This is a genomic window from Sessilibacter sp. MAH1 (assembly GCF_054658315.1).
This window is the reverse complement of record NZ_BAAGIC010000013.1, coordinates 57,672-115,342: the sequence shown is the minus strand read 5'-3', so window position 1 is coordinate 115,342 and position 57,671 is coordinate 57,672. Positions and strand designations below refer to the sequence as shown.

The 57,671-nt window shown below is 41.9% G+C and carries 42 protein-coding genes and 1 pseudogene (1 of these 43 only partly in view); 20 read left to right on the top strand and 23 right to left on the bottom strand.

Translation table 11 applies throughout. The annotated features are described in order from the left end of the window. Positions 1-195: 195 nt before the first annotated feature. The 6 genes from ACYQ28_RS13635 to ACYQ28_RS13610 form a co-directional block, all read right to left on the bottom strand. Positions 196-894: a haloacid dehalogenase type II gene (locus tag ACYQ28_RS13635; RefSeq protein WP_460050819.1), complete on the bottom strand. Its 699-nt coding sequence runs from the start codon at positions 892-894 to the stop codon at positions 196-198. 393 nt (positions 895-1,287) lie between these two features. Next, complete coding sequence (locus ACYQ28_RS13630) at positions 1,288-1,803, bottom strand: hypothetical protein (RefSeq protein WP_460050821.1); 516 nt, start codon at positions 1,801-1,803, stop codon at positions 1,288-1,290. Positions 1,804-1,976: 173 nt separating this feature from the next. Next, positions 1,977-3,260, bottom strand: a complete 1,284-nt coding sequence (locus ACYQ28_RS13625) for a valine--pyruvate transaminase (RefSeq protein ID WP_460050823.1) — start codon at positions 3,258-3,260, stop codon at positions 1,977-1,979. A 370-nt stretch (positions 3,261-3,630) separates the two neighbouring features. Further along, entirely contained in the window at positions 3,631-4,218 is a 588-nt protein-coding gene (locus ACYQ28_RS13620) for a hypothetical protein (RefSeq protein WP_460050825.1), read from the bottom strand. Positions 4,219-4,230: 12 nt separating this feature from the next. Beyond that, positions 4,231-4,596, bottom strand: coding sequence for a response regulator (locus ACYQ28_RS13615; protein ID WP_460050827.1), 366 nt, complete (start codon positions 4,594-4,596; stop codon positions 4,231-4,233). 364 nt (positions 4,597-4,960) lie between these two features. Beyond that, positions 4,961-6,304, bottom strand: coding sequence for a YihY family inner membrane protein (locus ACYQ28_RS13610; protein WP_460050829.1), 1,344 nt, complete (start codon positions 6,302-6,304; stop codon positions 4,961-4,963). Positions 6,305-7,012: 708 nt separating this feature from the next. Here ACYQ28_RS13610 and arsC point away from each other — a divergent pair. From arsC to sppA, 4 genes are all read left to right on the top strand, one after another. Continuing rightward, a complete protein-coding gene (gene arsC, locus ACYQ28_RS13605; RefSeq protein ID WP_460050831.1) occupies positions 7,013-7,354 on the top strand; it encodes an arsenate reductase (glutaredoxin) in 342 nt (113 codons plus the stop codon). A 61-nt stretch (positions 7,355-7,415) separates the two neighbouring features. Next, positions 7,416-8,009, top strand: a complete 594-nt coding sequence (wrbA, locus tag ACYQ28_RS13600; RefSeq protein ID WP_460050833.1) for an NAD(P)H:quinone oxidoreductase — start codon at positions 7,416-7,418, stop codon at positions 8,007-8,009. Between the two features lie 32 nt (positions 8,010-8,041). Next, on the top strand, positions 8,042-8,470 hold the full coding sequence (locus ACYQ28_RS13595; RefSeq protein WP_460050835.1) for a DUF2069 domain-containing protein: 429 nt from the start codon (positions 8,042-8,044) through the stop codon (positions 8,468-8,470). Between the two features lie 226 nt (positions 8,471-8,696). Next, positions 8,697-10,568 carry a signal peptide peptidase SppA gene (gene sppA / locus ACYQ28_RS13590; protein WP_460050837.1) on the top strand — a complete coding sequence of 624 codons (1,872 nt, stop codon included), beginning with the start codon at positions 8,697-8,699 and terminating at the stop codon, positions 10,566-10,568. A 37-nt stretch (positions 10,569-10,605) separates the two neighbouring features. Here sppA and hda read toward each other — a convergent pair whose 3' ends face one another. Both hda and ACYQ28_RS13580 read right to left on the bottom strand, forming a co-directional pair. Then, positions 10,606-11,337 (bottom strand): DnaA regulatory inactivator Hda, encoded by a 732-nt coding sequence (gene hda, locus ACYQ28_RS13585; protein ID WP_460050839.1) that lies wholly within the window; start codon positions 11,335-11,337, stop codon positions 10,606-10,608. Positions 11,338-11,467: 130 nt separating this feature from the next. Next, positions 11,468-12,568, bottom strand: a complete 1,101-nt coding sequence (locus tag ACYQ28_RS13580; protein ID WP_460050841.1) for a DUF2066 domain-containing protein — start codon at positions 12,566-12,568, stop codon at positions 11,468-11,470. A 342-nt stretch (positions 12,569-12,910) separates the two neighbouring features. Between ACYQ28_RS13580 and purM the strand changes: the two genes are divergently transcribed. Together purM and purN are read left to right on the top strand one after the other, a co-directional pair. Then, on the top strand, positions 12,911-13,954 hold the full coding sequence (purM, locus tag ACYQ28_RS13575; protein WP_460050843.1) for a phosphoribosylformylglycinamidine cyclo-ligase: 1,044 nt from the start codon (positions 12,911-12,913) through the stop codon (positions 13,952-13,954). A gap of 33 nt (positions 13,955-13,987) precedes the next feature. Next, positions 13,988-14,695, top strand: coding sequence for a phosphoribosylglycinamide formyltransferase (purN, locus tag ACYQ28_RS13570; protein ID WP_460050845.1), 708 nt, complete (start codon positions 13,988-13,990; stop codon positions 14,693-14,695). A gap of 139 nt (positions 14,696-14,834) precedes the next feature. On the opposite strand, the gene ACYQ28_RS13565 is transcribed toward purN, so the two are convergent. Then, complete coding sequence (locus ACYQ28_RS13565) at positions 14,835-15,020, bottom strand: hypothetical protein (protein WP_460050847.1); 186 nt, start codon at positions 15,018-15,020, stop codon at positions 14,835-14,837. A gap of 237 nt (positions 15,021-15,257) precedes the next feature. Here ACYQ28_RS13565 and ACYQ28_RS13560 point away from each other — a divergent pair, with 237 nt between their 5' ends. Next, the gene (locus ACYQ28_RS13560; RefSeq protein WP_460050849.1) at positions 15,258-16,958 is read left to right on the top strand and encodes an ExeA family protein; all 1,701 of its coding nucleotides are present in this window, start codon (positions 15,258-15,260) and stop codon (positions 16,956-16,958) included. A 1-nt stretch (position 16,959) separates the two neighbouring features. Continuing rightward, positions 16,960-17,841 (top strand): general secretion pathway protein GspB, encoded by an 882-nt coding sequence (locus ACYQ28_RS13555; protein WP_460050851.1) that lies wholly within the window; start codon positions 16,960-16,962, stop codon positions 17,839-17,841. A gap of 32 nt (positions 17,842-17,873) precedes the next feature. Here ACYQ28_RS13555 and ACYQ28_RS13550 read toward each other — a convergent pair whose 3' ends face one another. Beyond that, the gene (locus tag ACYQ28_RS13550) at positions 17,874-18,485 is read right to left on the bottom strand and encodes a YigZ family protein (RefSeq protein ID WP_460050853.1); all 612 of its coding nucleotides are present in this window, start codon (positions 18,483-18,485) and stop codon (positions 17,874-17,876) included. Positions 18,486-18,543: 58 nt separating this feature from the next. On the opposite strand from ACYQ28_RS13550, the gene dusA reads away from it, so the two are divergent. From dusA to ACYQ28_RS13535, 3 genes are all read left to right on the top strand, one after another. After that, positions 18,544-19,569: a tRNA dihydrouridine(20/20a) synthase DusA gene (gene dusA, locus ACYQ28_RS13545; protein WP_460050855.1), complete on the top strand. Its 1,026-nt coding sequence runs from the start codon at positions 18,544-18,546 to the stop codon at positions 19,567-19,569. A gap of 107 nt (positions 19,570-19,676) precedes the next feature. Further along, positions 19,677-20,648: a transaldolase gene (gene tal, locus ACYQ28_RS13540; RefSeq protein ID WP_460050985.1), complete on the top strand. Its 972-nt coding sequence runs from the start codon at positions 19,677-19,679 to the stop codon at positions 20,646-20,648. Between the two features lie 98 nt (positions 20,649-20,746). After that, positions 20,747-21,202, top strand: coding sequence for a tellurite resistance TerB family protein (locus tag ACYQ28_RS13535; protein WP_460050857.1), 456 nt, complete (start codon positions 20,747-20,749; stop codon positions 21,200-21,202). 82 nt (positions 21,203-21,284) lie between these two features. Here the strand turns inward: ACYQ28_RS13535 and ACYQ28_RS13530 are convergent, their stop codons facing one another. Beyond that, on the bottom strand, positions 21,285-21,767 hold the full coding sequence (locus tag ACYQ28_RS13530; protein ID WP_460050859.1) for an STAS domain-containing protein: 483 nt from the start codon (positions 21,765-21,767) through the stop codon (positions 21,285-21,287). 2 nt (positions 21,768-21,769) lie between these two features. Further along, positions 21,770-22,960: a PP2C family protein-serine/threonine phosphatase gene (locus tag ACYQ28_RS13525; protein ID WP_460050861.1), complete on the bottom strand. Its 1,191-nt coding sequence runs from the start codon at positions 22,958-22,960 to the stop codon at positions 21,770-21,772. Between the two features lie 293 nt (positions 22,961-23,253). Here ACYQ28_RS13525 and ACYQ28_RS13520 point away from each other — a divergent pair, with 293 nt between their 5' ends. Next, a complete protein-coding gene (locus ACYQ28_RS13520; protein ID WP_460050863.1) occupies positions 23,254-23,562 on the top strand; it encodes a PilZ domain-containing protein in 309 nt (102 codons plus the stop codon). A gap of 268 nt (positions 23,563-23,830) precedes the next feature. On the opposite strand, the gene ACYQ28_RS13515 is transcribed toward ACYQ28_RS13520, so the two are convergent. The 6 genes from ACYQ28_RS13515 to ACYQ28_RS13490 form a co-directional block, all read right to left on the bottom strand. Further along, entirely contained in the window at positions 23,831-24,619 is a 789-nt protein-coding gene (locus tag ACYQ28_RS13515; RefSeq protein WP_460050865.1) for an MlaA family lipoprotein, read from the bottom strand. A gap of 562 nt (positions 24,620-25,181) precedes the next feature. Then, entirely contained in the window at positions 25,182-25,940 is a 759-nt protein-coding gene (locus tag ACYQ28_RS13510) for an HvfC family RiPP maturation protein (protein ID WP_460050867.1), read from the bottom strand. 51 nt (positions 25,941-25,991) lie between these two features. Continuing rightward, positions 25,992-26,849 (bottom strand): HvfB family MNIO-type RiPP peptide maturase, encoded by an 858-nt coding sequence (locus ACYQ28_RS13505; RefSeq protein WP_460050869.1) that lies wholly within the window; start codon positions 26,847-26,849, stop codon positions 25,992-25,994. Positions 26,850-26,919: 70 nt separating this feature from the next. Beyond that, positions 26,920-27,228 carry an HvfA family oxazolone/thioamide-modified RiPP metallophore gene (locus tag ACYQ28_RS13500; protein WP_460050871.1) on the bottom strand — a complete coding sequence of 103 codons (309 nt, stop codon included), beginning with the start codon at positions 27,226-27,228 and terminating at the stop codon, positions 26,920-26,922. 454 nt (positions 27,229-27,682) lie between these two features. Beyond that, positions 27,683-31,618, bottom strand: a complete 3,936-nt coding sequence (hrpA, locus tag ACYQ28_RS13495) for an ATP-dependent RNA helicase HrpA (RefSeq protein ID WP_460050987.1) — start codon at positions 31,616-31,618, stop codon at positions 27,683-27,685. A 522-nt stretch (positions 31,619-32,140) separates the two neighbouring features. Beyond that, a complete protein-coding gene (locus tag ACYQ28_RS13490; RefSeq protein ID WP_460050873.1) occupies positions 32,141-34,327 on the bottom strand; it encodes a VWA domain-containing protein in 2,187 nt (728 codons plus the stop codon). A gap of 291 nt (positions 34,328-34,618) precedes the next feature. Here ACYQ28_RS13490 and ansA point away from each other — a divergent pair, with 291 nt between their 5' ends. Beyond that, the gene (gene ansA, locus ACYQ28_RS13485) at positions 34,619-35,623 is read left to right on the top strand and encodes an asparaginase (RefSeq protein ID WP_460050875.1); all 1,005 of its coding nucleotides are present in this window, start codon (positions 34,619-34,621) and stop codon (positions 35,621-35,623) included. A 175-nt stretch (positions 35,624-35,798) separates the two neighbouring features. Here ansA and ACYQ28_RS13480 read toward each other — a convergent pair whose 3' ends face one another. After that, positions 35,799-36,296 (bottom strand): hypothetical protein, encoded by a 498-nt coding sequence (locus tag ACYQ28_RS13480; protein WP_460050877.1) that lies wholly within the window; start codon positions 36,294-36,296, stop codon positions 35,799-35,801. Positions 36,297-36,466: 170 nt separating this feature from the next. On the opposite strand from ACYQ28_RS13480, the gene ACYQ28_RS13475 reads away from it, so the two are divergent. The 6 genes and pseudogenes from ACYQ28_RS13475 (at position 36,467) to ACYQ28_RS13450 (ending at position 45,336) form a co-directional block, all read left to right on the top strand. Further along, on the top strand, positions 36,467-36,862 hold the full coding sequence (locus ACYQ28_RS13475) for an acyltransferase family protein (protein WP_460050879.1): 396 nt from the start codon (positions 36,467-36,469) through the stop codon (positions 36,860-36,862). Between the two features lie 32 nt (positions 36,863-36,894). Then, positions 36,895-37,494 (top strand): annotated as a pseudogene (locus ACYQ28_RS13470) (acyltransferase family protein); the annotation flags it as partial. An 87-nt stretch (positions 37,495-37,581) separates the two neighbouring features. Beyond that, positions 37,582-38,448: an SGNH hydrolase domain-containing protein gene (locus ACYQ28_RS13465; RefSeq protein WP_460164719.1), complete on the top strand. Its 867-nt coding sequence runs from the start codon at positions 37,582-37,584 to the stop codon at positions 38,446-38,448. A gap of 1,517 nt (positions 38,449-39,965) precedes the next feature. Further along, positions 39,966-41,618 (top strand): vanadium-dependent haloperoxidase, encoded by a 1,653-nt coding sequence (locus ACYQ28_RS13460; protein ID WP_460050881.1) that lies wholly within the window; start codon positions 39,966-39,968, stop codon positions 41,616-41,618. Positions 41,619-41,914: 296 nt separating this feature from the next. Then, a complete protein-coding gene (locus ACYQ28_RS13455; RefSeq protein ID WP_460050883.1) occupies positions 41,915-42,415 on the top strand; it encodes a hypothetical protein in 501 nt (166 codons plus the stop codon). Between the two features lie 1,652 nt (positions 42,416-44,067). Next, positions 44,068-45,336 carry a retropepsin-like aspartic protease gene (locus tag ACYQ28_RS13450; RefSeq protein ID WP_460050885.1) on the top strand — a complete coding sequence of 423 codons (1,269 nt, stop codon included), beginning with the start codon at positions 44,068-44,070 and terminating at the stop codon, positions 45,334-45,336. A 327-nt stretch (positions 45,337-45,663) separates the two neighbouring features. Here ACYQ28_RS13450 and ACYQ28_RS13445 read toward each other — a convergent pair whose 3' ends face one another. Continuing rightward, positions 45,664-46,167 carry a DUF4124 domain-containing protein gene (locus tag ACYQ28_RS13445; protein ID WP_460050887.1) on the bottom strand — a complete coding sequence of 168 codons (504 nt, stop codon included), beginning with the start codon at positions 46,165-46,167 and terminating at the stop codon, positions 45,664-45,666. A gap of 532 nt (positions 46,168-46,699) precedes the next feature. Between ACYQ28_RS13445 and ACYQ28_RS13440 the strand changes: the two genes are divergently transcribed. Next, positions 46,700-48,013, top strand: coding sequence for a DUF2254 domain-containing protein (locus tag ACYQ28_RS13440; protein ID WP_460050889.1), 1,314 nt, complete (start codon positions 46,700-46,702; stop codon positions 48,011-48,013). Positions 48,014-48,032: 19 nt separating this feature from the next. Here ACYQ28_RS13440 and ACYQ28_RS13435 read toward each other — a convergent pair whose 3' ends face one another. The 3 genes from ACYQ28_RS13435 to ACYQ28_RS13425 all read right to left on the bottom strand — a co-directional run. After that, a complete protein-coding gene (locus tag ACYQ28_RS13435) occupies positions 48,033-49,067 on the bottom strand; it encodes a transposase (RefSeq protein ID WP_460050989.1) in 1,035 nt (344 codons plus the stop codon). Positions 49,068-49,249: 182 nt separating this feature from the next. Beyond that, positions 49,250-49,774 (bottom strand): hypothetical protein, encoded by a 525-nt coding sequence (locus tag ACYQ28_RS13430; protein WP_460050891.1) that lies wholly within the window; start codon positions 49,772-49,774, stop codon positions 49,250-49,252. Between the two features lies 1 nt (position 49,775). Continuing rightward, positions 49,776-57,671, bottom strand: the 3' portion of a protein-coding gene (locus tag ACYQ28_RS13425; RefSeq protein ID WP_460050893.1) for a SpvB/TcaC N-terminal domain-containing protein. It continues 996 nt past the right edge of the window; the window shows 7,896 of its 8,892 coding nt (coding positions 997-8,892); the start codon falls outside the window, past its right edge — the gene reads right to left on this strand; the stop codon is at positions 49,776-49,778.

The window sequence follows — 57,671 nt, the reverse complement described above, 5'->3', positions numbered from 1 at the left end:
TCGTCAGTTTCTGTTCTCTGATTAAATACCAGATACGTAAATCAGAAATTCCTACAAGCATCTAGCTTTCGAACCAGTTTTTAAATTCGATCTCGTTTTTTAACGTCAAAGTAGTTTTTGAAGTTAAAGTAATTTTTGAATTTAAAGTAGTTTTTAAACTCAGCAACAACGAGTTTATACATTCACAACCAACCACTAACTTTGCTCTGTATATTGAATAATATTGCTGCCAAGATCGGTTAAATCATCAAGAGTTAACGTTGGCGATTTCGACCAAAAATCAAATACTTGTTGCGCAGAGCGTTTAACCCAAACCGAATTCAGGCCGTAATTAAGCGCACCTAAAACATCAAAATTATTACTGGATATCAACCATGTTTGTTTTGCTTGAGAATTTGATTGATCTAAAAAATACTGGTAAACCTTTGGGTTGGGTTTAAAGGTTTTTAAAGGATCAACGCTTACAACACCATCAAAATGCTGACTGATTTTAGCTTGTTCCAATAATTGATTTACAGAATCGTATAAACCGTTTGAAAACGCATAAAGGTTAAAACGCTCTTTGTCGATATTGTCTAAGCCCGCAATAACGTCGTCAAAAGCCGGTAATATTTTGTACTGATTTAACAAGGTTTGTTTTTGTGAGGCACTTAAATTCGTTTGCAAAAATGCATCGGCATAGTCTAATGCCTGTGCTGTACATAAGCCAAAATGTTCGTAAGCATCCATTAAACCTTTACGAAAGCTGTATTCCAACTGCTTTTCACGCCACAAGTTGGAGAACACATTTGCCTTCTCGCCAATCATAGATTCTAACAACACCAAAACACCGTGTGTATTAATCAAGGTTCCGTAAACATCAAACGCTAAGGTGATTTTTTCAGTCTTCTTCACACGCACTCCCATTATTGTATTTTTATATCAATAAAAGCTCACTGAAAACGTTAAGAGCCTCTGATTAACTCGCCATGTTTTAATCAGAGGGCAGAAATCAACGATGCGATATCCAATTTATTAAAATTTTCAATCACTTACCGCTCTTGGAATTGACGACACATTCTTGTACCACTGGAAACTCTGGGTTAATCAGAGCTTGTCTTATACGTTTAATTAAAATCTCGAAACGATGCTTTTATTGGTGTTTTAAAGTCTTTCAAAATTTGACAGTGAGTTGAAATTAAAAAAATTAAACACTTGGAGTTAGTTTCTTGTTATCTGTCAAACACATTAACCAAATGCTTCTAGAATGCACTGATTAAATCATGAGAGGGTGGATTACATACCCTCTTAGGTATTTAAACACTGATAAATGTTTTGTGCACGCGCTGGCCCCGGTAAATGCCCCATCATGCTGCCGGGTAAGCCACTTAAATATTCGAACATCCACTGAACTTGTTGAGCATTATTAACCAAGCCAATGTTTCTTAAATTTCGAACCGCAAAACAATCGGCGTTAATTTCGCTATTTAGGTGTGGCGGCAACGCATGATGCGCACACTCATGAGCAAACCAAAACTGCACAATTAAGTCTGGCAATGGATCGGTCACGTTAGGATTAATGTAAATATAAGGTTGGCCGTTGTAGGTTCTTGCGGCCATACCCGGGTTACCAATACCCGGCGTGGCGTAATTAGCAACAAAAGGCACCAACTCGCCGGCAAAAGACGTACACGGCATAGACGCACCGCGCACACTTGGGTTTGTGGTGGTAAAACCGTGCGGAGGACCGGCGTAGTTTGGCTGACTGACTAAAAAAAGAAACAGAAAAACAAACAAGAGTTGCAGCTTTTTTATGAGTAACATCGCTTAGAACCTCTATTGAATTTTTACAACAGTGTCAAAAAGCAACTACCATACTTTGGTAAATTTAAAGCAATCGGTAAATTTAAAACAGTCGGTACACTTAAAACAGTCGATAAATTTAAAAGCTATCGAAACCTCGGATTAACTTATCCATAAATTAATCCGAGTTTCCTTTAATTTCCTTCGTAAGCTTTCTTAAGCTCTTGACGAATAATTTCACAGGCCTGTTCAATAACCGCCGCTGGCTGACAGTAGCTGAGTCGAATACATTGATGCTTGTGCGGCCAATCTTCTTCAACGCCTAAGAAAAAGTGATGGCCCGACAGGACCAAGACACCGCGATCTTTTAGCCGTTGATACAATTCTTGGCTAGAAATGGGTAAATCTTGGCACCACAACCAAAGGAAAAACGCTCCCTCTGGAATATGTATGTGCACCGGGAAATCTGCGCAGGCACTTTTTACTAGACCTAAAGCTGAGTCACAGGCAGAACGATAAAACGGCTGAATAATGTGATGGCAAAGATGATGAATTTTATCGGTTTCAAACCAAGTTTGAGCAAGTGCAGGCCCCAAGCTTGAAGGCGCTAAATTAATAGACGTATTGGCAATGGCAAACGCCTGAATCACTTCGGGGTTAGCAATAACGATTCCGGTTCGCGCACCGGGTAATCCTAATTTTGACAGGCTCAACACTAGTATTGTGTTGTCGGTAAAACTGATTTTCGCGTCGTTAAATAAAATTCCCGGAAAAGGCAATCCGTAAGCACCATCAATAATTAATGGCACGTCATACTGTTTTGCCAATTTCGTAAGAAATTCAATTTGTTCATCAGCAATAACATTGCTGCTTGGATTATTGGGACGAGAAACACACAGAGCGCCCACCGTATTGGTGCTGTCTTCAAGACAGCTCGTAATATGCTGCTCGATGACGGGTTCATCTAACTGATATTTAAATAAATTTCCGGGTAGATGTTCGATCACCGGCTTACAGGAGCGGAAAAAATCTTCGCTAAGTCCGGCACCACTGTAACCAATGTATTCTGGTGTAAGTGGTAACAAAATATGCTTTTTTTGCTGGTTAGCAAATTCACCCGCAAACATATTAAACAATACGAAAAACGCTGCCTGACTACCATTGGTAATGGCAATGTTTTTTTCAGAAATCGATAGATCGCAATGTTTATTAAGATATGCCGCTAAGGCTTTTAAAAAGCTGGGATCACCTTGCGGCGATTGATAGTTGGAACACAAACGCCCGACACCGCCGGTTTTTTTTACCAAGGTTTCAAGAGCTTGTTGGATTTCTTGTTCAATTTCTGGAATCTGTGCGGGATTACCGCCACCAAGAAATAACATTTCTGGATTTGTGGTTAGGGCCTTGCCTAAGTCATCCATCAGATTATAGGTGCCGGATTCGGCACAAAAACGTTCGCCAAATTGAGATAATTTCATGGTCGTAAAAATTAATTAACTGTCTTATAGAAGCTTTTAGACAGGCTTTACGCGCTGCCTTAGATTATTTGAGGGCATCAAAACACACTCTGACCTTAAAGACAAAGTTTAGTAGAAATGGTTTGAAGAATAGGAAACTCCGAAATACCTAGACTTTCTAGCGACACAAGGATGCATCGCCAATTTCAAGAGCGGTAAGTGATTGAAATTTTGGAGAAATTGGAAATCGCCTTGCCAGTTTCTATCTTTGATTAAATCTTGGACGCGTTAATCAAAGGTTCTTATAAATATTCCATTAATTAAAATAATCCGTTCATCAGAAACATCTAAAGTGAGCACTAACGAGCAAACAAAGTCGCTAATTATTAATCTACTGGGCCAATAACCGCTCTAGGCTATCGATAAGTGGCTCGTAAAATTCACTCGGAAAAAGTAATACCAAATCACAATTGAATCGATGGTTTTCAAGATGATAATTAATTTCGACCGAAATAATTTCAGACCAATTGTGAATTTCATTAAACGCAAAGGTTTTGATATATGTGTTTCTTTCAACCACATAAACCGACGACGTGCTCAGCCCGAGTTTTACAAGATCGGCAAAGCGCTCCAAACACACATCCGTAATAGCATGACCAAAGCGGACTAATTCTTCATCGGTATTATCGGCACCTTCAGCAACCACATCTTCAACGCTTTGCTCGGTAACTGCGACTAGCGCATAGCATTCGGTATCATCAAGATAAAACGATTGCGCGAGCACCGTCATAGTTTCGGCATCGTTTAATTCCGATAATGAACGTGTTAGCTGAGTGCTGTCGATGACACGAATTTTAGGGATGGATAATTCAACAAAAGTATCGGTAAAAGCGGCGAGTGTTTCCCCGGCCGCCCCCATGGAAATATTACTGATTTCCTGAAGTGCATCGCGCAAATCTTCTTGCAGTTGAATATTCATTAATCAAGCACCTTAGAGTAAACCGTAGCGATGAAGTACTTCTTCTAGGATTTCTTTGTTGATGGGTTTTTTAATGAACTCCAACGCACCAAGCATTAGTACGCGCTCGCGAGCATCGGGCTGAATATCGCCCGATATAACAATCACTACACATTTAAGGTCTTCTTGCTTAATTAACTCTAATACTTCGTAGCCGTCCATTTCAGGCATGGTTAGATCAAGAAAGACCATTTCACCGTGGCCATCACGGATTGCAGCAATGCCCTCTACACCGTTGGTCGCGTAGGTAATGGTTACATCCCAAGAGTCTGGCAATGAGCGCGTAACTTGCTTTCGAGCCATACTGGAGTCATCACAGATTAATAGCGGTATCGTCATAGGTAATTCGAACGTTAGTTTCTCACCGAGCCCAATTAATGCCTTCCAGTACCCAGTATAGACACACAATTCCAAGATGCTCGAATCTTAGGGAAACATCTCCGCAAAAAACCTTTACCTATGAACGTGAAGACTCAATTTTGCAAGGATTTGGCACAGCCCTTAAACACTAAAAGGCCTAGAAATTATAAAGAAAACCCAGATTGACGGAGTTTTTTTACAGCCTAAAGATGTATCGCCAATTTTAAGAACGATAAGTGCTTGAAATTATGACGAAATTGGAAGAGCTATTTTCGCTTTTTGACGTCAACCGCTAAGTTTCATAAACAACTGGGCTTTATAAACAACTGGATCTCATCAACAATTAGGCCTCATCTTTTTGAGGAACAAACTGGTGTTGATCAGCTGGTGTATGAGTCGAATCTAAACTCTCATCAACTTCTATGCCGTCTGGTTGACCACGGAACAATTCCGCCAAAGACACCTTTAACAAGGATTCTACGTATTGGTCACCCTGTCTAAGCCTTTCAAAGTAAGACTTAGCCCAAGGCCAATTGCGCACACCCGACGATAGACCAGCTGGTGCGAGATGGTAATCACCCACAACGTTGTATAAAGATTCCAAAGAGTAGTGTTCTAGGTTTCGTGACACAATGTAGCCGTCACCTTGGGTCTCGGCGATGACTCGCGCCGACAGTAAAGACCGACGGATTCGATACCACTGCTCGGGAAAGATACCCAATCGCACGATGTGCTTCTCTTTAATGGACATGCCATGATCTTGAGCTTTGTGCAGCTTGTGCAAGATGAAAACCGCTGCCACAAAATCCGAATAACCGCGGCTGTTAATGTCGGCGCGCACGTGGCTCAAACTTCGAACTAAGACCGCGCCCGAAAGTACAATCACCCACAGCACATACACCCACAATAAAAACAGCGGCACAATGGCAAAGGCGCCGTAAATTAATTGGTAACTGGTTTTCGCCACTAAAGCACCAAAAACATCTTTAGCAATTTCAAAGCAGAACGCCGTAGTAACACCACCAATAATCGCGTCCCGCGCGGTAACTCGGCAATTGGGCACCGCGGCATAAAACAGCGTGAACACGCCCGTGCTTAATAACCATGGCAAATATTGCAAAATAATGGGTAAAACACCGATGGGATCATACTCGTCGACCAACAATTTTTTCGAGATTAAATATGTGCTCATCGCCAAACCAGCACCCATTAATAACGGCCCTAAACTCAACACGGCCCAATACAAGAGAAAACTCGCAACACCCGAGCGGCTGCGCGTAACGCCCCATATATTGTTAAAAGTACGCTCAATGTTTTTAAGCATTAGATAGGCGGTAACAATCAAGATAGTGACGCCGGGCAAGGTTAGGCCACGCGCTTTTTCGGTAAAGTCATTGAGATATTCTTGCAGTGCCAAGCCAGACGACGGCACTAAATTTTGAAAAATAAACGCTTGAATTTGATCTTCCATACCCTGTAGCGATGGAATAATCGACAACATCGCATACACCACGGTGAGCATCGGCACCAAAGAAAAGAGCGATACATAGGTCAGTGCCGCGGCACTTCGCTGGCAATTTTTAGAGATAAATTGAGAATAAACCTCTAAAGCCAGCAAATACAGATAGCGACCATTTCTCTTAAACCAATTTACACATTTTTCTCGGCTGAACGACGGCGTTTTCACAACAACAAGCTCTCTAGCGGTGAATCTCAATCAACAGTGTTTTATGAGAGGAGATGGTAATTATTCACGAATTTCTATAGGAAACTCTGATTAACCTAGAGTTTCTCGCGACACAAGGATGTGTCGCCAATTTCAAGAACTGTAAGTGATTGAAATTGTTAAGAAATTGGAAATCACATTTTCAATTTCTGCCCTCTGATTAAATCAAGGATGACTTAATCAGAGGTTCCTATAATAAGAACAAGAAAGGTAAATTTCGATAATATTAAGGAGGCCCTAAAATTCAGAATTCCCAGTTACACAAGAAGATATCCCTAATCTCATTAACGATAGTTCATTGGAATAGTGTAAAAATTACAACCCTACTTTAAATTCCTATCCTCGGATTAAATCACGGATGAGTTAATCAGGCGTCCCTTACATTAATCTTTTACACATAAAGTTACCCAGCAGAATATAAGCCAATCCAATATTCGAACGCTGCGAAGCAAATAACTGCGTTTCTTGTAAGACCAATCTAAAATAGTTTTCCACAAAATAAGCTCAATTAATAAACAAATAATACGTCGCTAAAGGAGTGTTTAGTTGGTTAAAGGCCAAGTTTGACAGAAACACCTAAGACATTTATTGAGAACGAGGTAAACTTCAGCACTCATTTTAGATACAAATAATTAATTGCAATAACTTATTAAGCATTTAAAACTTGTTATGAAAATTTATCACAATCCTCGCTGTTCAAAGTCTCGTAATACCTTACAAATCATCGAAGAAGCCGGAATTGAACCGGAAGTGATTTTGTACCTGCAAACTCCGCCCTCCGCCGAAGACATCAAAGACCTACTGACTAAGCTCGGCATGAGCGCTCGGGATTTACTGCGCAAAGGCGAAGACGACTACAAAGCAAACAATTTAAGCGATGAAAGTCTCTCTGAAGACCAACTTATCCAATTTATGGTGCAATATCCCAAGCTGATTGAACGCCCGATTGTTGTTAAAGGTAACAAAGCTGTTTTAGGTCGCCCGCCAGAAAATGTACAAGCTCTGCTGTGATTACAACCGATCATAAATACAGTCATAAATAAAAGCCCAAAGCGAGCATTCAGAATCAGTCATGAAACCCTACGTATTAATTTTGTACTACAGTCGCAATGGTGCGACTGCCGACATGGCGATGGAAATAGCTCAGGGTGTCGATCAGATTCCTGGGATTGAATCCAAAATTCGCACGGTTCCCGAAGTTTCCACCAAAACAGAAGCCTCGGAGCCGTCCATTCCTCGCGCTGGAGCCCGTTATTGTACCCGTGAAGAACTTGCCAACTGTGCCGGATTAGCGCTGGGCAGCCCAACTCGCTACGGCAATATGGCCGCAGCCATGAAGTATTTTTTAGACGGCACCAGTGACCTGTGGATTAATGGCAGCATGATCGATAAACCTGCCAGCGTATTTACTTCTACCGGCAGCATGCATGGTGGCCAAGAATCAACACTCTTGACCATGATGATTCCATTGCTACACCACGGTATGGTCATCGCGGGAATTCCCTACAGCGAACAAGCCTTAACCCACACCGTATCGGGCGGAACTCCCTACGGCGCATCGCACCTCTCTAGTAACGATCAACTCAGTGAAGACGAGATTGCGCTGTGCAGAGCGCAAGGCAAGCGTTTGGCAGAGCTGGCTCTGAAACTCGCCCGTCAACATTAGTTTTAAATCATTTGTCACTGAGGAAGCCATTCATGTCCGAGAAATCCGCTCAATTAGAAAAGCAGTCCAATATTTGGTACCGCTTAACCGTTGTTTTTTTTATCGGCATGTTTGTGCTTTTTGCAGTCGCCCAGCTTGTTTATGGATTTGCATCGATCATCATCATACAAACCCTTCCACTGATCATTTTTATTCCCGGACTCATTCATAAAAAGCACTATAAAACCTACAGCTGGCTGTGTTTTGTGGTGCTTTTGTATTTTACCGCGTATGTAACTGAAGTTGGTTCGCCTTTGATGCGCTGGACCGATATCACCGGATTACTACTGACTATTGGTTTATTTATCAGTGCAATGATGACAAGCCGATACGTTCAAAGATGGCAATACGAACTTGCCTTAGAAGATTATTATGCCCAACAGGGCTCCAAAAATGTCTCTCAGGACACAAACGAGGTTTAATCAAACGGCCTTTGGTATCAAGTTCTTATTTTCAGCAACACGAGGTGCATACACTCATGCGAACCTCAATTTTGGGCCACTCAAGGACGGTTTTTGAATTGTTTTTATCCTTTGCAACGGTATCTGATGTAAACGTGTCAAAACCAGCACCTATTATTTGAATTACAGTACTAAATTTGCGACTCTTAGTAAGTTCGCATATTTCAGCACACAGGAATAAGATTGCATGGCAACGCAAAAAGCGCCTTTTATATTTCGTCTATTTTCCGGACTTTGGAAAACAATTACCTGGTTTAGAGTTGCATTACTCAACGTTATTTTCTTGGCCATTATCGTTGCAATTATCGCCTCTATTACTCAACGAGAGACGTTAAAGATCAACGATAAAACCTTGTTGAGTGTCGCACCAACGGGTGTTTTGGTGGATGAATACACCTACATAGCACCAATAGAACGGCTTACCAGCTCAGACAATTCCCCACCCGAAACTCTGGTTCGTGATCTTGTATCTGCTATTGATATGGCCGCAGACGACTCTCGTATTGACGCCATGGCACTGGAGTTGGATAAGCTCGCCGCGGGTGGAATCAGTAAGCTTGAAGAAATTGGTGCGGCGCTGACCCGATTTAGAGCCACGGGCAAAAAGATTTACGCCTACGGCAGTAACATGAGCCAACACCAATATTATTTGGCGAGCTTCGCCGATGAAATCAGTCTTGATCCGTTTGGCTCTGTGGTACTGACAGGGTTTGCCAGCTATCGCAATTATTTTAAAGACGCTCTCGACAAGCTCAAAGTCTCAATGCACATCTTCCGTGCGGGTCAATATAAAGACGCCATGGAACCGTTTTTAAGAAACGACATGTCAGACGCCTCTCGTGAACACAACCAACAATGGTTAGAGAGCCTTTGGGGCGCTTACACCTCGGAAGTGGAAGCCCTGCGAGAATTGCCCGAAGGCACCATCAACGATTACATCAATAACATGTCGGTCAAGCTTCAGTCTGTCTCTGGAGATTCTGCCCAGCTTGCACTAGATACCGGTCTGGTCGATCAACTAAATCCGCTACACACCTGGCAAAAGACTCTGTCAGAGCAATACGGCGCGCGCAGCGACGGTAGTGTTAAATCATTAGGATTTCGTGAGTACCTTGCCGCAAACCAAAAACTTCTCTTACCGACAGATCCGAAAGTTGCGCTCATTGTTGCGCGCGGAACCATTAAAGACGGTTATCAGAATCCCGGTGAAATCGGCGATAAGAGCTTTCAAGAGTTGATCGATCAAGTGAAAGACGATTCATCCATTAAAGCCCTAGTGCTGCGAATTGACAGCGGCGGTGGCGGCGTTTTTGCCTCTGAGAAGATCCGTCAAAGCCTGTTGCAGGTTCGCGAAAAAGGTTTACCGATTGTCGTTTCAATGGGTAGTGTGGCAGCGTCGGGTGGCTATTGGATTGCGACTCCAGCCGATGAAATTTGGGCAACGCCCACCACCATTACCGGATCAATTGGTGTTTTTGGTGCGTTCTTAACTCTCGAACAGTCCCTTGCTCACCTTGGCATTAATACCGACGGTTTAGGCACTACAGAACTTGCCGGCGCAATTCGCATGGATCGTGAGTTATCACCTGCGGCTGAGTCATTGATCCAGCAAGGCATCAACAATATGTACCAACGCTTTATCACCTTGGTTGCTGAAGCTCGAAATTCAACACCGCAAGCCATTGATGAGATTGCCCAAGGGCGCGTTTGGAGTGGTGACAAAGCGTTAGAATTGGGTTTGGTGGATCAGCTGGGTAACCTTGAAGACGTCATTGCTCGCGCGGCAAAACTAGCAGAGCTCGACAACTATGAAGTTGTAACAATCAAACAACCTACCGATCCCGTTGACCAGTTTGTCGAGAGCCTGACCAGTGCTAAGGTTGTGCAATCGGCGTCACAGCAATTCAAAAGTTATATGATGAGCGACGTCGAAACCACTATCAATCCCGTGCTTTTAGCTCACTTTAACGCGTTGCTTGAGCCATTCAACTTGACCCAAAGTCTTACTGACCCACGTGGAATGTATGTTTTGTGTATGGAGTGCCGTTCTCCACAGTGATAGGAATGAAAGTACCGCCTGATTATTCGGGCGGTACCTAAAACTCCATGACCTGCTTAACGAAAGGAATAGTGATCTTACGCTTTTCTGCCAACGACGCCCGATCCAGCTTATTTAAAATCTCAAACAACTCGGACAATCCCCGACTCGCGCGATGCACAATAAACCACGCCGTTTCTTCGTTTAACGATAAACCAAGTTCGTTAGCATGCAACTGCAGAGCGTGCACTTTTTCGTCGTCGGATAACGGTTTTATTTGGTAGGTAACGCCGTAGCTTAAACGGCTTTTCAAATCGGGTAAGGATACCTTCATGGATTGCAGCGGTTCGTGAGCGGCAATCAATATTCTGTGGCCGGCATCGCGCATGCGATTGTACAAATGAAATACCGCCCTCTCCCATTCGGCGTTTCCAGCAATAACGTCAAAATCATCCAAGCATAAAAACTCGCACTTTTCTGAAATCGCCAGTAAAGACTCGGGAGTATGTTTTTTGTGATCGTGCAATGAGATATATACTGCGCGATTGCCCAACGCTTCGGCTAAATGCTGGCTAGCCTGTAATAGATGAGTCAGACCCACACTTTCGTATCCCCAAAGGAACACAAAATTCTCGATACCGCGACCTTGGACGAACTCAACTAACTGAATAACCGCCTGCTTATTCTCTGAAGATTCGCCCAGATAATAATTCGCAAAGGTCGGCTCGTCATCGAGATTAACCTCAAGCGGAAGCTGCGGGCTGAAGACTGAATCGTGTTGTTTCGACATAGGTATGCAAACGGTCAAAAAACGGTATCAAACTGCACAAAACTCTGACGAGTGCAGAGTATTCACAACAAAGCAAGGTGTTACTAAAAATCCATTAACGTCTATTAACATGGCCAGAATACCTATGAGTTTAGCCGCCATTCCAACGTAACAGCAGTGGCGCAGAAATAGTTGAACTGCCAACGTCGGTATCCAGAGACAAGACTTTTTCTAATTTACGATCGAGTCGCAAGGCGTCTTCGAATACGGACAATTCACCATTAAGGGCCAATACTAAGTCAATATTAAAACCGTCTACCTTCGCCACCTGCACAGATTCCACTACAGCCAAGCCACGCAAGTATTCGAAGGCATGAGCATAATCCGAAAAATCTTTAATACCCGATAAACGCACCGTTAAGCCAACTTCGCTGGACGAGGGTGTTACCGAGTAAATAGACGCGAGGTATCGACCCGTTAAGGCGAGTCCCGCGTCAAGCGCATCGGTTAATTCGTTTGATTGCGAGTCGTAAACATCAAATTGTTGATTGTGTTGAAACCACCAACCGATTAACCAGTTGCCCGAAGACGTTTTGTTGACCCGACCAACAAGCACCGCATCGGGATTGTAGCGATTTACAATACCAACAATAGCTGCCGATTGATCACGCCACAGAGTTTGTGCATCCAGTATTAATTGATCTTCTATATCAAGCAGTGGAGCAACTGCCGCCAAACCACGATTACGAGCAATTTCTGCTACTGCATTGTAAGCATTAACGGTAGGGCTAACATTTTCTTGTCCATCGTTTTGCTCAGCGCTGTTGGGTAGAACCAACCGTATACCAGAAATATCACGCTCCACCAATAACACTAAAATTTGTGGGCGATTACTGGGCCACACAGAAATGGCCGCTGCAGAAAAGACGCGCTCAAGCGCTACTTTCGAAAATCGAACCGACAGTAGCGTTTGGTTATCTGCGCCAGATTGATAGCTGTATTCTTGCAGATAGGTACTGCTGTTAGATAACGCTCTTTCTATGGCCGGGTGAGCGAGAATATCTTCTCGGCCGGTCACCTTTACAATGACCTTGGCGAGTGCGTTACGCGTTGCCTCTACACGTGTTTGGTCTGCACGATTTTCAACCGCGACTTCACTCACGTATAAATCATTTACCACAATTGCCGTTGCCGAATGACTGATACCAAGAAGCATCGACAGCAATATAAACCAGCGTTTTAAGTCTTTCATACAAATCAAGTCATCAAATATGTTTTCGACGGTCACGCATATGAGTAAAACTTCACCTTGAACACGCAATTTGAAGGCTGAAAGACTCGAAATGGCGTTAATCTCTTATTAGGCTTTGAAATAGCCGCGCAACCCTACACTAACAAAGTCTTAAAATGAAGAACCAAAGTCCTTTATGGCACCATAGAGTCTTTGCGTAAGTCTAAAATTCAATAACAATTCGGTTTATCGTCAATAATTTGAGAATTCTCTCGGTTTTTTTCTGCAAACTGGTAGAATGCGCGCCCTGAAATTTTGACCAGGCCCGACTACACACCAGACGCCATCATAAAGGAGTCACCCATGACCGACACCGCAAAACCTTCTCTTAGCTATAAAGACGCCGGAGTAGATATTAATGCCGGCAACGACCTGGTTGAGCGAATTAAGTCCGTTGCCAAAAGTACTCACAGGCCTGAAGTGATGGGCGGTCTCGGTGGTTTTGGCGCTCTGTGTGAAATTCCCGAAGGCTATCGCCAACCGGTTTTGGTTTCTGGCACCGATGGTGTTGGTACCAAATTAAGACTGGCAATGGATTTGGGCATTCATAACACCATTGGTAAAGACCTAGTCGCCATGTGTGTAAACGATTTGATCGTAACCGGCGCAGAACCTTTGTTCTTCTTAGATTATTACGCTACCGGCAAACTGAGTGTTGATATCGCCGCCGAGGTGGTAACCGGAATTGGCGCTGGCTGCTTAGACGCTGGTTGTGCTCTGGTTGGTGGTGAAACCGCTGAAATGCCGGGAATGTACGAAGGCGAAGATTATGACCTTGCCGGATTTTGTGTAGGTGTTGTTGAAAAGTCTGAAATTATCGACGGCAGCAAAGTTGCTCCGGGTGACACATTAATCGCGCTTGCGTCCAGCGGTCCACACTCCAACGGTTATTCTTTGGTTCGTAAGATTATCGAAGTTAGCAAAGCCGATTTGAATCAAGAAATTGCCGGTACCACCCTAGCTAAGGCTCTGATTGAACCAACCCGAATTTACGTAAAACCACTGCTTAAGCTAATCGCAGAAACCCAGGTTAATGCTCTTGCACACATTACCGGTGGCGGTTTATTAGAGAACATTCCTCGTGTATTGCCAGAAAACTGTAAAGCGGTTATCGACGCGGCATCATGGACGCTTCCTGAAGTATTCCAGTGGCTTCAACAAGCGGGCAATGTTGAGCAAACCGAAATGTACCGCACCTTTAACTGCGGCATAGGCATGGTAATCGCGGTACCGTCAGAGACGGCACAAGCGGCCTTAGAGAATTTGACGGCTAGTGGCGAAAACGCATTTGTTATCGGCGCAATTGCCGAGCGAAATGAAGGCGAAGCTGCGGTCGAAATTGCCTAAATCACCATTTTTTCCATTCAAGTTAATTCGCCCATGACTGATACACAGACCATTTCACCGCTTCGTGTCGTTGTTTTAATCTCTGGCAGTGGCAGCAATCTACAAGCATTAATTGATGGCCAAAAAAATGGTTCTCTGCCCATCGAAATCATGGCTGTTATCAGTAATAAAGCGGGTGTAAAAGGCCTTGAAAGAGCCGAGCAGGTATCCATCGCTACGCGGGTGATTAGCCACAAAGACTTTGATTCACGAGAAGCGTTTGATCAAAAACTGTTAACAGAAATTGAAAGCTTCTCGCCGGGTCTCGTGGTGCTCGCAGGCTTTATGAGAATTTTAACCGAAGGTTTTACGCAGCACTTTGTCGGCAGAATGATCAACATTCATCCATCTTTATTGCCTAAATATCAAGGTTTGCACACTCATCAGCGAGCTATTGATGCTAACGATAGCCACGGCGGCGCCAGCGTTCATTTCGTTACCGCTGAACTCGACGGCGGCCCGATTATTATTCAGGCCAAAGTTGCCATCGATGACAATGAAACCAGCGATTCGCTGGCCGCTAAGGTACTAACCGTAGAGCACAAAATTTTGCCACTTACGGTGAAATGGTTTGCGCTGAATAAACTCACAATGGCAGCCAACAACGCAGTACTTTGTGGAGAGTCTTTGCCACCGCAAGGATTCCAATGGCAAGACAATGAAGAAACGAATCGCTTGATTGATGTGCTGGTCAAGGCTTAACCCTGTTTAGACAAACGCAGGGTTACCTAGGAGGTGTTTTTCAAAGCGATAGGAATACCGCTCACCTCAAATCAGGCAAATGCCAAATTTGTTGAGCTTACATCCACACGCCTTATCAACCCTCCTAAAGGCAATGCACTTACAAGCGTTCGACCTTTTCTGCACCACAACGCTCGCAACGCGACACCGTCACCAACCGCCCTTGCTTAACATCAAATTTTTTCTCGGTGACTATTTTCCAACGATGAAAACCGCTGCGACAGAGGGTTTTACCCTTGTGCTTTTCAGACGCTTTGGGTCGTTTAAACGGAAGAACCTCGCCCACAAATGTGCTCCTAAGGCTTGGGTAATATCTCAATCATTTAATTTTAAGAAAGCTGCGCTACGAATACCAAAGGTAATTGCAAAAACGTTAACTCGGTAGACTTGAACTTGTGATGAAATCACAGCTCACACAGCCACGGCTTTCAGCAGACCTGCGCCCGAAGATACATATCGTATTTGCGACGCTTGGTTTATCATTGCCGCCTTATGAACAAACCGGTACGCACAACACTAACCTATGTATCATCAGCACTTTGGCTTAAAAGAAGCGCCTTTTTCGATTGCGCCTAACCCACGCTATCTCTTTATGAGCCGACGCCATAAAGAAGCGCTGGCGCATCTTATCTACGGCGTAAGCCATGGTGGCGGGTTTGTGCTGCTTACGGGAGAAGTTGGCACCGGTAAGACCACCATCAGCCGTTGTCTTTTGCGTCAATTACCGAAGAATACTGACGTTGCTTATATTCTCAATCCTTATCTCAACTCTACTGAGCTTTTAGCCAGTATCTGCGACGAACTCAAAGTCGATGGCGTTAAAGATACCAGCAGTTTGAAAGACCTCTCAGACCAGCTGCACGCGTTTTTACTGAAAAACCACAGCCAAGGCCGAAATACCGTTTTGATCATCGATGAAGCTCAGCACCTTGGTTATCAAGTTATGGAGCAGATTCGATTACTGACCAACCTCGAAACCGACGAAAAAAAGCTCTTGCAGATTATTTTTATCGGCCAGCCAGAACTGAACGAGATTCTCGCCAAGCCTGAATTAAGGCAACTTGCCCAAAGAATTACGGCTCGCTTTCACATAGATCCACTAACCTTGGCAGAAACCAAAGCTTATATTCGCCACCGCATGATGATTGCCGGACTACCAGCAAACCGATCCATTTTTACACCAACCGCGGTGAAGATAATCTTCCAAGCCTGCCAAGGTATTCCACGGTTAATTAACGTAACCTGTGACCGGGCGCTTTTAGGTACTTACACCCACGGGCTTAATCAGGTTGATAAAGAGATTGCGCAGTCGGCAGTAGAAGAAGCGACCGGTAAGAAAAGTGGCTCGGCCCTGAATAACTCACGTTTGGCCATTGCCACAGCCTCTGTTCTTTCGCTTACGGTATTGGTGTTAACTTTTTGGCTGGGGTATCAATATCTGCACTTAGAGCCCAACCCATTGACCGAAGATACCAACACCGGCGAAATTCAGCGAACGCCCGCAATCAATGCTGAAGCCAGTGCAATTCCAACAAGTACATCCCAGCAGGATACTCAAACTGCGTCTACGTCTGCTGAGCCGGATAACCGCCCTGCGCCGCCAGCTCAAATACTCCCAGATATCAAAACGCTCGGTTATCTCAATAAGGCTCAAGCATTGAATGAGCTGCAAAGAAATCTCAATGTATTTGCCGGTGATCTTAATCCCGTCTGTGACCGACTTGGGAACTACGGCGTGCAATGTCGCGATGAAAATGCGACCAGTTGGTTGGAGTTTAAAAGTTACAATCGGCCTTCGGTATTGGAGCTGTTAATTGAACATACGTCATACTATCTAGCAGTCGCCGAATTTAGTGACAACCAACTCATCGTAGTCAGCAATGCTCAACGTTATCCTTTGAGCCCTTTTGAACTTGGTCAGTATTGGACCGGAAAATTTACGCTCCTGTGGCAACCACCTCAAGGTTTTGAAGCACTGGCTAAACTTGGCGACAAATCGAATTACGTTAATTGGATTGCCCAGAGCTTTGCGGTAATTGATCAACGAGCCGAAGCGCTTACTGACTATACTTTCACCAAACCTTTAGAAACCCGCGTGGCGGTGTTCCAAGGCGATAACAACTTAGAGCCCGACGGTATTGTGGGGCTAAGAACCGTACTTAAGATGAATGACTACCTCAATAACGACTTCTCTCTAGACTCGAATTTACAAGGGCGTAATTGATATGTCGTATATTTTGGAAGCTTTGCAAAAATCAGAACAAGAACGCCAACAACAAGCAACGCCGACTATCTCCGCCGTGCATGACGGCGACTTTATAATTCGTCGAAAAAAAATTCACATCGCTTGGTGGTTTGTGATGGTACTAACGATTCTGTTAGTCGTATTACTGGGAATCATTATATTTCGAAAACCCGCTCCTCTAGTGGCTCCTGCATCGCCAACAAACACGACAAACCTTGCATCTTCGGCTCCGACCAATACCTCGGTCACACCAACAAGCAACCAAAATCCGCCACCTAGGGTGGCTGAAAGCAAAGTTCAGGAAGCTCCAAACCAAACTGCTACGCAGAACACGCAAGATAACACCGCTCAACAAACAACCGTTTTAAAAACCGAACCCAGCCGCTCGCAGTCGGCCATTGACCGTCTCTACCAAGCGAGCGCAGACCAACAATCAAACGCAAATCAACAATCCATAGCAATTACTGAGTCACCCCAAAGCAGTTTTCAAGAACTGACTCGACCGAAGGTAACCTCCGTTGATTTGACAAAGCCTCAATCACAAACCAATAAACAAACCGCACCAGCAAAAGCAGCAGTTGCAGCTATAGAAGAAGCGCCCAAAGAGCTTATCCCACTGATCTACGATCTACCCGATGCTGTGCAAAGCGAGATTCCACCCATCAATTACATTGCCCATGTGTATTCAAGTGATGCATCGAAAGGGTTTGTAATTATCAACAACGTTAAGCTGGTACCGGGCAGACAACTGCAAGGTGAGCTGTATCTCGAAAAGGTGTCGCAGGATTTTATTATCATGAATCAGAACGGATACCTGTTTAAGCTACCCGCAATGACCAACTGGAATGGTTTTGGCCGCTGAGCAGTATTCAGAAGACACCAGCACTGATTCACTTAATCTTCGAAGGATTCGACACTAACTTGCCCACCAGAAAGACTTATCAGCTGAGCTTCAAACTCATTGCGCTGGCGAGTGTTTACAAGGCAATCAATTTGAACTCGATTTGTGTAAGAAACCTCTTGAATAACGGCAGCAAACTGGTCAGAAACTCTGCGTACCAGAGCTTCTTCCGAAAAGTTACACAGCAGCTTTAATCGATCTTGCGGCTCTACTTGTTTGGTGGGTAAATCCGAAAGTCCTGCTGCTACCGAATCGCTGTAGGCTCTTTGCAGACCACCGGTACCCAATTTAATACCGCCAAAATAACGAACAACGGCAACGACAACCTCGCCCAAACCACTGTGCTCTAACATCGCCAACATTGGCCGTCCTGCGGTTCCGCTGGGCTCGCCATCGTCACTCATAGAACGAATCGTGGTGTTGGGCGCTCCTGCAACGTACGCCCAACACACATGCCGCGCCTGAGGATGCTGCTCACGAACCGCTTTTATGAAGCTCTCCGCAGAGATTCGATCTTCTGCTCGGCCAACATAGGCAATAAATCGGCTGCGCTTTATCTCAATCTCAGCCGAATGCTCGGTAGATGGTATACAATAGGACGTCATGAACTTTCGATGCTAAAAATCGAGAGGTTAATCCATTTTCAATATAGATTCAGCATTAGTGACCAAAAACGTAACGCCCCTAAAAACACTACCCGAGCGAAAATTCTGCTTAGCGCCCATGATGGAGTATTCGGATCGACATTGCCGATACCTGTGGCGTCTCATCAGCAAGAATGCTTGGGTCTACACTGAAATGGTGGTTAGCGGTGCCATTTTGCATGGCAATCGTCCACGCTTTTTAGATTTTCATCGAAAAGAGCATCCTATTGCTCTACAGATCGGCGGCAGTAATCCGCAAGAACTCGCCGAATGCGCTAAAATCGCCGAACAATGGGGTTACGATGAAGTAAACCTTAATTGCGGCTGCCCCAGCGATCGAGTACAAAACAATCAAATTGGCGCCATATTAATGCGCGATTCGGCACTGGTTGCCGAATGTGTCGCTGCCATGAAAGCAGCCTGCGATATTCCGGTGACGGTAAAACATCGCATTGGTGTTGATGAACTCGACCAGTTTGAACATATGGCTAAGTTTGTCGAGACTGTCGCCGATAGTGGCTGTGAAACCTTCATCGTGCACGCTCGCAAAGCTTGGTTACAAGGCCTTAGCCCTAAAGAGAATCGCGAAGTTCCGCCGCTAAATTACCCAGCCGTTTACGAGCTAAAGCAGTTATTTCCGCAGCTTGAAATCATTCTTAACGGTGGTTTGTGCTCTCTTGAAGACTGCCAAGAATCACTCAAGCACGTTGACGGCGTAATGGTTGGACGAGAAGCCTATTCAAATCCCTTCTTGTTGCGCGAAGTCGACGAAAAACTCTATCAATCGCCAAAACGGCATTTAACCCGCGAAGAAGTATTCGCCTGTTACTTAGATTATTGCCGCGAGGAAGTTGAACAAGGCACAAAAATACACCATCTTAGCAAGCACGTTTTAGGACTCTTTAACGGTTTGCCCGGAGCACGCCAATTCAGACGTTATATCAGCGAAAACGTCCATAAACCTGGCGCCAGTGTAGAAACGCTATGGCAAGCTTTTGGTCTACTAGGCCAGCACGAGCAACAACAAGCTCGCAGCGCAAAGTAAACTCTTATTTAACAATTTATTAGTCAAAACCGCTGTATTTGCGCAAACAGATGCCACAACAGCGGTAACCAATAAGGAACTTACCCAAAGCGATTGGGAACGAAGAGATTATGAATAAACTAGACACTTTAAAATCAGTTACAGATGTAGTCGCTGATACGGGTGATATTGAAGCCATTGCAAAATACAAACCCTTAGACGCAACGACCAATCCATCGTTGTTACTCAAAGCCGCACAATTGCCGCAATACCAATCACTACTCGAAGAGTCAATTCAGTGGGCAAATGAGCAGAGCGAATACGCCGAAGAAACCGCGAATCTGGCCGCTACTAAGCTTGGCGTTGCCATTGGTTGCGAAATTTTAAAGATTATTCCGGGTCGAATCTCCACAGAAGTGGACGCGCGCCTGTCTTTTGATACCAGCAAAACCCTTGCCAAAGCCCGCCAAATTATTGCCCTTTACGAGGAAGCAGGAATCGATAAGAGCCGAGTGCTTATTAAGATTGCCGCCACTTGGGAAGGCATTCGCGCCGCAGAAATTCTCGAAAAAGAGAACATCAACTGTAACCTAACCTTATTGTTCAGCTTCTCACAGGCAGTAGCCTGCGCCGAAGCCGGTGTATTTTTAATCTCGCCATTTGTGGGCCGAATTTTAGATTGGCACAAAGCCAAACAACCCAATCAAGATTTCTCAGGTGCAAATGATCCCGGTGTTCAATCGGTTAGCAAAATCTACGACTACTACAAAACTCATGGCTACAAGACTGTAGTAATGGGTGCAAGCTTCAGAAATATCAGTGAAATCGAAGAGCTGGCAGGTTGTGATCGATTAACTATTAGCCCGCAATTGCTTGCAGAGCTTGAAGCTGATACTGGCGCGCTTGTTACGAAATTGAGTGCATCTTCGGCTAAGAGTAACCTCAAGAAAATGAGTCTCTCAGAAGCAGAATTCCGTTTGCAATTAAACGACGACGCCATGGCCACCGAGAAACTGGCCGAAGGAATTCGTAATTTCATTGCCGACCAAGAAAAACTTGAAACTCTACTGACAGAAAAAGCGTCTAAGCCCGGCATGTAATTTTTAGGAACCTCTGATTAGCTCATTCATGATTTAATCAGAGGGCAAAAATTGAAAATGTGATCAACCACTGATTGGTCGCGCACTAACGGTTACTTATGTTTGATTTACTAAAGAATATTTTTGCGTTCGAACCAGAAACCAACTCGGAATCTACTCGTGAGCATCAATCGCGCTTAGCTGCAGCAGCACTATTAGTTGAAGTTGCCAATATTGATAGCAACTTCAGTGACGTAGAACATCAAACCATGATGAACATTCTTGAAACGCAATTTGACCTGTCATCTACCGAAGTTGAAGAGTTACAGCAACTTGCTCGACAAGAACAAGCGAGTGCGTCTTCGTTATATGAATTCACTTCTCTCGTTAACGAAAACTTTTCCAATGATCAAAAATTCGAGTTGATTATTAATATGTGGGAGGTAGCGTTTGCCGATGGCGAGATTGATAAGTACGAAGAATATATTATTCGCAGGGTTGCTGAACTCATTTATTTGGCTCATAACGATTTTATTCGAGCAAAACAAATTGCGAGAGAAAAGAGATTCAACTGAAGCGTGTGTTTACAACTATTAATTACTTACAACTATTAATTACTTACAACTATTAATTACTTACAAAAAGCGCGGTTAAAAACTACTTCTGCTCTAACGATTTCACCAAGTCGTTAAATTCTTGCCGGTTAACCTCGTTTAAACCCATCAAAATTTTGTGTGCTTCAATTACTTTTTGCTTAGCCACGGCTTCGTTTTTACAGTCTTCTCGCAACTGAACTTGAGATCCAACAGGCAAGTCTATGTTCGAAATTATCTCAAAAATATCTTCAAAACCCATACTTTCGAGCAAACGGTTGATACCAGAATTAGGGGAGATTACCAGCGGCAGTTGGTGAAAGCGCTCTTGAAATAAAATCGAGATTTTTGCCATTAAACCAAGCGTAGTGCTATCAATGGCTTCGGTTTCTCGCAAATCAAAAATAACGGAATGAAAGTTAGTCTTTGCATACATTTGATCAATAAACTGATCAAATGAAATACACAAAGTTAAACGAACATCACCAACCATTTTTATGACATTAGCGCCATCAACATCGGCGACAAATATCTTTCCGGATTGCATGGTTAATGCACACCTCTAGAAATGGTTAAGATTGAAATGTCATCAGGCACATAATCACCTTTATTAAGCCTCAATGCGCTAACAACAGAATCGATATTACCACGGCTACCAGATACCAAAGATAGTAATTTTTGCTCTTTTTCGATCAACGAATCACCCTGAATCGTCTCTAAAATACCATCGGTAAGCATCACTAAGCTGGAATGGTCAGGAAACTCTGCTGAATAGACCTCCCAGTTGGGATTGGTAAAAATACCCAGAGGCTTTCCTTTACCCTCTAAATACCGGGCACCTTTGCGAGTTACAATCATTGGTAGAGGCAAATGACCACCAATTGAGTAACGGAGTTGATTTTCATAAGTATCAATAACACCGATGAAACACGTTAAATGACTTTCGAACCTACCATGTTTGAGACTAGCATTGATTTCTTTCAATAACCAATTACAGCCTTCTTCAAAAGACTCTGGACTGGTGAAAAAACTATTCTCACGCACAGAACGCATAACCTGATACTTCAACCAAATTGTCACGAATGCAGACGATGCACCGTGCCCTGCCACGTCGGTTAAATAAAATGCTAAATACCGATCACCAAAATAGGCATAATCTAAAAAGTCGCCGCTCAGATAAAGCGAAGGAAAAACTTTGTAGTTGGCAACATAACCATTACGAATGAAAGGTCTTACCGGCAGCAATCGCTGCTGAACAATACGACCGGCACGTTGGTCTTTTTCAAGTGTTCGCAGGTTGTTTTCGAGTTCTTGATTGGCCTGCTCTAAACGTTTGCGATAGCGGCGGTTTTCAATCAATAGATCTTGGCGTTCCAATATTTTATCAATGGAGTGCACCAAAACTTCCATATCTGCGATTGGCTTAGTTAAAAAATCGCTAGCGCCTGCTCGCAACGCCTCAACCGCATCGATGAGAATTCCCGAACCTGAAATAATAATAACGCCCATTTCAGGATCAATTTCACGGACGCGCTCTAAGATATTAAAATCTTCAGCGCCACTAAGACGAATATCGGACAACACAAGGTCAGGTTGATGATCTTGCAAATTCTCCAACGCCGCCTTGCCATCATCGTATTCGATGACTTCAAAGCCACTATCTTCCAGATAAGCGCTCATGCTCTGTCGCACAAGCCGGTCATCATCGATTAGCAACAACTTTCGTTTGCCAATGACCATATTGCACCAACCCAGTGGCTCCAAGTTATAAACATTGAGGCCTCTATTTTAAACAATTATTAGAAGTGGAAAACAGGGTTCATTAACGTCATTTTTCAAACAATTCTAAATATGAAACCAGAAATCACTTACTTATTAAATTTAGACACAATTCAAAAATATCAATTCACTGGATTGACTAATTATTGCTGAAACGTCTGAAAACTAAAGTGTCGCAACATAAACAATATCAGCAAACTCAAGTACATAGACTAAACTGGCTGTATAAAACTAAAAACAAGCCAGGAGACATAATGAACTCTTCTATCGCGGCACATCGTGAGAAACGAAACTTCATAAGAATGGAGGTAAACACACCAGCCAGAATTTCCGTTACCAAAGATGATCACCATGAAACGGGGATTTGCAAAAATCTGAGCGGTAACGGCATGCTGCTTGAGTTATCCACCCAATACGACATAGGAGATCAGTTTGTTGTGAAGGTATCTTCCGCTCAAGAAAATGGCCCAAGTTTGGATGCACTGTGTACAGTAGCACGTCTTGAAAACGATGAGGAATCGGAAACGTTTCTCACTGGCGTGGTGATAGACAAGATTTTATAGGAAACCCGAATAAACTCGGGCTCCAGCGCAACAAGGATGTGTCGCCAACATTAAGCGCTGTAGGCGATTGAAATTGTCAAGAAACTAGAAATTGCATTGTCAATTTCGGTCCTCTGATTAAATCAGAGATGCGTTAATCAGAGGTTCCTATTGCGATCAAACAGAACCAAGCAGCCAGTATTGACTGCTTGTAATCAACCGACAAAACACTGCGTTCTTTCGAGGTTTTAACGTAAAAAACTCTTAGACATTGAGTATGGGCAGTGAACTACTCGTCTTGGAATTCAAAATCTTCCAAATCTTCAGCCTCAGATCCAAACTCGTCCTCAACTTTGCCGTCGTTAATTAAATATTCTCGACGTTGTAAATAAGCGTTTCTGAAGAACGCATAGCGGTCACCAGAAACTAGCTCTTCGGCAGATAAAAGCTGCGCGCGCGTGTTTACTGTGCGCAAGATTCCTGCCGCGAGTGCGGCATCATCGTCGTCAATATAAACAACAGGATCAACGTAAAAATCTGCAATCGTACCGACAGAATCACGAACGGTCGACGGCCCCAAAAGTGGTAACACCAAGTAAGGACCTTGACCCACGCCCCAAGCGGCCATGGTTTGACCAAAATCCTCACCTTCTAATTTAGGCAAGCCGATGTTTTTAGCCACGTCGAAAATACCAACAATGCCTACGGTGGAATTAACTAAAAATCGACCGGTGCTGTTACCGGCTTTTTTCCATTTCCACTGAAAGATATTGTTAACGAGATTACGAACTTCAGTCAAATTACTGAACACGTTCGTCACACCATTTTCGACGCGATTAGGTGTTACCGCTCGATAGCCTTTGGCAACGGGCTTCAAGATAAATCGGTCTAAATGATGGTTAAATCCAAACATTACCCTGTTGAAACCTTCGAATGGATCGTAGGGTTCATCAACGGCGAAGGAAGCATTAAAAGTAGTATCTGTCGATTCCTGTTCGGAATTTAAACTGACCTGTGCAGAAGCGAGAGTTGAGGTTAGGCCCAAAAAAATACCAAACACTAAAGGTTTCACATTCATAAAACGTCCAAAAATAATTATTTTTGAGAATTTGCCACGTAAGTTATTCCATAGTCTAACAGCGAAATAAACGTTACAACACTATAGGGGCCTCTGATTAACGCACCCATAATTTAATCGGAAGACAGAAATTGACAATGCGATTTCTAATTTCTTCACAATTTCAATCACTTAGCGCTCTTGCGATTAGCGACACAACCTTGCGTCACAGGAAGCTGTGGGTTAATTGCAGCTTCCCATAACCATACGCAAAATCAGAGAAATGCGACGAACAACCAACACTCACATCTATAAGTCTTATTATTAATAAAACACTTTCTGCGAATTGAAAAATAGAATTGTAAGACCAAGAGGAAGAATTAATTTGACGATTAATCCACAGAATCGGTGGCTTCTTTCAAAAACTCAATTTTGGAACAATGCGTAACAATCGAAGGGATAAGAAATTTAAGTGAACTTAGAGTGAGGCTATGGCGCGGGAAGATCTAATCTCTGATTAGATCTTCGAGGAATTCTTTAGAGATATTTTTTAACCCAAAAAAGCAATCAGAAATACAATCATTTAATTCGCTAATGATTTAGCGCCACAAATGACACCTGCTTGGTGCAACTGATGCAATAACGGCGTACCCATGTTGATAATTGCTTCAACATCGGGAGCTTGAAGTTCTTGAGCAATGGCTTCTAGAACGGCTCTTCCAGTCAACATTTCCTCACTTTGCAGAAGCTGAACCAATCGATTGGTCACCGCATTGGACTCCATGAACTTTACTCGGTCATCACGATTGCGATACACCAATAAGAACGTTGGTTGTTCAGGAGTTTCTGTCGGTTGAAAGTGTTCCCCAATACGATGCACCGGATATTGGTATGACAAGCACCAAACTAAGGGGCTAACAACGAGCTTATCGTTTAATAAATCACCGCTTAATTGCTCGGTTGGAAATTCTTCCGTCGAAATATCCAACGCCAATTCCACCCATTCGTAATGAGCTAATTCCAACATAAACGGAGGATCGTTTTCTTGAAAAACACGATCTTCCTGAAGATATTTTAAGAATTCTTGGCTGATTTCCAAAAAATACGGCGTATGACTTTGGTGGGTCTGAATAAAATCCCGAACCATTGCATGCCAAGCTTCATCGTCAAAAATGGATCGTAAAATTGGAAATCCACCACTGATAAAGCCTTCAATATTTTTGTAGATAAGGTCTCGATAAACCTGCAAGCGGCGGTCATCTACTCCTTGAGGAGGAGCGACATGGTCAGGATCACGAAGATGACTGGCTAATTGGTATTGTGTTTCCTGAAATGAATACATCGCTGGCTGCTCAAAGAATCTAACTTATAAGTGATCAGATAAATACGGTTATTAAACGTGCACTTGTGCGGAGGTTGTTCTCTTTGTGCGAGCGTTTGCTTGAAGTTTTTTAATGATTTCAAGCTCGACTAACAGCTCAGCCGCCGGAGGAATATTGAAGTCACGCTCTAACAGCGTTGGTTTAACACCAAAGATTTCATAAGCCTTGGCCAGCAAATCCCAAACAGGATCAATAACCTGTGCGCCGTGGGTATCCACTTTTAAGTCTTCGGCTTCGTTATAGTGACCGGCAACATGGATGTATAAGGTTCTGTCACCGGGCATAGCGCGCAAGAACTCTTCGGCATCATAACCGTGGTTAATGCTGTTCACGTAAATGTTGTTTACGTCTAACAAAAGATCACAGTCCGCTTCTTCAATGACTGCGTTGATAAAATCGATTTCGCGCATTTCTTGTTGCGGCGCGCAATAATAAGAGACATTCTCCATCGCGATTTTACGACCAAGAAAGTCTTGTACATGGCGAATTCTTTGCGCTGTGTACTTAACGGCTTCTTCGGTAAATGGAATGGGTACTAGATCGTAAAGATGGGAATCGTCACTGCAAAAACTGAGGTGCTCGGTATAGGTCTCGATATTATGTTTTTGCATAAACTTTTTAATATCGGACAACAAGCCTAAATCCAGCGGAGCTGGTGAACCTATCGATAACGATAAGCCATGACACACGAACGGGAACCGTTCGGTGTAAGATCTGAAACGTTTCTCGAAACGTCCTCCCAAACCGATCCAGTTTTCGGGAGCAACTTCCATAAATTGAATATCGGAAGTTGTGGTATCTGCGAGAGAGTCTAGAAGACTCCGTCGCAGACCAAGACCGGCGCCGTTTAGAGGTGAATTGTTGTTCATACTTTTCTCCTTTAATACGGCCCCAGCCGCTAACAAATGCTATTAGATAATGTACGGATACCTTTCGGTATTAGCCGCCACACTTACCTTCTCCACATTTGCCTTCGCCTTTCTCAGCTTTGTCGCCGCCGCATTTGCCTTCACCGCATTTGCCTTCGCCGTCAGCTTTTTCTTCGCCTTTCTCGCCGCCGCATTTGCCTTCACCGCATTTGCCTTCGCCGCACTTACCTTCCATTTCGCCAGCTAGGTTATAGCCTTGAGAAAGTTCGGTAACGGTGAATGGGTTCTCGGCAGCATTTGCCAACGGAGCCAAAGATGCAGTTGCAAGAAAAGCTGCGCCAACTGCTGCCGCCAATGGTAGAGACTTAGACTTCGCCATAGTGTTTCTCCTAGATTATAAAAACTACACTTGTTATTGTTTAAAAAACTTGTCGCCCGGTAGACTCGGCTCAAATTCAGAAGTTTCTGAGCATGAGTGTTAAAAACGATGTTGTTATGATTTAGCAATACTTTTGTTAAATAGTAACTGGAATGGGCCTAAATAAACACTTGATCGGTCATTAAAAAATAGTCATCCAGTCAATTTGAAATCGCATTTAAAATATCTTTGTCGATTTGTTGTGTTTGATAGCCCGCCACAAACAAAAGTTCGTACAAAAAATATCACAATTTCAAAACATGATTGAGTGTTTTTTGATCTAACCACTTAAATTTGAAGCCGTATCATATTGGCTTACCAAACGGTAGGCTGTGATCAAAATCAACCTGTTCAAAATTAACGACTAACATCACAAAATATACGACTAAGCCGTCAAAGAAACATGTCTCTGTTATCACAAATTGGTCACGATTTCCTGCCACAGCTTATCGAGTCGCTTTGAAGAAATAGGCTGTGGCGTTTTTAGAGTTTGCGCAAATAACGAAACTCTTAGCTCTTCAATTTGCCAACGGTAGCTTTCTACCCTCTCGTTACCCTTACACCAGATCGAGCCTTTTTTTGCTAAGAGATCTTTATAACGCTGCCAGTGCTCGTCGATTTCGGCAATAAAACTTTTATCCTTCTGAACGTTTAACACCACCTTCTCAATACGAACCTCAATTGCTTTTAGATAACGCGGAAATTGCTGGAATTGTTCGAATTTGGTTTCGTATAAAAATTGTGGATAAATAAGAGCATCCAATTGATTTTTAATATCATTAGCCGCCCAAGTTAACGCTAAAGCGTTTTTGTTCGATTTTAACGCGTTTTTAATACTGACCATTTGTCCAAGCAAATCAAAAAATATTTTTTCGATTTCAATAGCGCGAGGAATAATGCCATGGCGATGCTGTTCGATACTTTCTTCAAACGCTTCTTGGGAGCGAAGTACGCCATCAGGAAAAATAATCTCACGGATGGCCGCAGCAATTATATCGTCGGTTACGGCTTCTCTGCTTTTTAGCGAAGTAACCACAATACCAATATCTCTGCCCTTCAATAATTCTTTCTTTAAATATTTAACCATTTGATGCTCTTTGAGCATCACCAAGCGAACACTACCGCGCAAACTTAATAAATCGGCTTCGACGGGATTATCGTGCATCTTCAGTGACACAGAATCACCGTCATCGACCAACGCTGGGAATGCAGAAATATTTACACCCGAACGTTTTAATTTTTTAGTTTGCGGTAAATCACCAAACGTCCATTGCGTTAAACCCGTTTGCTCAACCGACTGACCGGCAGTTTGCAGAGTTTTTTGGACGTTTTCACGATACTTTTCTTTTAAATGCTCAAGATCACGGCTTTGCTCAATTAACTTACCACGATCATCTACCACTTTAAAATTCATCTGGTAGTAGTGATCTAGCTGGATAGACTCCCATGCGTCTTTTGGCACGCGAACCTGCGTTAATCGAAATAATTGCTCACTTAAAGCATCAGTGAGTGGCGTATTTCCGGGAATTAAATTTAAAGCAGCTCGATCGGCAAATGACGGTACGGGCACAAAGTTTTTTCGCCACTGTTTTGGTAAGCCTTTAATTAAAGCTGTGCATTTTTCTTTAAGAATTCCGGGCACAAGCCATTGGCAAGAGAATTCTGGAATTTGATGCAACAGGGCCACGGGAATATGTACGCTGACGCCATCATCGACACTGGTAGGATCAAAATGATAGCTGACTTTATACTCGACGCCATTCCACGTCACAGAGCTTGGAAATTGCACTTCGGTAATATCATCTGCCGCGTGCAGCATGAGCTGCTCACGACTTAAATACAATATTTTTGGATTTTCGAGTTCGGCTTTTTTTCGCCAATGCTCAAAAGCTGCTAGATTAACCGCCTCATCGCCTATTCGCTGATCGTAAAAATCAAAAATAACTTGGTCGTCCACCAAGATATCTTTTCGACGAGATTTTGCTTCTAAATCGATAACGTCTTTAATTAACGCGGTATTGTAGCGATAAAACTCACCTGGCCCGGAGCTGGTATTTTTTTTATTTCGCGACGTTTTCGCTTCTAAATAACGACCTTCCACAAGTGCCGAGCGAATAAATACTTCACGAGCTTCTTTTGCGTTAATGCTCGAATAATTAATGCGCTGCTTTTCGATCAGCGTTAAACCCATCAAGGTAACGCGTTCATACGCCATTACTTGCCCGCGACTGGGATTATAATGCGGCTCGAAATAATTGCGTTTTACTAAATGCTCACCGGCTTTGTAAATCCACAGCGGATCAACCTTAGCAACATTATGCGCATAGAGCTTTGCGGTTTCTAACAATTCGCCCGCACACAGCCACTGTGGACGTTTTTTAAATTGCGAAGAACCGGGAAAAATAGAAAACTTGCGATTACGCGTTCCAAGATAATCGTTATTTTCGGTTTTTTGTCCGACATAATCCAACAAACCCACCAATAATGACTGATGAATAACGTCGTAACCAGCTTCTGCGGCATTTTCTGTGAGCTTTAACGGTTTACAAGCCACTCGCAATTGATGATGGATGTCCCGCCACTCACGCATTCGTAAATAAGAAATAAATTCTTTTTTCAGCAGCTTACGCAGTTGATTTTGCGACAGCTCTTGGCGTTGCTGCTCTACGTAATCCCACAGTGAAAGATAGGCCAAAAAGTCGGATTCTTCGTGCCAAAAGCGGCGATGCTTTTCATCAGAGGCTTGTTGTTTATCGGCGGGCCGCTCACGAGGATCTTGCACGGCAAGCGCACTAACAATCACCAAAACTTCTTTTAACGCTTGGTGTTTATCTGCCTCTAAAACCACCGCCCCCAGTCGTGGATCAATAGGTAATGAAGCAATTTTGCGACCTAATTCGGTTACTCGATTTTTATCATCAACGGCTTTTAATTCTCTCAGTAAGTTATATCCGTCGTTAATTAAGCGCCTATCGGGAGAGTCAATAAACGGAAAATGACGAATATCACCCAGTCGCAGCTGCAACATTTGCAAAATGACCGACGCCAAGTTAGTTCTTAAAATCTCTGGATCGGTAAACTCTTGGCGAGCGAGAAAGTCGGATTCTTCGTAAAGACGAACGCAAATACCCGCGCTGATACGACCACAGCGGCCCTTGCGTTGGTTGGCACTGGCTTGAGAAATTGCCTCAATCGGCAAACGTTGAATTTTGGTTCGATAGCTGTAGCGGCTGATACGAGCGTAACCCGGATCAATCACGTAACGAATCCCTGGCACGGTAACCGAGGTTTCTGCAACGTTGGTGGCCAAGACAATGCGTCGGCCACGATGATTACTGAACACACGAGTTTGTTCGGCCAAACTGAGTCGCGCATACAAGGGTAAAACTTCAAGATGGGGAATATCGGCTTTACGCAGGGCCAAAGCAGCTTCGCGAATTTCTCGTTCACCGCTTAAAAACACTAAAAAGTCACCGCCTCGACTGCTGGAACCTTGACTTTTTTCTTCGTGTAATAATTCTTCAACGGCACTGACTATCGCTTGATACTGATCGTCTTCATCGTCGATCATGGGTCGATAACGAACATCGACCGGATAGGTTCTGCCGGACACTTCAATAATGGGCGCGTCGTTAAAGTGCTTTGAAAAGCGCTCCAAATCAATGGTCGCCGACGTGATAATGACTTTTAAATCCGGGCGTTTTGGCAAAATCGATTTTATGTAACCCAACAAGAAATCGATATTTAAACTGCGTTCATGAGCTTCATCGATAATTAACGTATCGTAACGATTTAGGTAACGATCATTTTGAATTTCAGCAAGTAAAATACCGTCGGTCATTAATTTAATGTAGGTTTGATCGGTACTGTTGTCGTTAAATCGAACCTGATAACCCACACCTTGGCCAAGTTCAACATTAAGTTCTTCGGCAATGCGATTGGCCACGGTACTTGCCGCCAAGCGTCTCGGTTGTGTATGACCAATCACACCGTTGATGCCTCGACCTAAGGACAAACATATTTTCGGCAATTGAGTGGTTTTACCCGAACCGGTTTCACCGGCCAAAATAACCACTTGGTGCTTACTGATGGCCTCGGCGATTTCTTCCCGTCGCTCCGAAATCGGTAATTGCTCGGGAAACTCAATATTCGGCAACAGTTGTTTCTTAAGCGCAACCGCAGTACTAGATACTTCATACCCAGATTTCAATTTATCGAACAAACGGTCGACCGGTTTTTGCTCGGCTGAACGAGTTTGAACCTCGTGCCAGAGCTTTTGTAATCCATATTTATCTTTGTTCAATACGCGTTCAAAGTCAGGCGTAAATTCTTGTATTTCGTGTTCAGACATCGATGATTTGTCTACCAATATTGGGTTTTGCTCGATTGATAACCATTGAGTCAACGTTAAATCGTGAAACGGTCAGCCAATACGAGTTGAATGATCTATTAACAGGTGATTATACCGAAAGGAACGTAAATCTCGTGGTATTCGATCTACGAAAATAGGTGAGTATTAGTTTGAGAAAAGACGAACAAGGCAAACCTTGTCTCAGAAAAGGGTAATAATCAGTCAATACGGCCGCATGAAAACGGTAAAACCGATTTGCGATTCATTCTAAGCCTTGCTGGGTTCAACATGTTAACGTTGGTAACTGTTTCAAGAAGATCCTCTGATTAACTCATCTATAATTAACTCACCCCTGATTCAATCAGAGAACAGAAATTGACAATGCGATTTCCAATTTATTGTCAATTTCAATGACTTACCGTTCTTGAAATTGGCGACCTATCCTTTTGCCGCTGGAAACTCTGGGTTAATCAGAGCTTCCTCTAGATATTTTTGAGTCAGAACCCTTATGTTGGAAACGTTTTAGGCTTTCTTATCTTTCTCCTCGTCACCGTCATCGCCAATTAAATCTCCGAGGCTTTCATCGCCAGAGAAGTCATCCAACGTAAACTCTTCGTCGGCATCGGATTCGTCGCCTTCCGCGTCGGCCAGAAGAGCATCTAAGTCGTCCATAGGCGCCTCTGGTAATTCATCAAAGGTTTCACCACTTTCGGCCAAGCCTTCGTCGCTTGAAATATCCATTCCTTGAGCGTCGGTCTCGTCTTCATCATCGCTGCCCGAAATCAGAGCTTCCAAATCCACCTCTTCGTTATCGTCAGAAATATCGGCCATGGCTAAAGCTGCGCTGTCGGTACTAGCGGTATTTTTTGGTGCCTCTTCTTTCTTCTCTTTTTCTTTTGCAGGTTTCTCTTTGGTTTTCTTCGGTTTTTTCTCTTTTGGAGCTTCTTCACCATCGGCCGATTTTTTTCCGAAAATCATGCGATAAGCGATAAATGCCAACGCAAAGACCAAAAGGTTGCCGCCGCCAATGGCCGCGTAAACCCACCAAGGTGTACCACTAGGCTCTGGCTCAGGAGGCACTTCGGCCTCTTGCGTATCGGAAGGTTCTTCGATTTTAGGTTCAGCCATGGGCCCTTCGGCAACCTTGCCGTCGGGATAACTAAATGACATGGCTTTGGGTTCAAAGGTTGAGCGACTACCGTCTTTTTCGACAACATCAATCGACAGTGACAACTCGTAAGTACCTTCTTCTTTTGCTTCGTATTCCAACTGCCAAATATCATTTTTTGCCAGCACCAATGGCGCTATTTTGCTTTGTCGACTAGGACTTTTTATGCGAGCAATTACGTTGGTTTTATCCAAATCCAACGTCTGCAAAAAAGGAGACGCAATTATTTTGAAGAGGTTTGATTGCTCGGATTTTTGTTTGACTGTGATAGAAAAAGCATCGCGAACTGTTACCCGATGTTTAAATTGACGAGTAAAGGTTTTGCCATCAACCAGAATTTTTACGGTGTAATCACCTGCAGTGGCAAATTTTTCTAAAGTGGTTCTATAGATACCATCATTTGGAATGGCGTTGCTCAAACTCTCAACCCAACGGTCGCTTTCGCTGGTGATTTCAACACCAATATTGAGCAACTGTAAGAAATTTTCGTCTGAGATTGTTGAACCTTCTTCCTGTAGCATTAGTTCAACCGAAAGGTTTTGTCCGGTAAAAATATTTGCAGGTAAGGGTTTGACGATCAAATTTAAATCGCTTACCACCGTAATACGGCTGTCTGGAGCAATGCTCGCATCAACAATCCACTCACCCTCAAGAGGTCGTTGAATGGTGATCAAGTCATAGTCTAACGTCGAATGCCAATTGACATCGGCTTCCGAAGTTGCCGACTGCGCACTGTATTTATGTTGGTCAGGGCCAATAATCGTGCTCGGTTGCAGCTTGTCTTGCTTAAAAATCAGCGCGGTAAATTCCTCGACACTGGAATCGACAAAAAAGCTATTGCCATCAATCGGTAACTGTTCGGCGGGAACCGCTTGATCAAAGGCGTTCAAAAATGCTTTCAGCAACTCATCTGCGGTTTTCGCGACCGCGGCTCGACCACCAGTACTCAACGCTATTTTGCTTAGAAGTGTATTATCTGCATTATCCGAAAGAGCAATGGTGTGCACATGAATTCCGGCAGCGGCCAACTTTGGGATTACCTCATCAACAATTCTGCGCCACTCTTTCTCGTTGATTGCTGGATTTTTATCGATATCAACCATGCCATCGGTTAATAAAATGATGCTAGTTTGATAGTCTCCGCCAGCTTCTGCGGCATAGGCGGCTTTATCCAATGCTTCGCCGATGTTGGTATAAAGACCAACAGAGTTGATTTGCTTGGCAAGTGTCTGCGCTTGTTTCGCCCAATTTTCATCCACTGGTTTATGCGGTACAAGCATGTTTACATACTGTCCAAAGGTCCAAACACCAGCCTTGCTGTTTTCTGGAAGTAACTTAACGAGCAGATCAACCGCCGGTTGGCGAAGATTTTGTGGATCGTTAAGTTTCATACTGCCGGAAATATCAACAACCAACCGAACATCCGCCGGCTGCTGTGCCGAAGCAATATTAGTAGTTAATAACACTGCTATCGACAAGCACAGCCATGCCGCTGCTAACCAATGCCGAAGAATATTTGAGTTTATGTGGCTGCTGCTCACGAAAAATCCTAAAATGCGCAAAATTTAATAAGGGCTTTTAAAAAAGTTTAGGAGATTTATCGACCAGTGCAGGAAAATCTTAATTGACCATTACGGTAATGCTAGATCTTCATAAGAAAAGTCTTACATAATGATATGCTAGTTATTTAGAAAGACTCTGTGGCTACTGGAAATTAATCGTCACTCGAAACTAATGACTATTTGAAATTAGCTTCACAAAAAAACACCACAACATTGCCTTTTACAGCGCAATTGTCTCGATCCACTCAAATAAAAACAGACTTAATTTTTGTGAAAAAACACATTTATATTGCATACACCGGCGGAACCATAGGAATGGAGCCGTCTGCACAAGGATACGTTCCAAAAGCTGGTTTTTTGGCAAATACTTTAGCCGCTATGACCGAGCTAACACATGAAGAGATGCCAGACTATACGCTACACGAATATCAGCCACTTATAGATTCTTCCGACATGTCTCCTCGGCACTGGCAAATTATTGCCGAAGATATTCGCCAAAATTACGAAAAATACGACGGTTTTGTTGTTCTTCATGGTACCGACACCATGGCTTTTACGGCTTCAGCACTGTCATTTATGTTCGAGAACCTATCAAAACCTGTCGTTGTTACCGGCTCGCAAATTCCGATTGCACAACTAAGGTCGGACGGTCAAACAAACTTGTTGAATGCGCTGTATATCGCGGCAAACTATCCTATACACGAAGTAGGTTTATTTTTTAATAACAAACTCTTGCGAGGTAATCGCAGCAAAAAAATCCACTCCGATGGTTTAGCGGCGTTCAATTCTCCGAATTTACCTCCGTTACTGGAGGCTGGTATTAAAATAAAACCCATTGAAGGCGTCGTAAAAGACAATATTAATCAAGAGCTATTGGTTGCTGATATTAAATCGCAAGCAATTGGCGTTATTATGTTGTATCCGGGAATACAGGCCGAAGTTATTCGAAATGCGGTATTACAGCCTGTTAAAGCCCTAATACTAATCAGTTACGGCGTTGGTAATGCACCAAACAGCAAAGAATTCATTCAAGCAATTAAACATGCTATCGACAACGGCACAATTGTTGTTAATTGCACCCAATGCTTAAAAGGGGGTGTAGACATGCAAAGTTACGCCACCGGCAATACATTGAAAAATCTCGGTGTTGTCTCTGCAAAAAATATGACTTTTGAGGCAAGCTTGGCAAAATTGCACTATTTGCTGTCGAAAGAGCTATCCTCGAACACCATAAAACAAATGTTCGAGGATAATCTTAGAGGCGAGATGGATTAAGGAAACTCTGATTAACCTAGAGTTTCCAGCGACACAAGGATGTGTCGCCAATTTCAAGAACGGTAAGTGATTGAAATTGTGAAGAAATTGGAAATCGCATTTTCAATTTCTGTCCTCTGATTAAATCAGGGATAAGTTAATCAGAGGTTCCTTAAGTGTTAAACAACAATTTTCATTAATTGAAATCCACATTTAACCCTAGGTCTATTAAATACTCCATTTGACAGGGCTTACCGTCACAAAGCCCTGGATCAAATTTGGTCTCAAATAACAATGCAATAATAAACTCTGTCATAGCTTGATTAGGAGACGAATAAACTTGCACTTGTTCCGCAACACCTTTAGCACTCACAGTGGCAATTGCCACCAAATCTCCCTCACGTAAGTTAAGTTTGTGGTACTTAATTAGTGGTAGATAGATTGATTTCAAGCCTTTATTGGGAAAAGGTGGCGAATCATTTTCACCAAGGTCTTCATAATTAGCTCTTATAATTGCTTGCTCTTCTGGAGCCATTTGCTTGTAACGTTTATCGAAAGGTACCGAACTCGTCGCTAAATTGGTTTTAAAGCGCGAGCCTACCTCAGGTTTACCTTTTAAAGTGTAGACTTTTGCATTCGTAAAAGCAGACAGTACAACAAAAATAACGAAAGTTATAAGCTTTACAGTTCTCATAGTTATAGTTCAGATCCATTAATTATCAGAGATATTTCGTCAGACGCTTCAAATGTGCAAAAAGGTTGCATCGAATCTCATCAAAGAACGAATAGAACCAAAGTCAAAGCATTGCTGATTCAATTACATAAATGCAGCTCCTGTAAACTCTACACAGTAGGAAGTATAAAATGGACTTTAACACTCAGCGACAACCCACAACTTCCAGTGTCTTAATGAGTTATCGAAAAGAACTCGACGGTCTGCGTGGTTTGGCGCTAATACTGGTATTGATGTATCACGCAGGTTTTAGCTGGTTAAGCGGTGGCTTTATTGCCATTGACATCTTTTTCGTGCTAAGCGGGTATCTTATAACCAATATCATTTTGAATGATATTGATTTACAGCGCTTTTCTTTTAAGAATTTCTACGATCGTAGAATGAGAAGAATTGCCCCGGCGTTCTATGCCATTATATTTCTAACGTTCATACCGGCTTGGTTTATTCTTGTTCCTTTAGATATGGAAAGCTTTGCTATCAGTAATCTTTCCGCATCTACTTTTGTTTCTAACTTGTATTCTGGCTAGACGCCAATTATTTTTCGTCCGAGGCAGAATTAAAACCGCTTTTGCACACGTGGAGTTTAGCGGTCGAATTTCAATTTTATTTATTTTTTCCGATTTTAATAATCTTAATTAGAAAACTCCTACCTAAATATCTCACACCAATTATTACTGCTCTTTTTTTGATAAGTTTACTGATTTGCCAATGGGGGGCCATAAACTCACCGACCGCAAACTATTATTTTCTACCAACCAGAATGTGGGAATTTCTCTACGGTACATTAATAGCTCTTGCAATGCTCGATGGCAAATTCCAAGCCTTTAGTAACAAATTATCCAATAACAATGCAGATCTGTTGAGCTTCATTGGATTTTTACTGATTGTTGTACCGCTATTTACTTTTCAAAAACAGTTTCTGTATCCCTCTTTTTACACACTGTTTCCTACCACCGGAAGCGCACTACTCATATTGTTTTGCGACAAATCCAAATTCCTCTTGGCATTTTTTAAATTCAGGCTTCTTGTCGGCTTCGGCTTAATCAGCTACAGCGCTTATCTTATACATCAACCGTTGTACGTTTTTGCCAGACAACTGGGTTACAGTACGCATCAAACAAGTATTGGTATTGCCTTAATTATAACGACTCTATTACTCGCAATATTATCTTGGAAATATATAGAATCACCACTGCGCGACAAAAAGCGAATCGCCAGTAAACCCTTTTATCTCATTATTTTAGCAATGGTCTTCGCCAATCTAGGAACCTCGATTATCGCCCAAAAAACCGATGGCTTAGCCTTTAGATTTCATCTGCCAGAAGTATTAGACAATAAATTTGAGTTGGCTCAACACAAAAATGGCTGGTGTTTTTACAGCGTAGATTCAAACAGACGCTTGCCCGTGGGAATTGAAGGTACTACATGCAATATTGGCCAAATAGACAATCCTAGATACACCGCGCTTCTCTTTGGTGACTCAACCACAGCGAGCTTTGAACCATTCTGGAATCAAATCGGCCAACAATTGAACATAAAGATTAATGTTGTGAGTACCAACTGGTGTTATCCATCACAAAGCGACAATTATTTATGGACCAAAGATACCCCCGCTTATGCGCAGTGTTTATATAATCGCAAATTTTTATCTGAACACTACCAAGAATATGATTTCATTATTTTATCATCGGTGTGGTCAAAGCTAGTTCAAGATAATGTTTACGATGAAAGCGTAGCGCTCATAAAATCTCTCGTTGAAGATAAAAATAAAAAAGTTGTATTAATGGCACAAACGCCAATTCTGGACCGGTTCGCAATTTTAAGAACCATCTATCATCAACGTCCTCTATCTTTTGAAGAGAGAGATGGCCTAGCGATATCTCTCAATACCGAATTGGAAAACTTAGCAAATAACAACGCAAATATTTACTTCATTAATCGCATTCAGATGTTTGGCCCAAACAAACAAGAGCAGTTATTGACAGATGAAGGTTTGCCCTATTCGTTAGACGGAATACATCTTAGTATTTACGGATCGCTAAAAGCAGCGGACATTTTCGCCGCCCAGTCAAACCTGATTTCTTTCACAGAATTTATTGAGAACTCTAATTAGCGCACCTCTGATTAAATCAAAGATCCGTTTCCTCAGGTCTTTACAGTCAATCAACGCTATCAATACACACTCTCAATACACACTCTCAATACACACTTTCAATACACACTTTCAATACACAAGGATTGTTACAAATAATGGTAAAAAGCCAGCACTATGGTAGATAAGTTTCCGATACATGACCCATAAAACTTTAAGTTATTACCAATCCCTAAAAAGGAGCTGGTAATTATAAGAATTGTCTTCACAAACAATTTTTAATTTAACTGGATTTATTGATTGAGAATTTATTGGCTGAGGATTTTTTGTGCACAATAAAATATCCGCCAAAGACATCACCCAAAAAAAACATTCAATTAAAAATTAAGAAAGGTCTCGAACGTTCAAAGCATAAAAATCTGTTCTCATTATCAATAAAATACTACAATCGAGCAGATAAACTATGAATATAAATAACAACTCCAAGAAAACCTCCATAGTTATAGATTCTTTAAGTTTTCTCTGAATTTAATATGACAGAATTGCTTCTAACCACAGTTACTCGGTAATCACCAGATCTAGCTTAATAAGATCCGCGCAAAATATCGATAACCAACACAAACACTCTGTAACAACATAAAAAATTTAAACAAGAAATAAAAATACATCTTTAATTTCTGACATTCTTATAAATACGTGGCGCAAATAAGAAAATAATCAACCATCATGGCGTATTTAAGACATAAAAAAACAGTCTGAAAAAATACAATTATTTGTGAATCTTTGAATTAAATTGATGAATTTGATGCCATTATTTGATTAAAAATCTATTCAAAATCCTCATCATTATCTTTTCTTAAAACAACGCCTTTCAATTACTTAACATTTATTTTTTACCCAAAAATAAATTTGCTCAAATTAAATCTCGTACAAAAAATAGTAAAACCGAGTTTTTATCAATAACGGTAAACACTTTTTAAACCTTATACTTTAAAGACTTCGCAGTTACACTCACATTTTTCCTCGCTTTAAAATAGAAAAAGGCAAGTACTAATTTTTTCATAAAAAGCAACAAGTCTAAAAAACATCTCCAAAGTTAAGATATGTATACCTTGTGTATGTAAAAATTCAAACAATACTTCTTACACTCCCAGTAATAAAAAAAATGGATTATTTGAAGATTAAAATTTAAAAATAATGTCGAATGGATACCAAAAAATGTACATTTTTAGTTTACAAATAATTACATTGGTAATTATTTAATAACGAAAATGCTAGGATTTTTTTCAATTTAATCACCTCGTTAAAAAGCTGAAATTTCCACCAGTCTTTTTTTTAACAAATCACATGATAATATCCAAAGGGTCTAAGCTATTAAGTACTGCTTAGTCATTCACTCATGTGTGTCTCCCTCTGATTGATCTTGCAATTAATTTCGAACGTTCTAATTTTTTAAAATTAAAATATCGATTTATTGCACCAATAAAGCTGGAAATTAAATTAAAAAAATCATCTGTCTAATGGAAAGGACTAAATGTATGATGAAAAAACTATCCGCGATGGTTATCGCATCGACAATTGCGATGGCAGCTACACCTGCATTTGCTGATCAAGAAAATCACGATGTAGGTGGTCAAACAAAATCTCAAGCGCTTGGCTACATTGGTAAATTAAGTAAATCGGCCATTCAATCGGGTCAATTTCACCGCCTAAAAGCCGGTGCGAATTATGGCGATGTTTATTATGGTGTTGGTGATGAGAGCTTATCTGCTCGCATTATCTTCTGGCACAAAGTGGCTTTGGATTCTGTAGCACTTGACCACACGCCAACCGAAGAAGGTGTTTTCCCAGCACTGAGTCAAGGCGGTCCTACTCGTACCAGTCGTGCGTTAGCCATGGTTCAAGTAGCCGTTTTTGATGCGTTAAACGCAATTGATGGCTCCTACAATTCATACGCTGCGAAAAGATTAAAAGCGCCTCGATTTGCTTCTGCTGACGCAGCTGTCACCTACGCAGCATACAGCACCTTAATGCGCTTATACCCAGCTCAAGAAGAACGTTTAAACGCAATTCTAGATGAAGAAGTGACACGCATTCAATCATTCACTCCACGTGTTAGCTTTAAACTAGGTAAGCGCGTTGGTATTGAATCTTACAAAGCGATGCGTGACATTCGTCAAAACGACAAATCGAACCGTACCGAGCCAGATTTTGGTGAAGGTGGCGCTGTAGCAGACGGCAACACCACTCATTTTGGTACACCTGTTAACGGTGGCACGTCACTTATCGGTGAATGGCAATCCGATCCTAACACTGCCGAAGAAGCCTTTGAATTTAACCTTGCTCTTGGCGCTTACTGGGGTGAAGTAACACCTTTCTTCTTAGATTCAGGTGATCAATTCCGTATTCCACCACCACCAACAACCGATTCAGCAGAATATGCAGCCGCTTACGCGGAAGTAGCAGCATTGGGTGGTTCTCCAGACAACCTAAACACGGTTAGCACCAGTTCTGATGACACTCGTTTCATCGGTAACTACTGGGGTTACGATGGTGTACCTTTAATTGGTGTACCACCACGTATTTACAACCAAATTACTGCGCAGTTAGCGAACGCCGAATACGCCGACCAACCCATTGAGCTTGCACGTGTTCTTGCCATGGTAAACATCGGTTTGGCTGATGCGGGTATTTCTGCCTGGGACAGTAAATTCTTCTACAACATGTGGCGTCCTGTTGTGGGTATTCGTGCAGAAGACGATAACCCAGCAACTGAACAAGATGTCACTTGGGACCCAGTTGGTATTTCGGTATTAAACACAACATCTCCGTTGCGTCCAACACCGCCGTTCCCATCTTACCCAAGCGGTCACGCAACTTTCGGTGGTGTAACCTTCGAAATTCTACGTGACATTTTCGGTGATGATCATTCTTTCACTTTCGTTTCTGATGAATATAACGGCGAAGGTTTCGATCCATTCTTCCCAGACGCACCACGCCCATTCGTGCCTGTTCGCTTTGATACTTTAACCGAAGCACAAGAGCAAAATGGTATCAGTCGTATTTACAACGGTGTGCACTGGATCTTCGATAACATCGAAGGACAAAACCAAGGTGTACAAATCGGCCGTTACTTGCTTGACGAAGTTGATGCGTTCAAACCTAAAAAGAAACGCGGTAAAAAATGGTAAGAACCAGATCGTTGTAACACTATGATTCTTTCATCTTAGTTATAATGATACCGACCTTGTCTTTGGCAAGGTCGGTTTATTTTTAAGGAACTTTGATTAACACAAACTTCTGTAGACACAAAATGCGCCGCTAATTATCAATAATGATGAAATATTGAAATCGAGACTAATTTTGAAAGCACGTTTTCAATTTCTCTATTCTGATTAAACCGTTAATTAGAAAGGCGTTAATCAGAGACTTTTATACGTTTTAAACCGCATATTCGACATCAATATGCTATTCAGGGCTTTTGATTATGAAATTTATCAAATTACTTATTTTAGTATTGGTCACCACAGGTTTTACTGCTCATTCAGTAATCGCCGAAGAAGCAAGCAACACTGTTGCGCGCAAGCAAATTGTTGAACTGCTACCACAAGATTTTAAACCAGCATTTACTCGTGAAACCGTCATTAAATTAAATGCCATTGTTCATCGCTCTTTCGATGCCATCAACGAATACGACTCAAACATTCGCGATTTCCGCAAAGCCGTTGAAGAAGGCACAAAATCCGACTCCTCTGAAGAAGTTATGGAAATGACTAAGAAAAAACTGGCTCACCTAGACACACTAATGGCTAAATCAAAATCAGCCCTGGCCGATATGATGGCGGCTAAAACCGAGCTTGAAAACAGTGACGAAGAATACAACAAAGCCATTCTTGCAGGCATGGTTGATTTTGTAGAAGATGTAGAGCGAGAAATTTCTGCTCAAAATATTAAATTACATGCGATGGTTAAAACCACAGAAAGCTGAGTTAACACTCGCACACCATTTAACAAACAAAGTACATAATAGAATTAAATTACTGCAAAAAAGCCTAAAAGCTCTGGTTAATTTTTTAATTTATCAGAGCTTTTTGGGTATCACTTATCGTAAATATTCGTATTAAACATCTATAATAGCCGTTAATTAACTCATTAATAATTTAATTCGACGGCGGAAACTGACAAAAACTGCTATTTTACCTCCGTCCTCTAGAACTCTCTCATCTTTGGGTACGTCAACCAGATAACTTTCATCTATTTCAACCTCCTCAAATAAATCCGATAAAATAGCCAATAATCGTATTCGATTGCACTCCAAAACATTTCTTCTGCCGCCTAAGCAGTTGTTCCAACGAAAAAACAATTTACCACCTAGCTGCCTAAGAGTTAACTGGCTTTTCCTGTGCACACAATCTTTAGAGCAGACTCTATCGCCGCTTTTAGCTATTCCGGTCCAAAATTTTTATATTCAAACTTAATTAAACTTCTTATGAAAACCAACTTTCATTGTTTAACGTTGTATACCGGGATAGAAAAATCACCTTCCATAAATTATTTAATTCGGAAAAAGATATGATGAAAAAAATGGCTCTCACAAGCCTAATATTCAGCGTTAATGCTTTCGCATTTAGCGATGATGTTTGTTATCCTCCAACCTTCGATCAAACCAAATTTTAACAAAGACAAGTACACAGATTATTCAGCAAAGCAGGCCGAACAGTGATTTACCACAGGTATTAACCAGAGAATTTGATCAACACGTAGGCGTAGATATCGCCAAAACGTTAAAAATAGTGAACGTTGTAGAAATATTACAAACCATTGCACAAATATCCTGTGACAATCAATTAAACCCCTACCCTGGAGTGATAGAAAGCTGCAACTAAATAAAATAGAGCTGATGTTATTGAGTAATTAATATCAGATTTTAAACTATTTGTGCCAACCTCTGATTACTTCACACTTAATTTAATAAAACAATTAAACTGCGACTTCCAACACAACCGCAATTCTAATCTCGCCGTTCTTACCATTGGCAACACCGCTAGATCTTCCAGAAGCGCCAAACTCATCGAAACTACTTAGAACTCTTCTTTCAATTAAATTTTGGACGACTTATTTTTAATCACTCTCGGTATTTTAACACTCACTTCATCTCGGTTTATTCAGAACAACCCCACACGGTTAAAATATCAAAAAAAGCAATATTTCACATTTTTGAACATTCAGTTTTGATTAAGCCTGACTGATAGAATATTCAAAATATGATTTTCATTAAAGCGCATTAAATTCACACTAATAAAAAAGTTTATCACTCTAGATTTATCCTATTTATTTAACAACATAGAGATTTAAAGCACCAATCTAATACTTAAGCATTACCACAAAAAAAGTAAAATCAATTAATTCTTTGAACGTTAAATTTTCACGACCATTTAACGTGAGAAACTCAAACAGGATGAGCTTACATTGATCACTATCTGTTTTATTTAATCGACGACGATAACTCGGATGAAAATATAGCTTTTTTAACCCCAAAGATTTTCAAGAGAACTCTAGACTTAGCAACGAACATCAATAAAGCAAAACTTACTTAAAAATTCAAAACAATCTTTTTTTTACAATTAGAGACCTGAATAAATGAAAAAAATCAGTAGCGGATTATCGATATTAACATGTGTATTAATGCTAGCAGGCTGTGTAAATCGTGATTACAAACAATGGAAAGAATCTAGCAGTAACGATACTACCGAATGGCTTACGGATAGCCGGGTAACCCACATTCCTTTTAAAAATATCGACAATAGGATTGTGATCCCCATTACTTTAAATGGGGGTAAAAAATTAGGATTTATATTAGATACAGGGGCAGCAGCTTCTATGTTGCTAGAGTCTCACCAAACCACTGATCTAGATTTAGTCACACAGGGACAGTTAACAATTAACGGTGGCGGGAATGGAGAAGGTTCCAAGGGTAGTTTTATTCACAACGTGGATATTGGCACTGGTGATATAGTGTTAATAAATAAAACGATTCTTAATGCTACGTTAGAAAATATGCCTTTTTTCAAAAGTTTAGATGAAGCTTTTTTGGACGGAATTCTTGGATACGATCTTTTTAATTTCCTTGTAGTAGAAATTAATCATGATCAGTCTCTCATTACTCTTTACGAGACTGATGAGTTTGAAAGCATCTCCCACGATAGATTAAATAATGGATGGGTAAAAATGCCTCTAGAAATATCCGGTGGATTGATTTACATAAAAAGTAAGGTATTGCTAAAAGACCAAAATTTACCATTAGAGCTCAAATTTCTTCTTGATACCGGTTCGAACGGTTCAATAAGCCTTTCGCCTAGCGCGCATGACAAAATTGAACTCCCAGAAGATCAACTCACCATAGAGTCTAGTGGTTTCAATGGTGTTTTCGAAACTAAGCTCGGCTTGGTCTCATATGTTGACATCGGTGGTTTTCAAGTAAAAGAGCTTATAGGTACTTTTACAGATTTTAGTGTCGCTCCAAACAAAAGAAATTCAAGTATTCACGGCGCCATTGGTATGGGATTATTTTCTAAATTTAATGTTCTATTTAATTATCAAGGCGAATACATGTTAATTAAACCTAATAATACATTTGATACACCTATTACAGCTGGTCGGTCTGGGTTAAGAACGCTAATACATAAAGACGGTTACATTGTAAAATCAACAGATGAGAAACTCACTGAAAAACAGCCAAACTTGAGAGCAAGCGATGTTATCCTGTCTTTTAACAATGAACCCGCAACGCCTGAAAATATGGTTAAATTCAGAGAGCTATTATCCTCTCAAGCGGATTCGGTTAATATTTGTTGGATGAAAGAATCAGAACGCTATTGTGCAGATATTGAGTTAATGGATAGGTTGTAAATAGCGCTAAACAGACCATAATTAGCCAAAGGTTGGGGTTTTGCCAGCCCAACCTTAATTGTTACATCAAATATTTTTTCTAATACTTATCTATTGCTATCGGAATCTCTGATTAATTCACTCTTGGTTTAATCAGAGATTCCGATTTCCATTACATTTAAATGAGTGAATTTTGAACATACTGCAAAAAACAAAATCGCAATAGATTAATAATCAATTATCTTTAATTAAAATTTTCACCATTGTAATTTTTTAAAATCACAATAATCTTACCTAAACACCAGACTCAGTAAGTATATTGCAATATTTTTTTAGCTTCTGACAATATTATTCCGATTTCTTTATCGCAGAATCCAGTCGATCTTGACGACCATCTATTAATTCTTGAACATTTCTAGCATCATCAATGAGCGTTGGAATATCGGTAGGAGCAACAGTCGTGGGTGATAAACTTTTATTGCTAATTAAGGTCGCTCCACCACTGTTTGTCGTCGTAGAAGATGTTTCGACATTCCGACTTGGCGCCGGTAATAAATTACGATTAATGGTTGTATCAACGGTGACTAATTCAGCTTCAACACCTTTTGGAGGTTGATCTGAAAATTGCCAATTACCTTGAGCATCACGCCATTTGTAGACAGGCACGCTATCGCGTTCATCATCACTAGAGACGTTAGGCACGAGATCGTTTATTGATGACTCCAATGAACGAGTGTCTGGCATAAAATCACTGATCGACAACCAAGGCGTACCATTTGGACTTTTAAGCACAAAAAGCCCAGCAAAACCTAGCACAAGTAAGCAACAGAAAACTTTAATCATTAAGCTCATAACAGTTAACCAATTATCGCCTTAAAAACACGTACACGCTCATAGTAAAGGAAGCTCTGTTAACCTAGAGAGTCCGCCTGTGTCGCCAATTTCAAGAACTGCAAGTGATTGAAATTAGCAAAAAATTAAAAATCGCGCATTCAACTTCTGATTTCTATTTAATTTGTGCCTTCCATTTATGAGTTCTAATTATATGACTTCGGAGTTAATCAGAGCTTCTAAATAAATAAGTTAGTTATACTGTCATACAACCAAGAAGATTCCAATTGCGACATTATAAATAAGTAGAATAAGCGAGCAAAAATTAGACAAATAAATAAAGCGTTAACTTGCAGATTTTTTCTGCTTCATTAGGTTTATCCCTCATATAAAATTCTCTCAAAAATAAGATTGATCGCTCTTTTTAATACGAATAATTTAAATATTTCGATGTAACAATAACAATGAGTTATCATCTTGTGAATGAGCATCATACGTTGCACTTAAATGAGTAAAAAGAAAGGCGCAATAGCCCCATTTGTGGAGAAATAATTTGACCATCCAGCTACTCAATTTTTTATACCGATTGCGAGAAAGTCTTTGGTTTCTGCCTTCACTAATGAGTCTGACAGCCTTTGGCTTGGCGGTATTAGCGAATTGGTTGGATGAGCTTTATCATCATCAAGCTCATAAACATTGGCCTTCGTGGTTAATTTATCAAGGTGACCTTGAAGGCGCTCGCACCTTATTATCTATCGTAGCAGGATCGATGATTACCGTCGCCGGTGTTAGTTTTTCCATCACCATGGTTGCTTTGTCGCTAGCATCTTCGCAGTTTGGCCCGCGATTGTTAATGAACTTTATGCGAGACACCGGTAATCAGGTGGTCTTGGGTACTTTTGTCTCGACATTTTTGTATTGTTTACTGGCGTTAGGGAATGTTAGTGGCACAGTGGATTATCCGCCTGCTGCATCGGCTTCCATTGGGCTTTTATTAGCAATTATAAGTATCTTTGTATTGATTTATTTTATTCATCACGTCAGCTCCACCATTCGCGCGGAACACGTAGTGCGAGTTGTGGCAATTGATACTATGGCATCTATTAGACGCCTTATCGATGATTCTGGGCAGGAACTAAAAGAGAGTGCACCTGTTCCAGATCAATGGCCGTTATCGGAAACCTTTACCATCGAATCGCATCGCAGTGGTTATCTGCAAGCCATTGATGAGGCTCGAATTGTTCAACAATTAAAACGTTATGATGGCGTGATCAAACTCTGTCACCGCCCCGGTAAATTCATAAATGCCGGTGAGCCTTTGGCTTTTGTTCATGCTAAGCGTTGGAAGATTGGCACAGCGAAAAATTTCGATAAATACTTTGTTATCGGTTTTTGCCGAACCGATGATCAAGATACTGAGTACGGAATTAGTCAACTGGTTGAAGTCGCGGTACGTGCGTTATCGCCGGGTATCAATGATCCACACACAGCTATTTCATGTATCGATTGGCTTGGGAGTGGTTTAAGGCAAATCGCCGATAAACCCTTAATTGGTATTTATCGTTTTGACAGTACAAAAAAAATTCGCCTAATTCGCCAAGAAGTTGATTTCGTCGGCTTGCTAGATGCGGCCTTTAACCAAATAAGACAAAACGGCCGCAATATACCCTCAGTAGCAATTCGCTTATTAGAAGCATTAGATTCTATATACACCGTCGCTAAAGACACCAATCGTCGAGAGCATATAACTCAACAAGCTAGATTAGTAATCGACGGCGCAAAAGGTGACGACTGGCAATCAAAAGACATAAATGATCTTAAAGCACGATACCGGCATTTACTGGAAAACGGAAAGTTGACTGATTAATTTTAATGATTGCAACTGATTAAGCAATCAAACCAATTCCTTTGTACCAACGTTTATTATTTTTTTCTGACTTAGCTTTTAATGCTTTTTTTGAGCCCGCATTTGATGCATATAAAGAAGAGAAATTTTTAACGTGTGTAATCCACTGATCAGGATTAAGACCAAGAGTATGAATAGTTTTGTCGGATGTATCGGAAATAAAACCACGCTTATCGTCACGAATACAGCGCCCGGTAGTTTCGACCAGTTCTAGATAATCAGCAAATGTGATTGGAATGGCATCAGCAATATCAGTGTGCGCACTGCCGTGAAGTGGCTTTAGATGAGATTTTGGTAGAGAATCTAATTGAAGTAATTTTTCTATTTTTTGTTGTTTTTTAACTTTAGATTGAATTCGCTTTTGATTACTCTTTGTTAAATTTAGATTGGTTTTTTGTACTGAGTTATCTGGATTTTTTTCCTGTTTTGAATTTTTATCAACTGTACTTTTAATGCTAACAAAATCAAAAACACGCTGCTGAATCGAAGTAAAATCACTATCAATTAGATCATCGGCAATACCCGCACGAACTGGATTTAAATCAACATAGGCCATACAAGTAAGCAACGCCTGCTCGTCAAGCAAAGCTTGAGATTTAAAGCGCCCTTCCCAAAATCGACCTTTGCAATTGTCTTCTTCATTGGCCATGCGGGCGATGATTTCATTTACGCCGCGCATAAACCAACTGATTGACGTTAATCGTTCGCGCCATTGTTCGATAATTTCTTCAGCTTTTTTTAGCTCTGCCTTAGACATCTCCGCACGAAAAGCAATCCATTTTTGAATCAACTTATCGCCTTTGTACAACTGCAACCAACGCTCGACCACCTCATCCAGACTCCAGTCTCTAGCACGACCTTTATCCACATACAAAACCACGTGGTAATGATTACTCATCACCGCGTAAGAACAAATATCAATGGCATAAACATAGGATAAAAAACGAAGACGGGAGACCAACCACTGTTTGCGGTGATCGAAATTCTCGCCGGTTTCATGGTCATCACCACACAAAAAAGCACGGCGCACACAGCGGACCATGCAGTGATAAAACGGCGTATCTTCGATTGAGACTTATTCGAAGCGAGGTTTAGTCATGGTTTGGGATTATCACAAAGGAGAAAAATAAAGTCAATTTTATGGATGTCCTTTATATCCTACTTTTATTTTTATTTGGTTTTTTATCAGACTTTAAACTAATATTTTTCGAGCCATTCAGCTCCAGCTAAATCTTCTATACTACTACAATGCAAACTAGGATTTTGATTAAAATGTTCTATATAATCAATTTTAGTTAAATATTTTTTCCTCAACTTAGCCCTAAGCATTAACTCGACATATGAAAAATCTACACGTATTTTAATTAATTCATTTCGACTCGGAGAACTTTTTTGCATTAATAAATTACGTAAATTTTCTAATTTTAAGTATATATATACAATTTCTTTCCTGGTTAGAACTGCACAACCACCAAGTTTGTTTAGAAAGCCCCTATGAACAAGCTCTTCCCTTGTTATGATTTTCGTATCCAAATCATTTTCTTGAAAGTCATGCTTCGACTCGATCATTCCAAGAATCTTGTTAATGTAACTATCTGCATTCAAGTAAGCAGTCAAACTCTCCCAATCTTCATATTGGGCTCTATGTATTGATAAATGCACTTTTCGAATGAACAGACATAATCCTAGCATGAAGGAATCATCAGGCTTTTGTAGCTTCATATTATTGCTTCCTAAACTTAGGGTTTTTATCACCTATAGGTAGAGGTATTTCTGTAGGTATTTTAGCCGTTTTTATATTACTTTCACTAACTTTTGTCCGAATGAGAGATGACACAGGTATATCAAACTCTACAAAATATCCGCTACCAAAAGCCCCCGTCTCAGCAGAAGCCGTTTTGGGATTGGTGAATGGAGCAACCTCAACATCAACACCTATTGGTATACCGCGAGCTTCATTTATAGCTTGATCTTGCTTAATGCCTTTTATTCCATCCTTATTTGTATGATGCCGAACTCTGACCACCTCTTCCACATTTGATTCTTGTTTTACATTCTTAAGTGACTTTTTAGCTCCTTTTAGAGACTTAAGCGCAGAACCCATCGCCCCTAGAGGAGCCATATCAATTGCGATATCCCCTACAGTGCATTCGGTGCACATTGCTCCAGGACCTGTTGGATAAGGCCCTCCGGTAAAAGTTAACGAATCTTCTAGATCTTCGCCAATAGGTTTATCCAAAAAATCACCAACCGCACCTAAAATATTTGTGTAAAAACTTGAGGTCGGCCCATCAAGAATGCTGCCTATCGTTTCTAATATTCCCCTATCATCTGGAGCCTCGGTTGGTTGAGCGACATTATCACGGCTATAGGTGCTCCCTAATTGGGACGGTTGGTTCTGGCTAGATGTATTATTATGGCCTTGCTGACTGCTAAATTGCTGAGCACCATTTTTTTGCACCGGCGAACCTGTTTTGGGAACACTTTCTATTGGCTTATCACTGCCATCGAATGAAATCGTTCTACAACCGGCTGTTTCTACGCCTTCAATTCTACTACCGCAATATCCACTAGGATCAGTCCCTGCCAAGGGATTATTCATTATGTACGAATACGGGTTCATGCTTTGGCTATTGCCCGGAGACTGAATCACTGGATCAACGCTCAGGAATCGCCCTAGGTTGTAATCATACACCCGGCCATTCATATGAATAAGCTCGACGTCATCCAAATGCTCGTGGTCGGTAAAGCCACGGGTGGTGTATTGGCTGTCGAGCACGGCGTCTAGTTTGTCACTTAGGTCTCCGTCACGAGGTTTACCGAAGGGATCGAAGCTGTGGGTTTCTACCGCCATGCCAAGGTCGTCGGCCATGGCAACGGTTGAGCCTAGGCGGTCACGATGGGTGAAGACGATTTCTTGTTGTGTATCGCTGGCGGTTTCGGTTTCCGTGAGTACGGCAATATCGTCGATAAAGTAGCGATACTGAGTTTTGCCAGTATCGGTAATTTTCTCGAATAATTTATCGATATAAACCGTGGTTTTAGCACCGTTGGTTTGTTTGTAGCGCGATAAATCTGGCGCATAAAAGAAGCGTAAATCGGCACTACCTTTTATCAACCGCGTTGGGTGGTTGTAGGTGTTGTAATAGGCTGTGATCGCGCCGTTTTCTTTGGTGCGGTTGCCGTTGTTGTCGTAACCGTAGGTTTTTGTGGCGCCACCAATTAACGAAACCTGGCTTACCGCGTTGGGCTTGCTGCCATTGTATTGGTAGTTATTGGCAAAATCGCTTTTGCTTAATAAATTACCCACAGCATCGTAACTGTAATTAATGGTCGGGCCATTGCTGCGATTATTTTGCAACAAACGATGCATGTCGTCGTAGCTAAACGATTCTGTATAGGTAGAACCGGCAAGCTCGGTAGACATTTGCGCCAGGTTACCGAAGTGATCGAAGCTGTCGTAGGTTTGTTTATGAATAACACCGGTAATTTGGCTGAGCATGGCGGCACGTAATTGGCCGGTTGCTTCGTCGTAATTGCGGTCTTGGGTTAATACACCTGCGGCGAGATCGGCCTGCAACCAATTACCAAAGGCATCTTGGGTATTAATTTTTCGGTAAATGTAACCGCTTGATGCGTTTTGGGTGGTGGTTAAATAGCCAGTGTTGGAATATCCGTATTGCACGGTTAAACCACCGGGATAACGCATGCCTTTAGGGCGACCGTAGTTTGCATCGTAATACGAATTAACGGTGTAGGTTTCGCCATCAATTTGCGTATTAACGCTAATTGGGCGCGATAATGAATCGTAATAATAGCTGCGCTCGAAAGCACCATTACTTAACCGCTCGGCATTCATTAAACCAATGCCGTGGTTAGCGTTATCGTATTCCCAAGTAGATTCCAGACTGCCATTAATACGGCGATTAATGGTTCGACCTAAACGATCGTAGGTGTAGGCTTTGGTATCGCCATTGGCGTCGGTTTCTGATGCAATTTCACCAAAACCGGTGTAGGCAAAGTTTTTACGACCCATGTTCGGGTCATCCACCCAAAGCTTTTGGCCAAGATCGTTGTATTTTGCGGTAATGCGATTGCCGTTGCCGTCTTGCATAACAATGGGTTGACCGGCACCGGTGTAGGCGTAACGGGTTACGGTACCAACGGCATCGACGGTTTCGGTCAGTTGCTGCAAGCCGTTGTAGGTGCGCGACAGGTAATTACCACCGGCATTAATGTTGGTGGTAAAGCCCTCACCTGCTTCGTGCTCGTAGGTGGTACGTAACACTTGGCCATCGGTTTGGTCCATAGTTTTTTCGGTTAAACGGCCAAGAACATCATATTCCACATAATGGGTACCGTAACTCGAAGGCGCACCATAGGCCGGAGAAGACATAAAGACTTCTTGCCCCAGTTTGTTGTACGTCATTGCTTGTACAATCCACTGACCCGTTGCCAGTGCTTGGGTATCGGTGCGCACCGCTCTGCCTAACTTGTCTAAATAAACACGAGTTGTGGGCGTACCGGCTTGCACACTGGTTTGTTGCAAGATTAAACCCGGCGGACAACTCACATTGCTGCACATTTGCAGCGATGAATAGGCGGGCGGCAAGCCGGGCACGCGAGTTTCTATCGTGCGACCAAAGGCATCGTATTTAACGGTAGAGGTAATTCCGTTGGCGTCTGTAGTTTGTGTTGGTACGCCGTATTTTGGATCAGTAACCACTTGCGATAGGTGGCCTTCTGGGTTGGTAACCCTCTCTACAAAGTAGCCATCGTTACTGTAGACAGTCGCGGTTTTACGCTCGGTTTCACCGGTAGAATTCACCGATACCCAGGTTGGTAAACCGTACCGGTTGTATTCGGTGGCGGTTTGCACCGATTTACCGGTAACAGGCACAGCGGAAACATTGGTTGGCTTACGCAGGCCGATGTCCCAGGCGTTATATTGCATGGTGGTGGTTTGATCGGCATCGGTACCGGAATCAATAGCAACACCTTTGCGACTTTCTACTGCGTGTTGGGTCGTCGTACGCGCAATGGGTTTGTCCCACCAACCATCGTTTATGTAAGTATCATCAAAGCTTGATATTGTGCTAGAGCGAACAATATGGCCGCCGCTTTCTTGATATTTTGTTTCTGCCGAGGTGGTTCTGCCCCACTGATCAAAATTTTGGGTTTCGATCATTGAATAGGTAAGACTACCGGCTAGCGTACGATTGGTTTGCGTGCGTTTCGCTTGACCAACAATGTACGGCACGTTAACAACGGTTTGCCATTCCACCTGCGGGCTATTGACTAAGTAATCGTTGCCCGAGTTAAATTGCCCCGCCGGCCAAAAACGCCATTCGTATTTAGACTCGTTAAACGGTGTTGGTGGCGCATTATCGTTATTGTATTCATAGCCTTCGTATTGGCTCATGTGATACATGCGCCCAGCTAACGGATACACCTGATGAAATTCAACACGTGAGGTAATTTCGGCATCAAGATCTTCGGTAATAATGGTTCTAAAACCTTGGAAACCTCTGCCCTGCCAGTTGTACATTGCGCCTTTATAACGGTACTGCACGCGATTTAAATTATCGCCCACACCGTTCGATTGACGGAATTCCGCAACCACATACATGTTACTGGTGAAGTGATAATGCTGTGCCCGCGCCTCAGCACTTAAACTGTTTAAGTAATTAAAATCTGGCTCGTAAAAGGGTTTATTAGCCGAGTGATAATTAGAATCTTGCGAACTTAATGGTCGATACGTCCACTCACTGCGAACACCAAAACCATTTTCAACCGACTCCAACATATCGATTGGTTGATAGCGTTCACCATTTTTTGCAGAACCGCGATTACGGTTGATGTAAATGCCCGGCGCACGACCAGTCATAACACCAAAACCAGCTTCTTCTTTAAAAGACTGTGCTGAATCGGATAGACCGTAGGAAAATATAAAATCGGTTAAACCATTGCCAAAAGCATCGATAGGCAAAGAAGCAGCCGCCGAACCAACTATACCGGTATTTTCTTTATGAACTTGAAAAATACCAGGACTGACTTCTTTAAATTTAAGAGCTTGATACTGATAAATACTGTTATCGTTATAATCTACTCTAGGTAATGATTCTTCAAATTGTGGGTCATTAATATGATAAAGACCGAAAAATTCGTCGCCGCAAATTTTTTGATTGCCAACGACGCTACTATAGCTACTACAAGCAGTAACTTCTCTAATTCCATTAGGGATAAGTAATTCCGCTCTGCCATCAGCGTCATAATCCATTTCTTTTATTGCATGGGAATACTTAGGATATTGTACTATGGCGCTATCAAATGAATCGTTGTTAAGACCGCCATAAGTTACCCGCTTAAGAGCAAAAGAGGAATCTTCGCCTAAATCTTGCCAACCTGTAAAACTTGCATCGCCTCTATTAAGAGCCAACTTTAAGTTATTATCACCGTCAGACAGCGCGATCCAATCTAAAGCACCGTCACCGTTTACATCCAAAAATTTATGATAAATATAAGGATTGTATCGAAGAGTTTCAGTTGCATTTAAATTAGAAACATAATTAGACAAATCGATTTCTGAGAAACTGATTCCACCTGATGTTGTTAAATTCGACACAAGCACAGATTTTGGAACAGGTTGTTCCACAGTAATGCCATTTAACCCGGCAAAACTATCTGTAAGATTATTAACTAAGAAATCCGAAATCCCATCACCATTAACATCCCCTAAAACATTAGCAGACGTTAAATCTTGAACACGAGTAACTCGGGTAAAAAATAATTTATATTGCAAGACCACCTTCGAGCTGACCAATCTGGTACTTTCATATATAAATAGACGATTATTAATATTAAATGGATTTGACGGGCTTCCACTATTAACCCAAAGAAATACGCTACGCTGGCCACCTGGATCACCGGCTAACTCACTATTCGGATCTTCGTAAGTTACTATATCGGTTAGTCCGTCGCCATTGTAGTCAGCAGCATGCACTATTCCAGAACTAAGTCCGAGTGAAGGTAAATCTAACCCTGTTGTTACCCATTGGCCCGTCTTGGAGTATAAAATTTGTAATTTATTGTTAGAAACACGCCAAAGATCAGTGCGGCCATCATTATCAAAATCAGCAATAATACAATTAACAGAAAAACTACTTACCTCTCGGTAACATTGGCTTGAGGGTAATTCCTCCGATAAACCACCAATACCTTCTGCGTTAACTTGCCAACCCGACCAATCAGAAACGCCGTCACCTTGGCGATCACCTCTAGGTAATATTTCTTGAATATTGGCATTTGGCTGTGTGTAAAATTGAGTAACTTGCGCATTTTGACTGGTTTTAAAACCGAGTGGTTCAAGTTCAAATTGCGGAGCAGAATCTAACCAAGTAAATTCTGTTTTAGGTACACAATATTTTTGTGAATTTAAATAGGCACAATCTTCAACCGCGGTTAATAAACTGCGTTCAGATGCATCACTTAATTTATAACTTAAATTAAATTCACGTATTTTAGTGTTTTGATAATACGTAGAAATTTGGCGGATACGTTGAGACTGAACCGTTAAACCACCGGCTAAATAGGCAGAGGTTACATCGGGACGATTTTCGTAGCTAAATTCAACACGGCGATCACCGTGGGAAGCCACCGTACCTGTGTACTCAATTTTTTGAATATGATACTCACCCATACCACTGCCAAATTGTTGATAGGTATAGTGAATATAATTACCGGCTAGATCTTTTTGATCGGCCATCAACCAGCTAGTTGGAGAGGATTTTCCACCGGCGAATACTCTCGAATTTGCACTAGTCCCGTAACTCGACACCGATCCATCGCGCATTTTTACAGTAAATGAAGAGCTTCCACTGGAGATATTGTTGGTTTGCGTAACAACAGTAAAGCGATCGGATTCTGGATAATAAGTTGCTCCAGAATTACCATAGTTACCACTGTTTAAAAGAAGTCGCTGGCCGTTGTAACAGAGTTTATCGGTAGATTTGTATTGAACCGGCAGATTAATACCATCGTGCACCAGAGTTGATGGACATCGAGAAATGGCGCCACCAGCCGACATTTGCCAACCCATACCTAAGGTACTGTTACCGGAAGACCCACCGTAATTAATAGAAACTTCTGGAGCGATATCGGCCCGGCCTGGTGGTAACGGAATAGGAATAGAATAACTTGCTTGACCGCCACTAACACTGGCCTCACCCGCAACCACACCAGAGGTTGCATCGTGATTACCTGTGGCAGAAATGAAAGACGCATCATCAATTGCGCTGGCAAAAGGTAATGCTGTGTCGGCATAACTCGGCTTAGAGCCCGAAACTTTTATAGAACTACTATCGTAGGCCGAGCATTTAGTAGCGCCCGGCGTTTGATTACAGGCGCGAACATCAATTGTGTGGTCGCCTTGAGAAATATTATTGGCAATGTAATTAAGTGCCAAGCCTCTATTTAACCAAGCACCAGAATCGATACGTACCTGATAAGTATCGATAAATGCTGAATTACTAACGCTCCATTCTGCTCCAATTTGGCCATTAGAATCGCTACCCGAGGCAGTAATTTCTGGTTTTACGGGTGTTGGATGATTAATGTTGTAACTGTTTGAAAGTGCTAAAACACCGCAACCAGAATTGTTGCAGGCATGCACTCTAAATTGATAATTACCGTCAGGTAAATTAGTGGCATTGAAGCTTCTTGTAGTACCTGTTAATTCCCAATCGCTGTACAACTCGCCTTCTTTTAAAATAGCGACTTCATAAAAATCAACAGCCGAGTCAGACGGCGCCGACCACGATAAATTAATCTCGCCAGTTTGCGATTTGACAGCTGCATTAAGGTTGTTAGGAATTAACGGAATTTTTAAAACATTAATTGCATTAAGAGTAGCACTCGCACTACAACCGGATGCGTTACAAGCCTGAACCGAGTAGGTGTGATTACCGTCTTTTACTCGGTCTAATTGAAGATAAAGTCTATTCGAAGCAGTAGTATATGTATTACTAACAACGCCTGATTCGGTAATGCGATACTCATTGATGGTTTGCTGGGATGCTTGCCAACTTAATCGAACATTACCATCAGTTACAACACTCGCGTTCGTCTGAGTAAAAGCTGCAGGCTTAGTCGGAGTTTTTAAAACGGTTACCGTTTTAATATCGCTCGGAGTATTACATTGACCACCTAAGCACGCACGTACCCTGTAGGTGTAGGTACCATCAGATTTGTTGGAATAGGTATAAATTATTTGGCCATTGGATTCAGTAAAATTAGTTACGTTTACCCAGGAGCCAGAATTTTCTTGTATTTGATAAACGCCAACACCTGCCGAAGAATTCCAGCGAACTTGATAAGTGCCATCTTTACTATTAGGTTCAGGAAGTGTAACTACGCGCTTACTAGCGACAACAACTTGAAAAGGCGTTGCGTCTCCAAGATAGATATAGTTGTTACAAGGCTCAACACAGTCGTCATAAATATAATGTTTGGCCGTATACGTATAAACTCCATCACCTTGATTATTTTTTGGACCTTGGATATCCAATCCTGCAAGATTAAAAATTTTATTATAAATCGAAATTCCGTTTTCAAATACATC

Bases quoted from the DNA above. Each gene is read 5' to 3' on its own strand.
- ACYQ28_RS13630 (WP_460050821.1), bottom strand. From the start codon at position 1,803: ATGTTACTCATAAAAAAGCTGCAACTCTTGTTTGTTTTTCTGTTTCTT.
- ACYQ28_RS13625 (WP_460050823.1), bottom strand. From the start codon at position 3,260: ATGAAATTATCTCAATTTGGCGAACGTTTTTGTGCCGAATCCGGCACC.
- ACYQ28_RS13620 (WP_460050825.1), bottom strand. From the start codon at position 4,218: ATGAATATTCAACTGCAAGAAGATTTGCGCGATGCACTTCAGGAAATC.
- ACYQ28_RS13615 (WP_460050827.1), bottom strand. From the start codon at position 4,596: ATGACGATACCGCTATTAATCTGTGATGACTCCAGTATGGCTCGAAAG.
- arsC (WP_460050831.1), top strand. From the start codon at position 7,013: ATGAAAATTTATCACAATCCTCGCTGTTCAAAGTCTCGTAATACCTTA.
- wrbA (WP_460050833.1), top strand. From the start codon at position 7,416: ATGAAACCCTACGTATTAATTTTGTACTACAGTCGCAATGGTGCGACT.
- ACYQ28_RS13595 (WP_460050835.1), top strand. From the start codon at position 8,042: ATGTCCGAGAAATCCGCTCAATTAGAAAAGCAGTCCAATATTTGGTAC.
- sppA (WP_460050837.1), top strand. From the start codon at position 8,697: ATGGCAACGCAAAAAGCGCCTTTTATATTTCGTCTATTTTCCGGACTT.
- hda (WP_460050839.1), bottom strand. From the start codon at position 11,337: ATGTCGAAACAACACGATTCAGTCTTCAGCCCGCAGCTTCCGCTTGAG.
- ACYQ28_RS13580 (WP_460050841.1), bottom strand. From the start codon at position 12,568: ATGAAAGACTTAAAACGCTGGTTTATATTGCTGTCGATGCTTCTTGGT.
- purM (WP_460050843.1), top strand. From the start codon at position 12,911: ATGACCGACACCGCAAAACCTTCTCTTAGCTATAAAGACGCCGGAGTA.
- purN (WP_460050845.1), top strand. From the start codon at position 13,988: ATGACTGATACACAGACCATTTCACCGCTTCGTGTCGTTGTTTTAATC.
- ACYQ28_RS13560 (WP_460050849.1), top strand. From the start codon at position 15,258: ATGTATCATCAGCACTTTGGCTTAAAAGAAGCGCCTTTTTCGATTGCG.
- ACYQ28_RS13555 (WP_460050851.1), top strand. From the start codon at position 16,960: ATGTCGTATATTTTGGAAGCTTTGCAAAAATCAGAACAAGAACGCCAA.
- ACYQ28_RS13550 (WP_460050853.1), bottom strand. From the start codon at position 18,485: ATGACGTCCTATTGTATACCATCTACCGAGCATTCGGCTGAGATTGAG.
- ACYQ28_RS13535 (WP_460050857.1), top strand. From the start codon at position 20,747: ATGTTTGATTTACTAAAGAATATTTTTGCGTTCGAACCAGAAACCAAC.
- ACYQ28_RS13530 (WP_460050859.1), bottom strand. From the start codon at position 21,767: ATGCAATCCGGAAAGATATTTGTCGCCGATGTTGATGGCGCTAATGTC.
- ACYQ28_RS13525 (WP_460050861.1), bottom strand. From the start codon at position 22,960: ATGGTCATTGGCAAACGAAAGTTGTTGCTAATCGATGATGACCGGCTT.
- ACYQ28_RS13520 (WP_460050863.1), top strand. From the start codon at position 23,254: ATGAACTCTTCTATCGCGGCACATCGTGAGAAACGAAACTTCATAAGA.
- ACYQ28_RS13515 (WP_460050865.1), bottom strand. From the start codon at position 24,619: ATGAATGTGAAACCTTTAGTGTTTGGTATTTTTTTGGGCCTAACCTCA.
- ACYQ28_RS13510 (WP_460050867.1), bottom strand. From the start codon at position 25,940: ATGTATTCATTTCAGGAAACACAATACCAATTAGCCAGTCATCTTCGT.
- ACYQ28_RS13505 (WP_460050869.1), bottom strand. From the start codon at position 26,849: ATGAACAACAATTCACCTCTAAACGGCGCCGGTCTTGGTCTGCGACGG.
- ACYQ28_RS13500 (WP_460050871.1), bottom strand. From the start codon at position 27,228: ATGGCGAAGTCTAAGTCTCTACCATTGGCGGCAGCAGTTGGCGCAGCT.
- hrpA (WP_460050987.1), bottom strand. From the start codon at position 31,618: ATGTCTGAACACGAAATACAAGAATTTACGCCTGACTTTGAACGCGTA.
- ACYQ28_RS13480 (WP_460050877.1), bottom strand. From the start codon at position 36,296: ATGAGAACTGTAAAGCTTATAACTTTCGTTATTTTTGTTGTACTGTCT.
- ACYQ28_RS13475 (WP_460050879.1), top strand. From the start codon at position 36,467: ATGGACTTTAACACTCAGCGACAACCCACAACTTCCAGTGTCTTAATG.
- ACYQ28_RS13465 (WP_460164719.1), top strand. From the start codon at position 37,582: ATGGTCTTCGCCAATCTAGGAACCTCGATTATCGCCCAAAAAACCGAT.
- ACYQ28_RS13460 (WP_460050881.1), top strand. From the start codon at position 39,966: ATGATGAAAAAACTATCCGCGATGGTTATCGCATCGACAATTGCGATG.
- ACYQ28_RS13455 (WP_460050883.1), top strand. From the start codon at position 41,915: ATGAAATTTATCAAATTACTTATTTTAGTATTGGTCACCACAGGTTTT.
- ACYQ28_RS13450 (WP_460050885.1), top strand. From the start codon at position 44,068: ATGAAAAAAATCAGTAGCGGATTATCGATATTAACATGTGTATTAATG.
- ACYQ28_RS13445 (WP_460050887.1), bottom strand. From the start codon at position 46,167: ATGAGCTTAATGATTAAAGTTTTCTGTTGCTTACTTGTGCTAGGTTTT.
- ACYQ28_RS13430 (WP_460050891.1), bottom strand. From the start codon at position 49,774: ATGAAGCTACAAAAGCCTGATGATTCCTTCATGCTAGGATTATGTCTG.